At 56.9% G+C, this 54,428-nt stretch carries 55 protein-coding genes, 3 tRNA genes, 3 rRNA genes, 1 other RNA gene and 3 pseudogenes (1 of these 65 cut by a window edge); 35 read left to right on the top strand and 30 right to left on the bottom strand.

Annotated features, from left to right (window positions below; all coding sequences use genetic code 11):
• Nucleotides 1-62: 62 nt before the first annotated feature.
• The 4 genes from H3L94_RS08285 to H3L94_RS08270 all read right to left on the bottom strand — a co-directional run bounded on the left by H3L94_RS08285 (nt 63) and on the right by H3L94_RS08270 (nt 2,314).
• A complete protein-coding gene (locus H3L94_RS08285) occupies nt 63-245 on the bottom strand; it encodes a YgaP family membrane protein (RefSeq protein ID WP_009118408.1) in 183 nt (60 codons plus the stop codon).
• Nucleotides 246-290: 45 nt separating this feature from the next.
• Nucleotides 291-806: a rhodanese family protein gene (locus tag H3L94_RS08280; RefSeq protein WP_182121634.1), complete on the bottom strand. Its 516-nt coding sequence runs from the start codon at nt 804-806 to the stop codon at nt 291-293.
• 12 nt (nt 807-818) lie between these two features.
• Nucleotides 819-1,139 carry an ArsR/SmtB family transcription factor gene (locus H3L94_RS08275; RefSeq protein WP_182121633.1) on the bottom strand — a complete coding sequence of 107 codons (321 nt, stop codon included), beginning with the start codon at nt 1,137-1,139 and terminating at the stop codon, nt 819-821.
• Between the two features lie 77 nt (nt 1,140-1,216).
• The gene (locus tag H3L94_RS08270; RefSeq protein ID WP_182121632.1) at nt 1,217-2,314 is read right to left on the bottom strand and encodes a Rieske 2Fe-2S domain-containing protein; all 1,098 of its coding nucleotides are present in this window, start codon (nt 2,312-2,314) and stop codon (nt 1,217-1,219) included.
• 146 nt (nt 2,315-2,460) lie between these two features.
• Between H3L94_RS08270 and H3L94_RS08265 the strand changes: the two genes are divergently transcribed.
• Nucleotides 2,461-3,561, top strand: a complete 1,101-nt coding sequence (locus tag H3L94_RS08265) for a hypothetical protein (RefSeq protein ID WP_182121631.1) — start codon at nt 2,461-2,463, stop codon at nt 3,559-3,561.
• Between the two features lie 18 nt (nt 3,562-3,579).
• On the opposite strand, the gene rtcR is transcribed toward H3L94_RS08265, so the two are convergent.
• Together rtcR and H3L94_RS12585 are read right to left on the bottom strand one after the other, a co-directional pair.
• Nucleotides 3,580-5,238 (bottom strand): RNA repair transcriptional activator RtcR, encoded by a 1,659-nt coding sequence (gene rtcR, locus H3L94_RS08260; RefSeq protein ID WP_182121630.1) that lies wholly within the window; start codon nt 5,236-5,238, stop codon nt 3,580-3,582.
• A gap of 335 nt (nt 5,239-5,573) precedes the next feature.
• The gene (locus tag H3L94_RS12585; protein ID WP_244958888.1) at nt 5,574-5,792 is read right to left on the bottom strand and encodes an ATP-dependent exonuclease; all 219 of its coding nucleotides are present in this window, start codon (nt 5,790-5,792) and stop codon (nt 5,574-5,576) included.
• Between the two features lie 230 nt (nt 5,793-6,022).
• Here H3L94_RS12585 and H3L94_RS08255 point away from each other — a divergent pair, with 230 nt between their 5' ends.
• The 3 genes from H3L94_RS08255 to ffs all read left to right on the top strand — a co-directional run bounded on the left by H3L94_RS08255 (nt 6,023) and on the right by ffs (nt 9,072).
• Nucleotides 6,023-7,612 carry an RNA-binding protein gene (locus tag H3L94_RS08255; RefSeq protein WP_182121629.1) on the top strand — a complete coding sequence of 530 codons (1,590 nt, stop codon included), beginning with the start codon at nt 6,023-6,025 and terminating at the stop codon, nt 7,610-7,612.
• 89 nt (nt 7,613-7,701) lie between these two features.
• On the top strand, nt 7,702-8,919 hold the full coding sequence (locus H3L94_RS08250) for an RtcB family protein (RefSeq protein WP_182121628.1): 1,218 nt from the start codon (nt 7,702-7,704) through the stop codon (nt 8,917-8,919).
• A gap of 55 nt (nt 8,920-8,974) precedes the next feature.
• An RNA gene (gene ffs, locus H3L94_RS08245) (signal recognition particle sRNA small type) lies at nt 8,975-9,072 on the top strand.
• Between the two features lie 80 nt (nt 9,073-9,152).
• Here the strand turns inward: ffs and H3L94_RS12580 are convergent.
• A pseudogene (locus H3L94_RS12580) lies at nt 9,153-9,394 on the bottom strand (ATP-dependent exonuclease).
• Between the two features lie 68 nt (nt 9,395-9,462).
• Here H3L94_RS12580 and H3L94_RS08240 point away from each other — a divergent pair.
• From H3L94_RS08240 to H3L94_RS12575, 4 genes and pseudogenes are all read left to right on the top strand, one after another.
• Nucleotides 9,463-9,885: a hypothetical protein gene (locus tag H3L94_RS08240; RefSeq protein ID WP_182121627.1), complete on the top strand. Its 423-nt coding sequence runs from the start codon at nt 9,463-9,465 to the stop codon at nt 9,883-9,885.
• A 195-nt stretch (nt 9,886-10,080) separates the two neighbouring features.
• The gene (gene nfsA / locus H3L94_RS08235) at nt 10,081-10,818 is read left to right on the top strand and encodes an oxygen-insensitive NADPH nitroreductase (protein ID WP_182121626.1); all 738 of its coding nucleotides are present in this window, start codon (nt 10,081-10,083) and stop codon (nt 10,816-10,818) included.
• 59 nt (nt 10,819-10,877) lie between these two features.
• A complete protein-coding gene (hpnC, locus tag H3L94_RS08230; protein WP_182121625.1) occupies nt 10,878-11,693 on the top strand; it encodes a squalene synthase HpnC in 816 nt (271 codons plus the stop codon).
• A gap of 193 nt (nt 11,694-11,886) precedes the next feature.
• A pseudogene (locus tag H3L94_RS12575) lies at nt 11,887-12,059 on the top strand (lipoprotein signal peptidase).
• Here H3L94_RS12575 and H3L94_RS08225 read toward each other — a convergent pair.
• Nucleotides 12,025-13,698, bottom strand: a complete 1,674-nt coding sequence (locus H3L94_RS08225) for an ABC1 kinase family protein (RefSeq protein WP_182121624.1) — start codon at nt 13,696-13,698, stop codon at nt 12,025-12,027. The pseudogene H3L94_RS12575 and the gene H3L94_RS08225 sit on opposite strands and share 35 nt — an antisense overlap.
• 115 nt (nt 13,699-13,813) lie before the next feature.
• On the opposite strand from H3L94_RS08225, the gene H3L94_RS08220 reads away from it, so the two are divergent.
• The 4 genes from H3L94_RS08220 to H3L94_RS08205 all read left to right on the top strand — a co-directional run bounded on the left by H3L94_RS08220 (nt 13,814) and on the right by H3L94_RS08205 (nt 15,869).
• Nucleotides 13,814-14,401 carry a C40 family peptidase gene (locus H3L94_RS08220; RefSeq protein WP_182121623.1) on the top strand — a complete coding sequence of 196 codons (588 nt, stop codon included), beginning with the start codon at nt 13,814-13,816 and terminating at the stop codon, nt 14,399-14,401.
• 8 nt (nt 14,402-14,409) lie between these two features.
• The gene (locus tag H3L94_RS08215; protein WP_009118392.1) at nt 14,410-14,631 is read left to right on the top strand and encodes a hypothetical protein; all 222 of its coding nucleotides are present in this window, start codon (nt 14,410-14,412) and stop codon (nt 14,629-14,631) included.
• A 127-nt stretch (nt 14,632-14,758) separates the two neighbouring features.
• The gene (locus tag H3L94_RS08210; RefSeq protein WP_009118391.1) at nt 14,759-15,163 is read left to right on the top strand and encodes a VOC family protein; all 405 of its coding nucleotides are present in this window, start codon (nt 14,759-14,761) and stop codon (nt 15,161-15,163) included.
• 55 nt (nt 15,164-15,218) lie between these two features.
• Nucleotides 15,219-15,869, top strand: coding sequence for an NAD(P)H-hydrate epimerase (locus H3L94_RS08205; protein WP_182121622.1), 651 nt, complete (start codon nt 15,219-15,221; stop codon nt 15,867-15,869).
• Nucleotides 15,870-15,967: 98 nt separating this feature from the next.
• On the opposite strand, the gene dapC is transcribed toward H3L94_RS08205, so the two are convergent.
• A complete protein-coding gene (gene dapC, locus H3L94_RS08200; protein ID WP_182121621.1) occupies nt 15,968-17,173 on the bottom strand; it encodes a succinyldiaminopimelate transaminase in 1,206 nt (401 codons plus the stop codon).
• A 101-nt stretch (nt 17,174-17,274) separates the two neighbouring features.
• Nucleotides 17,275-17,610, bottom strand: coding sequence for an iron donor protein CyaY (gene cyaY, locus H3L94_RS08195; RefSeq protein WP_220457334.1), 336 nt, complete (start codon nt 17,608-17,610; stop codon nt 17,275-17,277).
• Nucleotides 17,611-17,692: 82 nt separating this feature from the next.
• On the opposite strand from cyaY, the gene lptM reads away from it, so the two are divergent.
• The 4 genes from lptM (at nt 17,693) to H3L94_RS12570 (ending at nt 20,143) form a co-directional block, all read left to right on the top strand.
• Nucleotides 17,693-17,887, top strand: coding sequence for an LPS translocon maturation chaperone LptM (lptM, locus tag H3L94_RS08190; RefSeq protein WP_182121619.1), 195 nt, complete (start codon nt 17,693-17,695; stop codon nt 17,885-17,887).
• A 4-nt stretch (nt 17,888-17,891) separates the two neighbouring features.
• Nucleotides 17,892-19,121 carry a diaminopimelate decarboxylase gene (lysA, locus tag H3L94_RS08185; protein ID WP_182121618.1) on the top strand — a complete coding sequence of 410 codons (1,230 nt, stop codon included), beginning with the start codon at nt 17,892-17,894 and terminating at the stop codon, nt 19,119-19,121.
• Nucleotides 19,122-19,241: 120 nt separating this feature from the next.
• Nucleotides 19,242-19,967: a tRNA adenosine(34) deaminase TadA gene (tadA, locus tag H3L94_RS08180; protein WP_182121617.1), complete on the top strand. Its 726-nt coding sequence runs from the start codon at nt 19,242-19,244 to the stop codon at nt 19,965-19,967.
• Between the two features lie 20 nt (nt 19,968-19,987).
• A complete protein-coding gene (locus H3L94_RS12570; RefSeq protein ID WP_244958887.1) occupies nt 19,988-20,143 on the top strand; it encodes a lipoprotein signal peptidase in 156 nt (51 codons plus the stop codon).
• Nucleotides 20,144-20,306: 163 nt separating this feature from the next.
• On the opposite strand, the gene H3L94_RS08175 is transcribed toward H3L94_RS12570, so the two are convergent.
• Nucleotides 20,307-22,223 carry an ATP-binding cassette domain-containing protein gene (locus H3L94_RS08175; RefSeq protein ID WP_182121616.1) on the bottom strand — a complete coding sequence of 639 codons (1,917 nt, stop codon included), beginning with the start codon at nt 22,221-22,223 and terminating at the stop codon, nt 20,307-20,309.
• Nucleotides 22,224-22,278: 55 nt separating this feature from the next.
• Here H3L94_RS08175 and H3L94_RS08170 point away from each other — a divergent pair, with 55 nt between their 5' ends.
• A complete protein-coding gene (locus H3L94_RS08170; RefSeq protein WP_182121615.1) occupies nt 22,279-22,863 on the top strand; it encodes a LemA family protein in 585 nt (194 codons plus the stop codon).
• A gap of 272 nt (nt 22,864-23,135) precedes the next feature.
• Nucleotides 23,136-23,738, top strand: a complete 603-nt coding sequence (locus H3L94_RS08165; protein ID WP_182121614.1) for an NUDIX hydrolase — start codon at nt 23,136-23,138, stop codon at nt 23,736-23,738.
• Between the two features lie 102 nt (nt 23,739-23,840).
• Here H3L94_RS08165 and H3L94_RS08160 read toward each other — a convergent pair whose 3' ends face one another.
• Complete coding sequence (locus H3L94_RS08160) at nt 23,841-24,329, bottom strand: DUF4442 domain-containing protein (RefSeq protein WP_182121613.1); 489 nt, start codon at nt 24,327-24,329, stop codon at nt 23,841-23,843.
• A 74-nt stretch (nt 24,330-24,403) separates the two neighbouring features.
• Between H3L94_RS08160 and dapF the strand changes: the two genes are divergently transcribed.
• From dapF to rrf, 9 genes are all read left to right on the top strand, one after another.
• The gene (dapF, locus tag H3L94_RS08155) at nt 24,404-25,252 is read left to right on the top strand and encodes a diaminopimelate epimerase (RefSeq protein ID WP_182121612.1); all 849 of its coding nucleotides are present in this window, start codon (nt 24,404-24,406) and stop codon (nt 25,250-25,252) included.
• Nucleotides 25,252-25,902 carry a DUF484 family protein gene (locus tag H3L94_RS08150; protein WP_182121611.1) on the top strand — a complete coding sequence of 217 codons (651 nt, stop codon included), beginning with the start codon at nt 25,252-25,254 and terminating at the stop codon, nt 25,900-25,902. The genes dapF and H3L94_RS08150 overlap by 1 nt, the downstream gene beginning before the upstream one ends.
• Complete coding sequence (locus tag H3L94_RS08145) at nt 25,902-26,507, top strand: hypothetical protein (protein ID WP_182121610.1); 606 nt, start codon at nt 25,902-25,904, stop codon at nt 26,505-26,507. Before H3L94_RS08150 ends, H3L94_RS08145 begins: the two co-directional genes overlap by 1 nt.
• A gap of 605 nt (nt 26,508-27,112) precedes the next feature.
• Complete coding sequence (gene pnp / locus H3L94_RS08140) at nt 27,113-29,221, top strand: polyribonucleotide nucleotidyltransferase (RefSeq protein WP_182121609.1); 2,109 nt, start codon at nt 27,113-27,115, stop codon at nt 29,219-29,221.
• A 405-nt stretch (nt 29,222-29,626) separates the two neighbouring features.
• Nucleotides 29,627-31,167: ribosomal RNA gene (locus H3L94_RS08135) — 16S ribosomal RNA — on the top strand.
• A gap of 100 nt (nt 31,168-31,267) precedes the next feature.
• Nucleotides 31,268-31,344, top strand: a tRNA-Ile gene (locus tag H3L94_RS08130).
• 7 nt (nt 31,345-31,351) lie between these two features.
• A tRNA-Ala gene (locus tag H3L94_RS08125) sits at nt 31,352-31,427 on the top strand.
• 333 nt (nt 31,428-31,760) lie between these two features.
• Nucleotides 31,761-34,725, top strand: a 23S ribosomal RNA gene (locus tag H3L94_RS08120).
• A gap of 183 nt (nt 34,726-34,908) precedes the next feature.
• A 5S ribosomal RNA gene (gene rrf / locus H3L94_RS08115) occupies nt 34,909-35,021 on the top strand.
• Together the 16S, 23S and 5S rRNA genes with 2 tRNA genes alongside form the textbook arrangement of a ribosomal RNA operon.
• 162 nt (nt 35,022-35,183) lie before the next feature.
• Here the strand turns inward: rrf and H3L94_RS08110 are convergent.
• Together H3L94_RS08110 and H3L94_RS13040 are read right to left on the bottom strand one after the other, a co-directional pair.
• Nucleotides 35,184-35,956: pseudogene (locus tag H3L94_RS08110) on the bottom strand (IS5 family transposase).
• Between the two features lie 49 nt (nt 35,957-36,005).
• A protein-coding gene (locus H3L94_RS13040) for an IS630 family transposase (RefSeq protein ID WP_182121608.1) occupies nt 36,006-36,945 on the bottom strand; the annotation gives its coding sequence in 2 pieces (ribosomal slippage) (nt 36,006-36,611 and nt 36,613-36,945; 939 coding nt in all).
• Between the two features lie 3 nt (nt 36,946-36,948).
• Here H3L94_RS13040 and H3L94_RS08100 point away from each other — a divergent pair.
• The gene (locus tag H3L94_RS08100) at nt 36,949-37,185 is read left to right on the top strand and encodes a hypothetical protein (protein WP_182121607.1); all 237 of its coding nucleotides are present in this window, start codon (nt 36,949-36,951) and stop codon (nt 37,183-37,185) included.
• Nucleotides 37,186-37,206: 21 nt separating this feature from the next.
• Here the strand turns inward: H3L94_RS08100 and ilvN are convergent, their stop codons facing one another.
• From ilvN to H3L94_RS08080, 4 genes are all read right to left on the bottom strand, one after another.
• On the bottom strand, nt 37,207-37,698 hold the full coding sequence (gene ilvN, locus H3L94_RS08095; RefSeq protein WP_009118435.1) for an acetolactate synthase small subunit: 492 nt from the start codon (nt 37,696-37,698) through the stop codon (nt 37,207-37,209).
• Entirely contained in the window at nt 37,695-39,473 is a 1,779-nt protein-coding gene (gene ilvB / locus H3L94_RS08090; protein ID WP_182121606.1) for a biosynthetic-type acetolactate synthase large subunit, read from the bottom strand. The genes ilvN and ilvB overlap by 4 nt, the downstream gene beginning before the upstream one ends.
• Before the next feature lie 377 nt (nt 39,474-39,850).
• On the bottom strand, nt 39,851-40,135 hold the full coding sequence (locus tag H3L94_RS13035) for a transposase (RefSeq protein WP_425325940.1): 285 nt from the start codon (nt 40,133-40,135) through the stop codon (nt 39,851-39,853).
• Nucleotides 40,136-40,226: 91 nt separating this feature from the next.
• Complete coding sequence (locus tag H3L94_RS08080) at nt 40,227-40,544, bottom strand: hypothetical protein (RefSeq protein ID WP_182121605.1); 318 nt, start codon at nt 40,542-40,544, stop codon at nt 40,227-40,229.
• A gap of 342 nt (nt 40,545-40,886) precedes the next feature.
• Here H3L94_RS08080 and H3L94_RS12565 point away from each other — a divergent pair, with 342 nt between their 5' ends.
• Nucleotides 40,887-41,225, top strand: a complete 339-nt coding sequence (locus H3L94_RS12565) for a type II toxin-antitoxin system RelE/ParE family toxin (RefSeq protein ID WP_182121604.1) — start codon at nt 40,887-40,889, stop codon at nt 41,223-41,225.
• Nucleotides 41,222-41,533 carry a helix-turn-helix domain-containing protein gene (locus H3L94_RS12560; RefSeq protein ID WP_182121603.1) on the top strand — a complete coding sequence of 104 codons (312 nt, stop codon included), beginning with the start codon at nt 41,222-41,224 and terminating at the stop codon, nt 41,531-41,533. The genes H3L94_RS12565 and H3L94_RS12560 overlap by 4 nt, the downstream gene beginning before the upstream one ends.
• A gap of 316 nt (nt 41,534-41,849) precedes the next feature.
• On the opposite strand, the gene H3L94_RS08065 is transcribed toward H3L94_RS12560, so the two are convergent.
• From H3L94_RS08065 to H3L94_RS08035, 7 genes are all read right to left on the bottom strand, one after another.
• The gene (locus H3L94_RS08065; RefSeq protein WP_182121602.1) at nt 41,850-42,371 is read right to left on the bottom strand and encodes a phage antirepressor N-terminal domain-containing protein; all 522 of its coding nucleotides are present in this window, start codon (nt 42,369-42,371) and stop codon (nt 41,850-41,852) included.
• Complete coding sequence (locus H3L94_RS08060) at nt 42,359-42,640, bottom strand: helix-turn-helix domain-containing protein (protein WP_182121601.1); 282 nt, start codon at nt 42,638-42,640, stop codon at nt 42,359-42,361. Before H3L94_RS08060 ends, H3L94_RS08065 begins: the two co-directional genes overlap by 13 nt.
• Nucleotides 42,641-42,642: 2 nt before the next feature.
• Nucleotides 42,643-42,864, bottom strand: coding sequence for a helix-turn-helix transcriptional regulator (locus tag H3L94_RS08055; protein ID WP_182121600.1), 222 nt, complete (start codon nt 42,862-42,864; stop codon nt 42,643-42,645).
• A gap of 116 nt (nt 42,865-42,980) precedes the next feature.
• The gene (locus H3L94_RS08050; protein WP_182121599.1) at nt 42,981-43,925 is read right to left on the bottom strand and encodes a hypothetical protein; all 945 of its coding nucleotides are present in this window, start codon (nt 43,923-43,925) and stop codon (nt 42,981-42,983) included.
• 58 nt (nt 43,926-43,983) lie between these two features.
• On the bottom strand, nt 43,984-45,054 hold the full coding sequence (locus H3L94_RS08045; protein WP_182121598.1) for an ATP-binding protein: 1,071 nt from the start codon (nt 45,052-45,054) through the stop codon (nt 43,984-43,986).
• A 389-nt stretch (nt 45,055-45,443) separates the two neighbouring features.
• Nucleotides 45,444-46,646 carry a tyrosine-type recombinase/integrase gene (locus H3L94_RS08040; protein ID WP_182121597.1) on the bottom strand — a complete coding sequence of 401 codons (1,203 nt, stop codon included), beginning with the start codon at nt 46,644-46,646 and terminating at the stop codon, nt 45,444-45,446.
• Nucleotides 46,647-46,844: 198 nt separating this feature from the next.
• Nucleotides 46,845-46,929, bottom strand: a tRNA-Leu gene (locus H3L94_RS08035).
• 172 nt (nt 46,930-47,101) lie between these two features.
• Here H3L94_RS08035 and H3L94_RS08030 point away from each other — a divergent pair.
• The 3 genes from H3L94_RS08030 to H3L94_RS08020 all read left to right on the top strand — a co-directional run bounded on the left by H3L94_RS08030 (nt 47,102) and on the right by H3L94_RS08020 (nt 49,680).
• Nucleotides 47,102-47,743 (top strand): SCO family protein, encoded by a 642-nt coding sequence (locus tag H3L94_RS08030; protein ID WP_244958738.1) that lies wholly within the window; start codon nt 47,102-47,104, stop codon nt 47,741-47,743.
• A gap of 66 nt (nt 47,744-47,809) precedes the next feature.
• Nucleotides 47,810-48,460: an ATP phosphoribosyltransferase gene (hisG, locus tag H3L94_RS08025; protein WP_182121595.1), complete on the top strand. Its 651-nt coding sequence runs from the start codon at nt 47,810-47,812 to the stop codon at nt 48,458-48,460.
• Nucleotides 48,461-48,483: 23 nt separating this feature from the next.
• Entirely contained in the window at nt 48,484-49,680 is a 1,197-nt protein-coding gene (locus tag H3L94_RS08020) for an NYN domain-containing protein (RefSeq protein WP_182121594.1), read from the top strand.
• Nucleotides 49,681-49,747: 67 nt separating this feature from the next.
• Here H3L94_RS08020 and H3L94_RS08015 read toward each other — a convergent pair whose 3' ends face one another.
• Together H3L94_RS08015 and H3L94_RS08010 are read right to left on the bottom strand one after the other, a co-directional pair.
• The gene (locus H3L94_RS08015; protein WP_182121593.1) at nt 49,748-50,086 is read right to left on the bottom strand and encodes a hypothetical protein; all 339 of its coding nucleotides are present in this window, start codon (nt 50,084-50,086) and stop codon (nt 49,748-49,750) included.
• Between the two features lie 118 nt (nt 50,087-50,204).
• Nucleotides 50,205-50,372, bottom strand: coding sequence for a hypothetical protein (locus tag H3L94_RS08010; RefSeq protein ID WP_182121592.1), 168 nt, complete (start codon nt 50,370-50,372; stop codon nt 50,205-50,207).
• On the opposite strand from H3L94_RS08010, the gene hisD reads away from it, so the two are divergent.
• A complete protein-coding gene (hisD, locus tag H3L94_RS08005) occupies nt 50,371-51,666 on the top strand; it encodes a histidinol dehydrogenase (protein ID WP_182121591.1) in 1,296 nt (431 codons plus the stop codon). The two genes, H3L94_RS08010 and hisD, sit on opposite strands and share 2 nt — an antisense overlap.
• Before the next feature lie 230 nt (nt 51,667-51,896).
• Here hisD and H3L94_RS08000 read toward each other — a convergent pair whose 3' ends face one another.
• Both H3L94_RS08000 and H3L94_RS07995 read right to left on the bottom strand, forming a co-directional pair.
• Complete coding sequence (locus H3L94_RS08000) at nt 51,897-52,634, bottom strand: UDP-2,3-diacylglucosamine diphosphatase (RefSeq protein ID WP_182121590.1); 738 nt, start codon at nt 52,632-52,634, stop codon at nt 51,897-51,899.
• 28 nt (nt 52,635-52,662) lie between these two features.
• On the bottom strand, nt 52,663-53,016 hold the full coding sequence (locus H3L94_RS07995; protein ID WP_182121589.1) for an ArsC family reductase: 354 nt from the start codon (nt 53,014-53,016) through the stop codon (nt 52,663-52,665).
• Nucleotides 53,017-53,161: 145 nt separating this feature from the next.
• Between H3L94_RS07995 and H3L94_RS07990 the strand changes: the two genes are divergently transcribed.
• The gene (locus H3L94_RS07990) at nt 53,162-53,827 is read left to right on the top strand and encodes a hypothetical protein (protein ID WP_182121588.1); all 666 of its coding nucleotides are present in this window, start codon (nt 53,162-53,164) and stop codon (nt 53,825-53,827) included.
• Nucleotides 53,828-53,931: 104 nt separating this feature from the next.
• On the opposite strand, the gene H3L94_RS07985 is transcribed toward H3L94_RS07990, so the two are convergent.
• Nucleotides 53,932-54,428: the 3' portion of a PhnD/SsuA/transferrin family substrate-binding protein gene (locus tag H3L94_RS07985; RefSeq protein WP_182121587.1), read on the bottom strand. Its footprint extends 382 nt past the window's final position; 497 of the gene's 879 nt are visible here — the last part of the coding sequence; the start codon falls outside the window, past its right edge; it ends in the stop codon at nt 53,932-53,934.

Genomic DNA, 54,428 nt, shown 5'->3' with positions numbered 1-54,428 from the left:
CGTTTCAGGTAGCCTTTTGTTCTCCTTTATTGTCCATGTAACGCATATTGGCGCTGCAGGCTTTACTTCTTGGTGGAAATGCCCAGCAGGCGGTAGATCGGGCAGAAGTTGATCAGTGCGGTGGCCACGAAAATGATGCCGATCCAGCCCCATACGCCGATCACGCCGGTCAGGCTCAGGGCGATCAGGGCGATGCCGGCAATCAGGCGCAAGAGGCGGTCGGCTTGTCCGAGATTACTGTTCATGGATGTTCTCCTTTAAATAAGCAGGGATGAAACGGGGGTAAAAGATTAAGCACGGTTCCAAGGCATGCAAGCCAATAGTTTGGCCATGCCGCAGAAGCCGGTGAGACCGGCGAACAGCAGGCCGGCGCCGACAAAAGCACACAAAGCATAAAACCATGGCGAAACGGCAAAGCCGAGCACGGCGCCCAGCAAAACCAGACTGCCGGCGGCAATCTGCACTTGGCGCATGATGTCCAGCGGTTGACCGGGTTTGACCTGCACCGGCAGGCCGGCTTTCGCCCAAGCATTTAGACCGCCTTCTAAGATATACACTTCAGGGCAATCGCCCGCGCATTGGGCGAGGGTGGCGGCGTTTTGTCGGGTGCGCATGCCGGACAGGCAGCTGAAGATTACTGTACGGCCGGCAGGCAGGGCTTGGTGAGACAATTGATCGAGCGGCAGGGACAATGCGCCGTCAATGTGGCGGTGGGCGTATTCGCCGCTGCTGCGGATGTCTACCAAGACGGCGCCATCTTTCAGTTTCTCGGCGGCTTGTTGCGGGGTGAGGGCGGATAAAGCCATGATGCTTCCTTGCTAGGATGGTTGCGGTTCATTTGGGCAGAAACTGTCTTTCAATACGGAAACAATGCGCGCCACTTTTTCGTCGCATACCGAGTAATACAGGGTTTGACCGTCGCGCCGGTAGGCAATCAAGCCTTCGTCGCGCATTTTGGCCAAGTGTTGCGAGAGGGCGGACTGGCTGAGCGTGGTGCATTCGTGAATCTGCCCCACGCTCATTTCGCCGTGCGCCATCAGCAGGCACAACACCTGCAGGCGGTGGGCATTGCCCAAAGTGCGCAGAAATTCTGCGGCGGCAGCGGCCTGTTCGGCTAGGGAAAAAGCTTGTTGTTCCATAATTCAGTTTTTTCTAATTTAGAATAATCTAAAGTAAAAGTCAAGCGGGTTCTGTGTAGCCACTCTATTTCTGCTTTTCAAAGAGACAAGGTTCGGGTCTGCTCTGTTCCCGTTGCCGGCGGCTCGCTGCCTTCTGCCAGGGCTTGGCGCCAGGCTTGGATGGCGGGCAGCAGCAGATCGGCTTCCGAGGTGTAAAAGCGTTCGCGGCCGCCGAAGCGGCGGATGTTGTCGCGTTGGCGCTGCATGATGTCCACGTCTTGGCCGATGATGAGGTGGGATAAGGGCTCGAATACCAGCCGCACCAAAGGCCCGAGACGGCCGTAGCGGAAGCTGATGACGGTGTGCACTTCGGTTTCGTTTTCGCTTATCGGGGTGCAGCTGGAGGTGATGATGTAGTGTTTGCGGTCGGAGAAACGGTAGTCCACGCGCGAGGTGGCCGGTGCGATGAAGCGGTCGGTGTGGCGCATTTCGGTGCCGCTGTTTTGCAGCAGCCGCCACACCCAGCTTTGTTCGCGCGGCTCGTTTTCGTATTCCACCTCGGCCCCGTCCGCCAGATGGCGCAGGGTGGCGCGCACCGGTTTGCCGGTGGCAGAGCGGAACCAGGAATCGTGCACATACACGGCGTGCGGACAGTCGAGAAAGTTCTCCAGACACTGGGCCACCGGTGCGGCGAAGCGGGTGCGCATGCGGAAACTGGTCCAGCCCGCTTCGTTCAGATGCGGAAACGGCAGCGGCGCCGGGGTGGCGGGGTTGCCGGGGCAGAGCCAGACATAGCCGTCTTGGGCGGTGCAGTGCACGGTGGGAATGCGGATGGCGGGCAGCGCTTGGCCGTCCAGCGCGGGAATACGGGCCAGGCGGCCATCGGCGGCAAACTGCCAGCCGTGGTAGGGACACCGGATTTGCCCGTTGCACACTTTGCCGGCCGACAAGGGGGCATTGCGGTGCGGGCAGCGGTCTTCCATGGCGGCGAAGCGGCCGTTGCCCGCATGGAACACCACATAATGGCGGTCGAACAGGGTAAGGCATTGCGGTTTGCGCCGTACATCGCGCTCGGTGGCGGCGATGTACCAGTAATTGTGTAGAGACATGGCGGGCAGGGGAAAGGCTACCTGAAAGCCTGTGGTGCTTATTCCGTTGTGCAGGGCGGTTTCAGGTAGCCTGCGGCTGAGTGGCAAGAAAACGGATTATAGCCAAAATCGGAACGGGGCGTTCCGGCCAGGTTTGCCAGGTTGGCTGACCGCCAAAGTCGTACGCCCGGGCAGGCGGCAAAATCGGCATTGCGGTAAACTGGCCGGGCTTTTCACTCTTTCCCGTTGCGTGCATGACCCGTATCCGTTTTTTCCCCGCCACCGAAGCCGACGATGCCGAACTGCGCGCCCTGTTGCGGCGCAATGTCATGGACGGCCCCATCTCGCTCACCTTTCGGCGCGAGCCGTCTTATTTTGCCGCGGCCGCCATCCAAGGCGCGGAGGCGGAAATCTACAAAGGCGTGGACACCGACAGCGGGCGTTTGGCCGGCTTGGGCGGGCTGTTCCGTTTTCCTGCCTATTTCAACGGCGAATTGCGCACCATCGGCTATCTGGCCGACCTGCGCTTGGAAGCGGCTTACCGCAACGGCCTTGCCCTGCGCCGCGCCTATGATTTCCTGCGCCAACAGCAAGCCGGCCGGCCGTTGCCGGTATATACCAGCATGATTCTGCAAGACAATCGCGCCGCTTTGTCGATATTGGCCGCCCGCCGTGCCGGCCTGCCCGATTATCTGCCGCAGGGGCGGGTGCATACGCCGATGATTCAGCTGGCGTGGCCGAAAGCCGCCGTTCAGGTAGCCGGGGTAACGCTGGCACGCGGGCGCTCGGGCGATGAAGAAGAAGTGTTCGCCTTTATCAACCGCGAACATGCGCGCCGCCAGTTTGCCCCGCATTACGGGCCGGCCGATTTGCACAACGGCCGTTTGCGCGGTTTGCAGATAGAAGATTTTCAGATTGCCCGCCGCGGCGGCGAGATTGTCGGTGTGCTGGCTGCGTGGGATCAGCATGCCAGCCGCCAGATTCATGTGGAAGGCTATCGCGGCGCCTGGCGTCGGCTCAAGCCGTTTTACAACGCCTTATGCCGCCTCACGCCTTATCATCCCTTGCCGGCGCCGGGCGGAATGTTGCCTTATTTTTATGTGTCGTTGGTGGCGGTGGCCGGCGATGATATGGATGTTTTCCGCGCCCTGCTGCGCGCGCTTTACCGTGAACGCCGCCGCGGACCGTGGCACTATATGGTGTGTGCCCTGCACGAGCGCGATCCGCTGCTGCCGGTGTTGGCCGAGTATCGGCGCATCGAGGCGGGCGGCGAGCTGTTTACCGTGGTGTTCGATGCGCAACAGGCCGAGCAGCCGGACGGGCGGGTGCCGTACATCGAGCCCGGGGCGTTGTAGCCGCCGGGCACGCGGTGTTCAGGTAGCCTCTCCAGTAATGTCTTGCCACGAGAGGCCGAAACGGGCCAGATATTTGCGCAGGCGGTCGCTGTCGTTGGGGGTGGCGCGTTGGGTGCGGGACACGTTAAACAGCGCCCGTCCGGCTGCGGCCATGTTTTTGTGCCGGCGGCATTCGGTCAATACGTTTTCCAGTTGCATGATGTCGAAACGATCCCATTGTTCGATGTTTTGCCCTTTACGGGCCAACCATTCGGCCAAGTCGTTTTCAGGTAGCCCGCGATAAGACGTCATCGGGCTACCTGAAAGCCCTGCCTCGTCTGCCCACAGCCATTGCAGCCGCACGATTTCCGCTTCCACCGATTCGGTTTGAATCCGCCCCTGCGGGGCAAGTGTGGCCAGCCGCAGGATGCTGGCGGCCAAGTCGCGGAAGTTGCCGCGCCATAAGGCTTGCGGCGACAGGGCGAAATCCAGATAAGCGGCGTAAGCTTCTTTGTTAAACCGGGTGGCGCGGCCCAAGTCTTGGGAGGCGAGGGCAAGCTGGTGTTCGATGTTCGGCTCGATGTCTTCGCGCCGGTCGGCCAGCGCGGGCAGGGTGTATTGCCAGACGTTGATGCGGGCGAACAGGTCTTCGCGGAAGCGGCCGGCGCGCACCTCTTGGCGCAAATCGCGGTTGGTGCCGGCAATCAATTGAAAATCGCTGTGCACTTCGCTGTCGCTGCCCATCGGGTAAAAATGTTTTTCCTCAATGGCTTTGAGTAGCATGGCTTGCTCGTCCAAGCCCAGCTCGCCGATTTCGTCGAGAAACAGTACGCCGCAGTCGGCGGTTTTCAGGTAGCCTTCGCGTTTGTCGGCCGCGCCGGTAAACGCGCCTTTTTTGTGCCCGAACAGGGCGGATGCGGCGCCGTCGCCGCGCAGGGTGGCGCAATTCACATCCACAAACCGCCCGCCGATTAAATGACGCGCTTTTTTCAATTCGTAAATCCGCCGCGCCAGCATGGATTTGCCCGCGCCGGTGGGGCCGCTGAGCAGAATCGGCGAAGGCGAATGGAGCGCCACTTGTTCGATTTCGGCAATCATGCGGTTAAACGCCGCATTGCGCGTGGCAATGCCGCTTTTCAGATAGCGCACGGCATCGGCGCGCACCGCCGCCAGCCGTTCGGCCAGCACATCATAACGGGCCAAATCCAAATCAATCAGCTCATAGCTGCCGACATCGCCTTCCAGCATGTTTTGCCGCTGCCTTTTCGGCGGCGCGGTTTGCAGCAACACGCCGGGAATCTGGCGGCTTTCCACCAGCAGAAACAGGCAAATCTGCGCCACATGGGTGCCGGTGGTGATGTGCGTCCAATATTCTTCATGCTCGGTATCAAAATCATAAGCTGCCGCCCAAGCGTGCAGCTTGGTGTAAACCTCGCTGAAATCCCAAGGGTTATCCAATTCCATCGGCACCAGGTTTACCTGTGTGTGCGGTGAGCATTCTCCAATGTCGGCCTGCACCAGCTCGGCCAAATCGCGGTATTTTTCGGCATAAAACAGCTCCATACGCCCAACGGGCACGCTGCTGCGCTGCCCGATGGCCACATTCGGCCGCCATTTCTGCCAGCGGCCGTGGCCTTTGCCGGCATCCAGCTGGGTGCCGATGAAGCTGATCACCACGCGCGTTTTGTTGCTATCCATATTTCTATAAAAATATCTTTAAAAATAGATTTTCATTATATCTAAAAATTGTCAGAAATATTTTTGAAAATTTATTTACAATAAATTCATTTTGTTATAAGAAATTTTGCGGTGTATTTTTGCTTTGGCATGCCGCTTGCAATATGGCTTTCAGGCACGCTGCACAAATGCCGAAGGAATTACAGCTTATGGACGCTCGAGGTTGCGGGTTCGAGTCCCGTCTCTGCCGCCACACTATGGCAGAGTAGCTCAATCGGATAGAGCGCGAAATATTTCTTCAATTCTTGTTGTGCGGCGTGCCGCCGAATAAACAGGCCGCCTGATTGCGCATGCTTTCAGGTAGCCTGAGACCTTTGCAAACCCCCCAGATGTGGATGCAGTTCAAGGCGTAGCAGCGCAGCGAGCGTGAACGCCAGGAATCCCCGTGGGACAGACATATCATCTGGATAGGCAAGCGAGCGAGCAGCGCACAACGCAGAAATGCGCCGCAGATGGGGGGTTTGCAAAGGTCTCAGCCTTCCCGAGAGGGAGACTTTTCGGTGCGGCCGGCAAATGCCGGAGGAATTACATGGGTCGCGGGTTCGAGTCCCGCCTTTGCCGGTAGGCAAAGTGGCTCAGCAGGGTAGAGCGGTGGATTCATTTCTCCAAGTTTAGTTGTTGGTTGCACCTTCTTTTTCGGCGGATGCCGGCAGGACTGCAACCTCAAACCTGTCTTGCCACCCCTAGCCGCCACTTATTGTTGGGGCTGCCCGAAGGTTCGGGCGGCTTCGGAAAGGAAAGCGATATGGCGAACAGCAATTTGTTTCAATCCATCAAAAACCGTTTGCGCGGCCAAAGCCTTCAAGAAGCCGCCGCCGATACACGCAACCAAGCAGGCGGCTTGGCCTATGCTTTAACGCCCAAGCAGCAGCTTGCCCAGCTGGCGGCCACCGGTTGCCTGAACAACACCTATTACGCCGATGCCGAAGACCAGCTGAATCAAATCATCGAATTGGCTGCACAGCTGGATGCAGATTTCATTGCCCAAACCGCGCTCTATGCACGCGAAAAAGCCTATATGAAAGACATGCCCGCCTTGCTGCTGGCGGTGTTGGCGCAGAAAGACGTGTCCATGTTGGCCCGCGTGTTCGACCGGGTGGCGGACAACGGCAAGATGCTGCGCAACTTCGTGCAGATCATCCGCAGCGGCGCAGTGGGGCGGCAGTCTTTCGGTTCGCGTCCGAAAAAGCTGATCCAGCATTGGCTGCTCACCGCCGATGAAAAGCAGCTGCTCAATGCTGCCATTGGCAACCGGCCTTCTTTGGCCGATATCGTGAAAATGGTTCACCCCAAACCGCAGGAAAGCTGGCGTGCGGCTTGGTTTGCCTGGTTGATCGGCAAGCCGTTTGACGCAGCCGAGCTGCCGCCGCTGACCCGGGCTTTTGAGGCCTACAAACGCGAACGCAGCGGCCCGCTGCCCGAGGTGCCTTTCCAAATGCTCACCGCTCTGCCTTTGAACAAGGGCGATTGGGCGCAAATTGCCCGTAATGGCTCTTGGCAGCAGGTGTGCCAAAGTTTAAACACTTTTCATCGCCACGGTGTGTTTGAAAAGCAGGCTAACATCAAACAGGTAGCGCAAAAACTGCGCGATCCGGCCGCCATCGCCCGCGCCCGCGTGCTGCCTTACCAACTTTTGACCGCTTTTCAGGCAACTTCCGACCAGCTGCCCGCCGCCATCCGCGATGCCTTGCAGGATGCAATGGAAATTGCCGTGCAAAACGTGCCGGTGCTGGACGGCAAGGTGGTGGTGTGCCCCGATATGTCCGGCTCCATGCACAGCCCGGTGAGCGGCTGCCGCGGTTCGGCCACCACAGTGACCCGCTGCATCGATGTGGCGGCACTGATGTCGGCGGCCGTATTGCGGGCCAATCCGCAGGCGAGGGTGCTGCCGTTTGAAATGGTCACGGTTAATGTGCGGCTCAACCCGCGCGACAGCATCATGACCAATGCCGAAAAACTGGCGGCTGTCGGCGGCGGCGGCACGGCGTGCAGCGCGCCGTTGTCGAGACTGAACAGCGAAAAAGCCCAAGTGGATTTGCTGATTATGGTGTCGGACAACGAAAGCTGGGCAGACCGCGAACAGCGTTGGGGCGGGCGGACGTCCATGATGAAGGAATGGACGGTTTTGAAAAAACGCTGCCCCCATGCCAAGCTGGTGTGCATCGACCTCCAGCCCAATACCACCGCCCAAGCGCAGAACCGGAGCGATATTCTGAATATCGGCGGTTTCTCCGACAGCGTGTTCGGCCTGATCGGCGAATTCGCCCGCCACGGCATGCACGCCGACGGCTGGGTGGCGGAAATCGAAAACACAGCCCTGCCGGCGGTGCAATAGGCTTTCAGGTAGCCTGACAGGCTACCTGAACAGCGCACCCAGCCCGCAACTGAAGACCGTGTTGATATAGATATGGAATGAGAAAACAGATGAATTACCAAGAAATACAAACCGAAAACGGCTTGCCGATCAAAATGTGGACCAAAGGCGTGCCGGTGGAGGCGGCGGCCGAGCAGCAGTTGCGCAATTTGGCGCAAATGCCGATTGTGTTCAAACACATCGCGGCAATGCCCGATGTGCATTACGGCATCGGGGCCACCGTGGGCTCGGTGGTGCCGACCTACCGCGCCATCATTCCCGCCGCGGTGGGGGTGGACATCGGCTGCGGCATGATTGCCTGCAAAACCACGCTGACTGCCGCCGATCTGCCCGATAACCTGTCTGCCGTCCGCAGCGCCATCGAGCGCGCCGTGCCGCACGGCCTGACACCGAGAAAAATGGGGCGCGACAAAGGCTCATGGGATACGCCGCCCAACGAAGCGGATGTGGCTTGGGCGGCGCTGAAAAGCGGTTTCGACAAAATCTGCGCCAAATATCCGGTGTTGAAAAACACCAATAACTACCGTCATATGGGCACTTTGGGCACCGGCAACCATTTTATCGAGCTGTGTTTGGACGAGCATCAGGCGGTGTGGATCATGCTGCATTCCGGTTCGCGCGGGGTGGGCAATGCCATCGGCAGCCTGTTTATCGAATTGGCGAAGAAAGATGCCGAGCGCAATAATGTGCACCTGCCCGATCAAAATCTGGCTTATTTCGAAGAAGGCAGCCAGTATTTTCAGGATTACTGCGAAGCGGTGGAGTGGGCGCAGAATTTTGCCCGCGCCAACCGCGAAGTGATGATGAGCCGTGTGATTGCGGCGGTGCGCAGCGTGATTACGAAGCCGTTTGAAACGCATTTGGAGGCCGTCAATTGCCACCACAATTATGTGCAGCGCGAAACCCATTTCGGGCAGCAAGTGTTTGTGACCCGCAAAGGCGCGGTGTCGGCCAAGGCGGGGCAGTTGGGCATTATTCCCGGCAGCATGGGTGCGAAAAGCTATATCGTGCGCGGCAAAGGCAATCCGGAGAGCTTCGAGAGCTGCAGCCACGGGGCGGGCCGCAAAATGAGCCGCACCGCGGCCAAAAAAACCTTTAGCGTGGACGACCACATCGCCGCCACCGAGGGTGTAGAATGCCGAAAAGACGCCGGCGTGATTGACGAAATCCCGATGGCGTATAAAGACATTGATGCGGTCATGGCCGCCCAGAAAGACTTGGTGGATGTGGTATATACCCTCAAGCAGGTGGTGTGCGTGAAAGGCTGAGGCCGAAAACAGGCTGGTCAAACCGGCAGTGCCCGGGTATAATCCGCGCTTCTTTGGCGGGTCTCCCCGCATGATGGTCTGGGACAAGGGGTCAGGTGCGGAAGCAAGCAGCCCATCTCGGATTCAGCAGTGCCGGGGTTCTGGCTCGCCACCCTATTTTGAAGGCTGCTCCTTTGGGAGCGGCCTTTTTGTATGCCAGTTTGCCGTGTTTTGCGGCCAGCTGAAGGTTGCGGCTACCTGAAAAGTGGGGCGGTAATGGCGCAGCGCTTCGGCGAGCCGGCAACAGGCTGAGACCTTTGCAAAACCCCCAGATGTGGATGCAGTTCAAGGCGTAGCAGCGCAGCGAGCGTGAACGCTAGGAATCCCCGTGGGACAGACATATCACACGATAGGCAGGCGAGCGAGCAGCACACAACGCAGAAATGCGCCGCAGATGGGGGTTTTGCAAAGGTCTCAAGCTTTGGAGGGGCTGCATGCTTTAAGCGGCTGCGGCCATCTGTTATAGTGGCCGGCCTTTTGTTTCAGATGAAAGCCGGGCGGCCGATGGGTAAGCGCCAAGCGTCCCGCGGGCGGGTGTTCCCGCCAGCTTTGTTTCCCGATGTGCTCACCGCCGATGATGCCCTGTTGCGGCGCATTGCCGCCGCCGATTACGGCATGGAGGCGGCGCGCCATTTTGCGGCGCTCAAAGAAGTGATGATGCTGCAAAACGGCTATCTGTCGCTTGAGGCGGATCAGGCGTTTTATCCTGCCGAAACCGTGGAATTGACGGCCTATCGGGCTTCGGATTCCCGCGCTTACTTCATTTGCCATCTGATGTTGGTGCAAAGCACATTGGCCGGCACGGCTTGGTTCGGCTTGGCTGGCTACCGGCAGCATTATCTGGATTCGCGCGCCGGATTGCCGATGAGTGTGCAGCGGCAATTGGATGCCGCCTATGCTTTGGCAGAAGCGCGCGGCGAAATTTAGGGCTTGAGACCTTTGAAAAACCCGCATCTGCGGCCTTATCCCCCAAGGGAACGCAGAACAGGCTGGCAAGATGTCCCATCTGGCTGCGTTGGCGGGTTTGGCTGGCGAAGCGAAAAAACCGTTTCGCCGGCAGGAAGACGACACGCCCTACAGCCGCCGGCTTGAAGATTGGATTGTTTTGTGAGGATTGAAAAAATGTCAGAAACTTTATTGCCCAGTGCCCCCACTTTGGAAACCATCCGCCGCCACCGCTCCATCCGCAAATACACCGGCGAGCCGGTGTCGCCGGAAATGTTGGCAGCGGTGCTGGAAGCGGGGCGGGCGGCCAGTTCTTCCAGTTTTATGCAGTGCGTGCACATCGTGCGGGTAACAGACCACGCGGTGCGCGAACGCTTGTTTCAGATTGCGTCTCAGCAGAAGTATGTGTTGGAAGCACCTGAATTTTTGGTGTTCTGCATGGACTACACCAAGCACCGCCAGCAAGTGCCGGAAGTGCAGTTGGACTACACGGAAGTGATGCTGATCGGCGCCGTCGATGCCGGCATCATGGCGCAGAATGTGCTGCTGGCGGCCGAATCTCTCGGTTTGGGCGGCGTGTATATCGGCTCGCTGCGTAACGATATTGCGGCAGCAGCCGAGGTGTTGGGCCTGCCGGACACGGTGGTGCCGCTGTTTGGCATGTGTTTGGGTCATCCCGACCAAGAACCGCTATACCGTCCGCGTCTGCCTTTGGCGAGCCTGGTGAGCGAAAACCGCTATCGGCTGTGTCCGCCGGAAGAGCTGGCGGCCTATAACGCCGAATTGGCCGAGTATTACCGCCAGCGCAGCGGCTTGGATTTGGATTGGCAGAAACAGGTGGCCAATACGCTGGCCAAGCCGGTGCGCCCGCACATTCTGCCGTTTTTGCAGCAGCGCGGTTTTGCCAAGCGCTAAATGCTAAACGCTTTCAGGTAGCCCCACAGGCTACCTGAAAGCCGGATGGAAGGAAAACAATGTCGGTCGGCCATTATGAAAACTTTCCCGTCGGTTCGCTGGCGCTGCCACGCCGCCTGCGCCGCCCGGTGCATGCCATTTATGCCTTTGCCCGCACGGCCGACGACATGGCTGACGAAGGCGAGGCCGAAGCGTCTGCCCGCTTGGAACAGCTGGCCGGCCTGCGCGCGGAGCTGGACAGAATGGCCGCCGGACAGACGCCGCAAACCGCTTTGATGCAGCGCCTGCAGCGCGAGGCGGTGCAGCCTTTTGCCTTGCCGCTGGTGCCGTTTTACGACTTGCTCTCCGCTTTCGAGCAGGACGTGGTGAAAACCCGCTACGCCCATTTCGGCGAACTGGTGGACTACGCCCGCCGCAGCGCCAACCCGGTCGGCCGCCTGCTGCTGCACCTTTACGGCCAAACCGACGAGCGCAGTTTGGCCCAGAGCGACGGCATCTGCACCGCTTTGCAGCTGATCAATTTCTGGCAGGACGTGGCTTTGGATTGGCAGAAAGGGCGCGTGTATCTGCCGCAGGAAGATTTGGCCCGCTTCGGCGTGAGCGAGGCGCAAATTGAAGCGGGCAAAGTGGATTTCGCCTTTCAGCGCCTGATGGCCTTTCAATGCGAACGCGCGCACAAAATGCTGAAAGCCGGCTCGCCCTTGGGCAAAACCCTGCCCGGCCGCATCGGCTTCGAACTGCGCATGATTGTGGTGGGCGGGCAGCTGATTCTGCAGAAGCTCGACGGCGTCGGCTACGATGTGTTCCGCCAACGCCCGACCTTGGGCGTGAAAGACGGCTGGCTGATGGTCAAGCGGGCTTTGCTGAGGAAGTGAATCGCAACCGCGACCTACCTTCTCGTGTGCATCTTTGAATACTCAAACCGAAGGCTTTGGCCTTCGGTTTTTTCATGCGCGTTAAATGTCCATAACCGGCGGTAAAGTATGTCGGGGTAAGCGGCTACCTGAAAAGCAGGGCATCAGGCTACCTGAAAAGTGGAGAATGGGGCTTTCAGGTAGCCTGAGACCTTTGCAAAACCCTCATCTGCGGCGCATTTCTGCGTTGTGTGCTGCTCGCTCGCTTGCCTATCGTGTGATATGTCTGCACTCGCTGTGCTGCTACGCCTTGAACTGCATCCACATCTGGAGGTTTTGCAAAGGTCTCAGCCTAATGTTTGCCCGAGCGCCAAATCGACCAAATAATCCACAGGCTGTTGGCGAAGGCCAGCAGATAGCCGACGAAGCCGAAAAAGGAGAGGCCGAACAGTTTGGGGCCGGTGTTGCTGGACAGCACGATGGAGGAGCCGACGATGAGGGCGGCGGTCACCACGCCCATGGTGAGGCGGTTGGCCACGCGGTCGAGATGGTGGTTGAGGTCGTCCAGGCGTTTGAGGTCGAGGTTGACGTTGAGTTTGCCATTTTGGATGCGGCGGTTGAGGCGCATCAGGTTTTCCGGCACATCGTCGATGAGCTGGGCCAGCATACGGCTGTGGATGCGGGTTTTGCGCCAGAGTTGCTGCGGGGAAGCCCGCTGTTTGAGCACGTTTTGCACAATCGGCTTGGCGTGCTCCAGCATCTCGAAATCGCCGTCCAGCCGTTTGACTACGCCTTCGAGGGTGATCAGGGTTTTGAACAGCATCACCAAGTCGCCGGGCAGAGTGAGCTCGTGGGTGCGCATGATGCGGGTGATGTCGTTGATCACCTGGCTGATGCGTAAATCGCGCATGGCGGTGTGCTCGTAGTTGAGCAGCATTTCCATCACGTCGCCGCCGAGCAGGTTTTCGTCGGGCAGCTCGCCCTGCGCCCAGTTGGCCAGCACATACTGCATGGCGAAGGGGTCGCGGTTCATCAGCGCTTCGATGAGGGCGATGATTTCGTTGCGGCGGGCGCTGTTGAGGTGGCCGACCAGGCCGAAATCGATCAGGCCGATGTTGAGGCCGGGATAAATAAAGATGTTGCCCGGATGCGGGTCGGCATGGAAAAAGCCCTGCCGCAGAATCATGCCCAGCAGCACGTCGGTCACGCGGCAGGCCAACAGATGGCGCTCTTCGGCGGAAAAAGCGTTGCAGTCGGTGTCTTTCAGCAGCGGGGCGTCGATGAATTCCTGCACCAGAATCTGGCGGTTGCTGTATTCGGCATATACCTTGGGAATGCGGACGTGCGGATTGTTGCGGCAGATGGCCTCGAAGCGTTGCAGATAGCGCAATTCCACCGATAAATCGGTTTCCCGCGCCAGACTTTTGGCAAAATACTGCACCATCTGCACCGGGTGGTAGCGGCGGCTTTCGCCGATTTCCGATTCGATAAGCTGTGCCAAATGGGTTAGAATGCGCAGGTCTGCCTGAATGGTGGATTCGATATCCGGACGTTTGACTTTCACCGCCACCCGGCTGCCGTCGTGCAAAACCGCGCTGTGCACCTGTGCAATCGAAGCGCTGCCCACCGGCCGCGGATCAATAGAACGGAACACTTCTTCCAAAGGGCGGCCCAGCTGGCTGGCCAAGAGCGCGCGCACTTCCTCAAACGGCATCGGGCTGACATTGCTTTGCAGCTGTTCGAATTCCTCAATCCATTCGGCATTGAAGATATCGACGCGGGTGGACAGAATCTGCCCGAGCTTGACGAAAGTCGGCCCCAACTCCTCAAATGCCAACCGAAAGCGGCGCGCCGTGCTCAGATAAGCATTTTGCGCAGCGGCTTCCGCTTCTTCCCGGCCGAACCAGGACGCATGGTTCAGTTTGATGCGGCGGATGAATTCGCCCAGGCCGTGACGGGCCAGAATGGCAACGATTTGGCGCAGGCGGCCGATGTCGCCCATGGCGGAGAAAGCAGGTTTGATCATATCAACCGGTCGAAAGTAAAAAGCAAATCCGGCGTCATGCCGGCATCTGTGCAAACGGCACACAGCATAACATAAGCGTTCCGGCCAGGGGCGCGAAAATGGAAACCCAGTATCGATGAATCGGATAAAACAAATAGGCCGCTGGGCCCTCACCGTCTGCCTACTCGGCTGGTCGGTCTCGGCTTGGGCGGCGCCCGAAGGCTTGGACAGCGATGCGCTGGACAGGCTGATCCGCGAGCGTACCGGCAGCAGCCAGGCACCGGCATCTTCCGCTCCCGCGCCGCAGCAGTCTGCCGCCCCGGCCGACGAAGCCGGCGATCTGATCATGAACGCCATGAGCCTGATCGGCGTGTCTTACCGCTTCGGCGGCAATTCGCCCACCCAAGGTCTCGATTGCAGCGGCTTTATGCAATACATCTTCCGCCGCAGCATGGGCATTACCCTGCCGCGCACATCGGCCGAAATGGCGCGTGTCGGCCAGCAGGTGGACCGTGCCAACCTGAAGCCCGGCGACATGGTGTTTTTCCGCACCGCCGGCGGCGGCCGCATTTCCCATGTGGGCATGTATATCGGCAACGACCGCTTCATCCACGCCCCGCGCACCGGCAAAGACATCGAAATCACCAGCCTGAGCAGCCGCTATTGGAGCAGCAAATACGCCACTGCCCGCCGCGTCAGCCGTTCCGGCCGCTTCACCCAGTAGGCCGCCGCATGAGTATGCCCGAACTGCCGAAATGGTATGGCGACAACGGCGAGATTGTGTCGTGTACCGAAAAGGTGAAAGTGATGCGCGAAAACATGCAGGAGCTTTACCAGCTGGCGCAGGATGCGTTTGAAGACGCGCTGTTGATGGGTTGCGGCGAAGCACAGGTACGCGAATTTCTGCTGGAATTGGTGCGCTCGGTGGAAAACCCCTACCGGCCGTCGGAATAAATTCTGCCCAAAGCGGTTTGATGTTGCAGGCTACCTGAAAGCTGAAAAGCAGGCTGTTTTCAGGTAGCCTGTAGCACCGTTGAATCTACTATTTTCAAGCCAGTCTGAATTGATTAAGGAGTCAGCCATGTTTAGCCATATAGTCATCGGCAGTAATGATATTGACCGTGCGCAAGCCTTCTATGACGGCGTGTTGGCGGTGCTCGGCGTGGGCAAGGGCAAACGCCAACAAAATGCCACCGGCCAACAGCGGGTGCTGTATTTTCATGCCGCGGGCTTTTTGGGTATTACTGAGCCGATTAATGGCGAGCCGGCCAGCGTGGCCAACGGCAGTACCATCGGCTTTGCCTGCTCTTCTATTGAGCAGGTGCAGGCATTTTATGATACTGCCATTGCCTTGGGTGCCACACCGATAGAAGACGCCCCTGGTATCCGCACACCGCCATTTGGCAAGGTTTACTTAGCCTATGTGCGTGACTTGGACGGGCATAAGCTGTGTGCGGCCTACCGCCTGCCTCCTGATGGCGAATAAATTGAATAGATTTGTCTGATTGCTGTGTTTTTGAAATCGGTTTGGGAGTCGTCCAATGTCTTCCCCTTGCGTCAAAATCTATACCGCCGCCCAAATGCGGGCGCGCGAGCAGGCCGCGGTGGCGGCCGGCACGCCGTTTCTGCAACTGATGGAAAACGCCGGCCAGGCCGCGGCGGCGGATTTGCTGCGCCGCTGCCCTGAGGCCCGCCGCGCGCTGATTGTGTGCGGCAAAGGCAATAACGGCGGCGACGGCCTGGTGATGGCGCGGGTGTTGCAGCAGAACGGCTGGCGGGTGGCGGTTTGGTTGGTGTTGGGCGAAGATTTGTCGGACTTGGCCGAAACCAACCGCCGCCGCTTGGCCGGTTTGCCGGGCGTGGAGCTGACGGTAGGCAACAGCCTGCCGGAGAGCCTGCATACCACGGATCGGGATGTGGTGATCGACGGCATTTTCGGCACCGGTTTCAGCGGCGCTTTGCCGGCATCGGTGGCCGGATGCTGCCGCCGCATGAACGAAATGCGCGGTTTGAAAGTGGCGCTCGACATCCCCACCGGCCTCAACGGCGATACTGCGGAGGCGGATGCCGACACCTTCTGCGCCGACCTGACCTATGCCTATGCCTTTGCCGCCTGCAAGCCCGCGCATGTGCACGCCAGCGGCAAAAACTATTGCGGCGAGGTGTGCTGTTTGGACATCGGCATCGATTGAGTTTTGTCTTGCGTCGCGGCCACCCAACAAATAATAGAAACAGGCTACCTGAAAACCGATGATTCGGTTTCAGGTAGCCTGTTTGCTATGGGCAAAGATCAAGTTTTGTTTTCTGCCTGCTGCCGCTGCCAAACCGCCACCATGGTTTCGGCGGCAGCCACGCAGTCGGCCAGCGGGGCGACGAGGGCGATGCGCACATAGCCGCGGCCGGGGTTGCCGCGTGCGGTGTCGCGGGCGAGGAAGCGGCCGGGCAATACCTGAATCGCCGCTTCGCGCCACAGGGTTTGTGCGAAGGCTAAATCGTCGCCGTCGGGGATACGCAGCCAGATGTAAAACGAGGCGTCGGGGCGGCTGACTTCGAAGGCCTGCGCCAACACCGGCAGCACGTGCTCGAATTTTTCCCGATACAGGCGGCGGTTTTCGGCGGCGTGGGATTCGTCGTTCCAGGCGGCGATGCTGGCCAGCTGCACCGGCACACTCATGGCGCTGCCGTGGTAGGTGCGGTAGAGCAGAAAATCTTTCAGCAACGCGGCATCGCCGGCCACGAAGCCGGAGCGCAGGCCGGGCGCGTTGGAGCGTTTGGACAGGCTGGTGAAGCTGACTAAACCGCGCAGACCGCGGCCTTGTTCCACGGCCGCCTGCAGGCAGCCGACGGGCGGCTCGCCGTCGAAATAGATTTCCGAATAGCATTCGTCGGCGGCGATGATGAAGCCGTAGCGGTCTTGCAGGGCGAACAGTTCGGCCCAGTCTTCGCGCTGCAGCACGCTGCCGCTGGGGTTGTTGGGCGAGCAGACAAACACCAGGCGGGTGCGCTGCCAAACGGTTTCGGGCACGCTTTGCCAGTCGGGCTTGAAGGCGGGGGCGGGGCAGTCGGCAAATTCGATGTCAGCGCCGGCGAGCAGGGCGGCGCCTTCGTAAATCTGGTAGAAGGGGTTGGGGCTGAGCACCACCGGTTTGGGATCGGCACTGCCGTCGATCACGGTTTGCACAAAGGAAAACAAAGCTTCGCGGCTGCCGAGTACGGGCAGGATTTCGCTGTCGGCGTCCACGCGGATGCCGTAGCGGCGCTGCAGAAAGGCGGCGCAGGCGGCGCGCAGTTCGGGCAGGCCGGCGCTGAGCGGATACACGGCCAGTTGGGGCAGGGCGGCTTGGAGGGCGTCGGTGATGACTGCGGGCGTGGGGTGTTTGGGTTCGCCGATGTGCAACGGCACGGGCGGCAGGCCGGCAGGAGCGTCGATGCCCTGCATGGCGGCACGCAGGCGGGCGAAAGGATAGGGCTGGAGGGCTTGCAGGCGGGGATTCATGGCGGCGGTTTGGGAAGAAAGAGATCGGATGGTTTTCAGGTAGCCTGTGCGTTTGCTGTGGAAACAGGCTACCTGAAAGTGCGCATTCAGTTAGAGAAAACCTAAGCCGATACGGGCAGGGCTTCGATGACCACGCTTTCGCCGGCGGCGCTGCTCAAGACGCTGCCAAGCACGGCGAAAAATTTGCTGCCGTCGCGGCCGGCCACCCAGGCACCGTCTTGCAGGGCGAAGTGGTAGCCGCCGCTTTTGGCGGCAATCCACAGCTCTTGATTGGGGGTGTGGCGGTTGATGACGATCTGGCTGCCGTCGGGCGCATCGATATTGAGCACGTTGCCGCGGCTTTCGCAGTCGAAATCGGCGCCGCTGTTTTCGAGCTGGTCTTCGATGTGGGCAAACAGGCGGTCGGAATAATGCAGAAATTCGCTTTCGGTCATGATGATTTGTGCGGTGCGGTATTTTTGTTTAAGATGCCGCATCTTGCCACAGCCGCCTGTTTCAGGCAATTTCAGCGAGTTGTTTATGCGTGCGAAAACCTTTTCTATCTTGGCGGTCGCGGTGCTGCTGGCGGCCTGCGGCTACAAGGGCGATCTGTATCTGCCCAAAGAGGGCGATCAGGCGCGCTTCGGGCCGGTGCAGACCGGCTTGCAGTTCTCGCCGCCCGCGCCCATGCCGCACAGCGAAACCCCGCCGCCGATTCCCCTTGATCTCGAGTAAATCCATGACCTTACGTTGCGAAAACCTGGCTTTTGCCGAGCTGGCCGAACAGTTCGGCACCCCGCTTTATGTGTACAGCCAAGCGGCGCTGACCGATGCCTACCGCGCCTATACGCAGGCCTTTGCCGCCTTAAACCCGTTGATCTGTTATGCGGTGAAAGCCAATGGCAATTTGAGCATTCTGCGCCACTTCGCCGCGCTCGGCTGCGGTTTCGACATCGTCTCCGGCGGCGAGCTGGCGAGAGTGCTGGCGGCCGGCGGCGAGGCGGGCAAAACCATTTTTTCCGGCGTGGGCAAAAGCGAAGCCGAGATGGCGTTTGCCCTGCAATCGGGCGTGAAGTGTTTCAATGTGGAGAGCCTGCCGGAATTGGACCGCCTCAATGCCGTGGCCGGCCGTTTGGGCCTCAGCGCTCCGGTTTCCCTGCGCATCAACCCCGATGTGGATGCGCAAACCCATCCCTATATTTCCACCGGCCTGAAAGCCAATAAATTCGGCATCGCCATGCAGGACGCCGAAGCGGCCTACCACCATGCCGCCGCGCTGCCGCATCTGAACGTGGTGGGCATCGACTGCCACATCGGTTCGCAGCTCACCAACCTCGCCCCGCTTTCCGAAGCCTGCGAACGCCTGCTGGTGCTGATCGACAAATTGTCGGCAGCGGGCATGGTGCTGGAACACATCGATTTGGGCGGCGGCGTGGGCATTGTGTACCAAAACGAAAGCGTGCCAGACCTGCACGCCTATGCCGAGGCGGTGCAACGCCTGCTCGGCGGGCGCAAACTGTCGCTGATTTTGGAGCCGGGCCGCAGCCTGGTGGGCAATGCCGGCACTTTGCTGACGCGGGTGGAGTTTGTGAAACAGAATGGCGACAAATCCTTTGTGATTGTGGATGCCGCCATGAACGATTTGATGCGCCCCGCGCTCTATCAGGCTTACCACCACATTGAAAACGTATCGCCGGCAGCGGGCGAGCCTTTTGTGGCCGATATTGTGGGGCCGATTTGCGAAACCGGCGATTTTCTGGCGCAAAACCGCGCCATCGCCGCCTGCGCCGGCGACCTTTTGGCGGTGCGCAGCGCGGGTGCTTACGCCGCCAGCATGGCCAGCAACTACAACACCCGCCCGCGGGCGGCCGAAGTGCTGGTGGACGGCGATCGGGCGAAGCTTATCCGCCCGCGCGAAACCGTGGCCCAACTGTTGGCTGCCGAAGCGGCCTGTTTGCACGATGATTGAAAAGATAAGCCGCATGGCGGTTTGCGGGCGGGCAAAAGGCTACCTGAAAGGCTGTTCAGGTAGCCTTTGCCTTGTTAGCGGCCAAGTATGGCTCGGCCTTGGTGCCAGAAAGGAGCGGGCATGACGGCTGTATTGGGCACGCCGCCGCTGCCGCCGAAAAGCGTGGCCCTGTTGGCTCGGGCCGGCATCCGCAGCGTGGCCGATTTGCAGGCTTACGGCGCGGCGGCGGCTTTTGCCCTCTTGCGGGCGGAGGGGCTGCCGGTGGCCGAAGCGGTGTTGTGGCGCTTGGGCGAGTTGGCCGCCGGCCTGCCGGCTTTTTCCTTGGACGAGAGTGGTAAACAGGCTTTGCGTGCACAGCTGAAACGCACGCCGCCGCAGGCGCTGTTTCCGCCCGCCGAAGAAGCGGCGCATTTTATGCGGCTGGCGCTGCGGCAGGCCGAACAGGCTGCGGCGGCAGGCGAAGTGCCGGTGGGTGCGGTGGTGGTGCGCGGCGGGCAAGTGTTGGCGGCGGCGGCCAACCGCTGTGTGGCCGAACACGACATCAGCCGCCATGCCGAAATTGCCGCGCTGTCGGCCGCCGGACGCGCGCTCGGCAATTACCGGCTGGAAGGCTGCGATCTGTATGTGACGCTGGAGCCGTGCGCCATGTGTGCCGGTGCGGTGATGCAGTCGCGCATCCGCCGCCTGATTTATGCCGCCGCCGAACCGCGCAGCGGCGCAGCGGGCAGCGTGCTCAATCTGTTTGCCGAGCCGCTGCTCAACCCGCACACCGCCGTGCAAGGCGGCGTGTTGGCCGAAGAAGCGGGGGCGCTGTTGCAGGCGTTTTTTCGGGCGCGGCGCGGTTAGCGCTTTGGGCTGGTGAAAGGCTGAGACCTTTGCAAAACCCCCATCTGCGGCGCATTTCTGCGTTGTGCGCTGCTCGCTCGCTTGTCTATCTATATGATATGTCTGCACTCACTGCGCTGCTACGCCTTGAACTGCATCCACATCTGGGGGTTTTGCAAAGGTCTCAGGCTGCCTGAAAAATCAGAGACAGTTTTCAGGTAGCCCGAAAGGCAAAACCGCCGTCATTTCTGTCTGCGCAAAAATAGACAGCGGTTTTTTGTGGATCAGGTTGATCCTTATCCTGGGTTACCTGAAAAGCCAGAAAGCAGGGTTTCAGGTAGCCTGAGATGGCGGGCAGGGCTACAGCATCTGCCCGTTTTGCTTGGCTTCCAATATTTCCCAGCGCTCCAATTTTTCCAGCAGCAGGGCCTCGAGGGTGTCGTGGCGTTGTTGCAGTTCGGCGGCGCGGGTGTAGTCTTTGAAAATGTCGGGTTCGGTCAGTTGGGCGTTTACTGCCGCCTGTTCGGTTTCGAGGGCGGCGATTTCGTCGGGCAGGGCGTCGAGTTCGCGTTGTTCTTTGTAGGAAAGTTTGATGCTGCGGTTGGCTTTGGGGCGGCTTTTTTCGCTCTCGCCCGCCGGGGCGGCGGTTTTGGGGGCGGCGGAGGCGGCGATGTGCTGTTCGCGCTGTTTGGCGTCCAAATAGTCTTGATAGCCGCCGATGTATTCTTTCAGGTAGCCGTTTCCCTCGAAAACAATGCTTTGGGTGATGACGTTGTCGAGAAACATGCGGTCGTGGCTGACCAGAAACACGGTGCCGCTGTAATCGCGCAGCAGTTCTTCCAGCAGCTCTTGGGTGTCGATGTCCAAATCGTTGGTGGGTTCGTCGAGTACCAGAATATTGGCGGGTTTGGTAAACAGTTTGGCCAATAGCAGGCGGTTGCGTTCGCCGCCGGAAAGGGAGGAGACGGGGCTGTGGGCGCGGGCGGGGTGGAAGAGGAAGTCTTCCAGATAGCTCATCACGTGTTTGCGTTTGCCGCCGATGTCCACATAGTCGTTGCCCTGGCCGAGGGTGTAGAACACGGTGTCGTTTTCGTTGAGCGCGCTGCGGAATTGGTCGAAATAGGCCACTTCCTGTTTGCTGCCCAGGCGGATGCGGCCGGAGGTGGGGGAAAGTTCGCCCAAAATCAGTTTGAGGAAGGTGGTTTTGCCGATGCCGTTGGGGCCGATGAGGCCGATTTTGTCGCCGCGCTGAATCACGGCGGAGAAGTCGCGCATGATGACGTGGTCGCCGTAGGCAAAGCCGGCGTGTTCGAGTTCGGCGATGATTTTGCCGCTTTTTTCGCCGGCATTGAGTTTGAAATTCACCTGGCCTTGGCGTTCGCGCCGCTCGGCGCGCTGGCGGCGCAATTCTTCCAAGCGGCGCACGCGGCCTTCGTTGCGGGTGCGCCGCGCTTCGATGCCTTTGCGGATCCAGGCTTCTTCTTGGGCGTGGAATTTGTCGAACAGGCGGTTGTGTTCGGTCTCCACCGCCAGCTCTTGCGCTTTTTTTTCGCTGTATTTGGCGAAGCTGCCGGGGTAGGAGCGCAGGGTGCCGCGGTCGAGTTCGACGATGCGTTTGGCGATGTTGTCGAGAAAGCGGCGGTCGTGGGTGATCACCACCAGGCTACCTGAAAACTGCTGCAGCAGGTTTTCCAGCCAGATGATGGCGTCAATGTCGAGGTGGTTGGTGGGTTCGTCGAGCAGCAGGAGGTCGGGTTTCTGCACCCAAGCTTGGGCCAGGGCCACGCGCTTTTTCTGGCCGCCGCTCAAATCGCCGATGCGGGCGTGTTCGGGCAGGCCCAATTCGCCGATGGTTTGGCGGATGGCGGCGTCGAACTGCCAGCCGTTTTCGGCTTCGATTTGGTTGTGCAACTCGTTGAGCTCTTTAATCAGCGCTTCGTCGCTGCCGCCGGCCAGCTGTTGGCTGATGTGGTGGTAGCGGCGCAGCAGCTCGCGCACGCTGCCCAGGCCTTCGGAAACGGTGTCGAACACGCTGGCTTCGTTGTCGAAAAAGCTTTCCTGCGGCACATACACGGTTTTGAGGCCGTTTTGCATGACGATGTGGCCGTCGTCGAGCTTTTGCACGCCGGCGAGGATTTTCAGAAACGACGATTTGCCGGCGCCGTTGCGGCCGATGAGGCCGATTTTTTCGCCGGCATCGAGCTGGAAGGCGGCGTGGTCCAACAGCGGCACGTGGCCGACGGCAAAGCAGGCGTTTTCTACGGCGAGTATCGTCATTGCAGGGGGTCTCTGTTAAGATAAAGAGCGCGATTTTAGCATTAAGGAGAAGCTGATGGCTTGGCTGGTGTGGCTGCTGCTGCTGGCGGTGGCGGCGGGCTTGCCGGTGATGGTGTACAACCGCTTGGTACAGGCGCAAAACCGTTATCAGAATGCGTTTGCCCAAATCGGCGTGCAGCTCAAACGGCGGCATGATCTGATTCCCAATCTGTTGGCGGCGGTAAAGGGCTACCTGAAACACGAAAGCGAAACGCTGGAGCAGGTCGCTCAGGCGCGTAATCAGGCCGCCGCCAGTCTGCCGGCAGCGGATCCGGCCAGCCCGGCCGCTTTGCAGCAGTTGGCGGCGGCGGAAAACCGCTTGAGCGGGGCTTTGCGCGGTTTGCAGGTGCAGATTGAGGCCTATCCCGAATTGAAGGCGGCCGAAACCATGCAGCAGTTTGCCGAGGAAATGGCGAGCACAGAAAACCGCATCACCTTTGCGCGGCAGGCGTACAACGATGCGGTGATGGAGTACAACACGCTGCGGCAAGTGTTTCCGAACAATCTGCTGGCGGCTGCGTTCGGCCACCGCCAAGACGCGCCGCTGCTGGAGTTTGACGATGCGGCGGCTTTGGGCCAGGCACCGCAGGTGCGCTTTTAAACCATGGGGCTACCTGAAAGTGTTTCAGGTAGCCTGTTTTGCTTAGGGTACGTCGTCGCAAAGCCTTGCGGCGGTATTTTGGGTGAAAACCCGCATCTGTGGCGTTAAATATGTTTGCAAGATGTTCCATCTTGCTGTACTGGCGGGTTTGACTGGCGAAGCGTGTCAAACCGCCCTCTTCGAGTGCGGCTGGTATACGTGATTTTTGCCGCCCAAGACCGCTTCACAAGCAGACTTGGGACAGGTTTTGAGACGAGAAAGACACATTTTCGATGAGCGATTTGGCCCGATTTTTGGAGTATGCCGCCGCCGCACCTGAAGCGGAGGCTTTCCGCCAACGGCGCGAGCTGCTGCAAAGCGGCGGCACCGCGTTTGCCGAGGCGGCGGTGTTGGTGGGTTTTGTGCCGGAAACGGCGCAGGGCAGCAGCGTGGTGCTCACGGTGCGCAGCAGTCATCTGCGCAGCCACGGCAGCCAAATTGCCTTTCCCGGCGGCCGCTGCGACGAAGGCGATGCCGATGCGGCGGCCACGGCGTTGCGCGAAACCGAGGAGGAGCTGGGCGTAGAGGCAGGCATGTGGCGGATACACGGCCATTTCCCCAACTGCTATGTGCCCAGCGGTTATAAGGTGACACCGGTGTTGGCCACGGCCGAGCAGCCGCCGAGCTACCGGCCGAATCCGCAGGAGGTGGCGGCGGTGTTCACCCTGCCGCAGGATTGGGCTTTGGATCCGCAGCGCTATGTGTTGGAAGACTACCGTTACCACGGTCGCGCCTTGCTGATGCCGGCTTTGCAGTATGGCGAACACCGGATTTGGGGCGCAACGGCAACGGTGCTGTACCAGTTGGCGCTGTTGCATGAGGCGTGGCGCGGTTGAGAATGGCGGCGATATTGACGGACAGTTTGTTTTCATGTTCCGCCAGACCAAACAGGCTACCTGAAAGCGTTTCAGGTAGCCTGTTTGCTGTGTGCACGGCGGTCAGTTTCTCGGCAGCCAAGCCCAAGTCATTTCGACTTCTAAGGGTTGTTCGCCGCTTTCGTCATAAATGCGGCAGGGGATGACCAGATTGCCGCGCTCTTCCGTTTGGATCAATGCGGCGCGGGCGGCGGACAACTCGGCCACTGCGTACATATCGCCCACGCTGCGGCGGGTGTAGCGGGCGGTCATGGATTTGAGCAGAATCAGTTTGTCGTCGGGCGCGTTCATGATGGTGACGAAGCCGGAAGCGGTTTCGGCCAGCAGCGCCATCACGCAAGCATGCACGCCTTGAATGTGGTTTTGCACCGGGGTTTGGTTGCGCACGCTCACGCGCACACGCTCTTGCGTGAGTTCGTCGAAGCGGATGTCGGTGGTGGCGAGGAAGGGGACATATTTCGCCATGGCTTGGCTTTGGGCGGCAATGCGCTGCTCTTCGGGCAGGTTTTGCAGGGCGGCCAGCTGGCGGGTCATTTGGTTGTCGATGCGCATGGTTTCTCCTTTGATTCGGGGGTTGATTTGGGTATCATAACGCCCTATTTGACGCTTGTCGGAACTTTATTAGCATGCAGATTCTAAACTTTACCAAGATGCACGGTTTGGGCAACGACTTTATGGTGGTGGATGCCACCGCCCAAGTCTTTGATCCGGCAAGGGCGCCGATTGCGGCTTGGGCCGACCGCCACACGGGCATCGGTTTCGACCAGCTCTTGCTGGTGGAGCGGTCGGCGGCAGCGGATGCGGATTTCCGCTACCGCATTTTTAATGCCGACGGCAGCGAAGTGGAGCAGTGCGGCAACGGTGCGCGCTGCTTCGCCCGTTTTGTGCACGACAAGGGTTTGAGCGACAAACCGGTTTTGCAGGTGGAAACGGCCAAAGGCCGCATTGTGCTGAAGCTGGCGGCAGACGGCGGGGTAACGGTGGACATGGGCCGGCCGCGTTTTGCCGCGGCGGAGATTCCGTTTCTGCCGGCGGCAGGGGAGGCGCAAGACGCGCTGAGCTACCGCCTGCCATTGGCTGACGGACCAGCGGTTTTTTCGTGTGTGAATATGGGCAATCCGCATGCGGTATTGATGGTGGAGAATGTGGAAACCGCGCCGGTGGCCGATTGGGGTGCGCGTTTGGAGCGGCATGAGCGGTTTCCCGAGCGGGTGAATGTGGGATTTATGCAGGTGGTGGACGAGAGCCATATCCGCCTGCGTGTGTTTGAGCGCGGTGTGGGCGAAACCCTTGCCTGCGGCACGGGCGCCTGTGCGGCGGCGGTGGCCGGCATCCGCTTGGGCGTGTTGCGGCGGGAGGTGGCGGTCCGGGTGAGCCTGCCGGGTGGTGATTTGCGGATAGAGTGGGCGGACAACGGTCATGTGCTGATGACGGGGCCGGCGCAAACGGTATTTGAAGGAACGGTAACTTACTGATGAAAGAAGAAACGATATTGGCTTATCTGCAGGCGCATCCCGAATTCCTGCTCAACCATGCGGAGGCGCTCGGCATCCGCCCGCAGGAGGGCAAGGTGCAGTCGTTTGCGCAGGCGCAATGGCAGGCGCAACAGCAGAAAACCGCCAAAATGGCCGGACAGTTGGTGCAGATGATACAGGAAGCCGATGCCAATTTCCAAACCACCGCCCGCCTGATGGCTTTTGCCCGCCGTTTGTTGGCCGCCACTACGCTTTTGCAGGTGTGCCGTGCGGTTTCAGGTAGCCTGAGCGAAGATTTTGCTTTGCCCCACCACCGTTTGCTGCTGTTGGAAGAACCGAAGAAAAAAGCGGTGTTGCCGGAGGGCAGTTTGTTGGCGGAAGGTGCCGCGCGGGAGGCTTTGCAGGCTTTAACCGCGCCGGTGTGCGGTCAGCGCATCGCCCGCCCGCTGATGGCTTTGCTGCCCGAGCAAGGCCGCGGCTTGGAAAGCTTCTTGCTGCTGCCGGTGGCGGTGGGTGGACGCAATATCGCCGCCGTGGTGGCGGGCGATGCCGACGAAGGCCGTTTTGTGGCGGGCATGCCGGTGGATTTGGTGGGTGAGCTGGCGGCTTGCACGGCAGCGGCATTGGCCCGCACGGGCGGGTGGAAATAATGGCTTGGCTGGATCCGACCCTCTGGCTGTTGTCTGCCTATATTGCGGTGTTTGCGGTATTGAGTTTCCGCAAGCAGCAGTTTAATTGGCTGTGGGGCAGCATTGTTTTGTGGCTGGGCTTCGGGGTGTTGTCTTCGCATCTGTTGCCGGGCGTGTTGGGCATCACCCATTTGGGCAATGCTTATCCTGTATATGGCTACATCACTCTGGCGGCGCTGTTTCCTTTGGCGGCCAATTGGCAAGCCGATCCGCAGGGCAGGGGGTATCTGCTGAACGGTTGCGGCGGATTTTTGGCCCTGTTGGCGGTATCCGGTTGGGTGCAGCATCTGTCTTTTGCGTTGTTGCTGACTTTGTTTTATTGGCAGGCGCTGATTCTGCTGCCCTCAGCATTGTTGAATTATGCGCTGCTGCCGCTGCATTGGATGGCCTGTCAGGCAATGTTGATGCTGTTGATGTGGCTGCACCGGCGCATCGGCCAGCAGCCGGTTTTCCTGTTCAGCGCTTTACAGCTGCAGGGCGTGTTTCTGATTAGTTTGCTGATGCAGGCGGTGTTGTTTGTTCATCCGCAAGTGTTGTGGTGGTTGATCGGATGGCTGTTCAGGTAGCCTGAGACCTGTCTCAAAGCCCATCTGTGTCGCATTGCTGCGTTGGGGGCTGCTGATCTGTCTCATGTGTTTGTTCGGCGGGTTTTGGGCGTTCACATTCGCGGCGCTGCTGCGTCTTGTAACGACACCGTTCTCTGAGAAGCAAAAATCGCGGCCTGTTGAGGGCGGTTAAAAAGCGTTAGTCAATCGGGAGCTTGCTTGGGCGAATTATGTGTATCTGCTTATTTTTGAATCGGTAAACGGTTCTCGGGTGCGGGCGGCCAGGTAAAATTTTGGCTGCCCGCTTTGCAATTTCGGATTTGTCCCTATAATAGCTAGCACTTTCGGTGCTTCACGATGTGGGGTGTCGGAAGTCATAGACGTTTTCCCGTAAGTTGGCCGCCGATATTGTCCTCCCTTTGGTATCGGCGGTTTTTTTTCGCCGGTTGGGCGCGGATGCAATCTGCGGGGACGCATGTTAGAATACGCGCCGTCCTGCAACGGGCTTTTTTATTTTGTTTAACCGGCCCTGCTTGTCTGAAACCCTAACCATGCGCCTGTCCGGCATAGGGCGTGTGTATGGTTAGTGTTTTAGCGGCAGCGGCCTTTCATATGAAGGAAACACGATGTTTGCGAAACACACGAAAACATTCCAATACGGCAACCAAACCGTCAGCATCGAAACGGGTGAAATTGCCCGCCAAGCCGCCGGCGCGGTGAAAGTGTCCATGGGCGACACCGTGGTGTTGGTGGCGGTCACCGCCAATAAAGACGTCAAGCCCGGCCAGGATTTCTTCCCGCTGACCGTGGATTATCTGGAGCGTACTTATGCGGCCGGTAAAATCCCCGGTGGCTTCTTCAAGCGCGAAGGCAAACAGAGCGAAAAAGAAATCCTCACCAGCCGCTTGATCGACCGCCCGATCCGTCCGCTGTTCCCCGCCGGCTTTTACCACGACATCCAAATCGTAGCGACCGTGGTATCGGTTGATCCCGAAATCGATTCCGACATTCCGGCCATGATTGGTGCGTCTGCCGCTTTGGTGCTGAGCGGCGTGCCCTTTGCCGGCCCGATCGGTGCGGCGCGGGTAGGCTACCTGAATGGCGAATATGTGCTGAATCCGAGCAAAACCCAATTGCAGCAGTCGCAGTTGGATTTGGTGGTGGCCGGTACGCAAAAAGCCGTGTTGATGGTGGAGTCCGAAGCGCAAGAACTGCCCGAAAGCGTGATGTTGGGCGCGGTGGTGTACGGCCACGAGCAAATGCAGGCCGTGATTGGAGCCATCAATGAGCTGGCCGACGAAGTCAACCCCGAAGTGTGGGATTGGCAGCCCGCCGAAACCGACAATGCTTTGGTGGAGAAAATCCGCGAGATCGCCGGCGCCACCATCGGTGAAGCATTCAACATCCGCCAAAAACAAGCCCGTTCCGCCAAGCTGGATGAAGCTTGGGCGGCGGTAAAAGAGGCGCTGATTACCGAAGAAACCGACACTCTGGCCGCCAATCAAATCAAAGGCATTTTCAAACAACTGGAAGCCGATGTGGTGCGCGGTCAGATTTTGGACGGCCAACCGCGCATCGACGGCCGCGACACCCGCACCGTGCGCCCCATCAACATCCAAACCGGCGTGCTGCCGCGCACCCACGGTTCCGCCCTGTTTACCCGCGGCGAAACCCAAGCCTTGGCGGTGGCCACTTTGGGCACCCAGCGTGACGAACAGATTATTGATGCCTTGAGCGGCGAGTACACCGACCGCTTCATGTTGCACTACAATTTCCCGCCGTACTCCACCGGCGAAGTGGGCCGCATGGGCGCACCGAAGCGCCGCGAAATCGGCCACGGCCGCTTGGCCAAACGCGCGCTGATTGCCGTGTTGCCGTCTCCTGAGGAGTTCAGCTACACCATGCGCGTGGTTTCCGAAATCACTGAGTCGAACGGTTCGTCTTCCATGGCTTCCGTGTGCGGTGGCTGTTTGAGCCTGCTGTCTGCCGGTGTGCCGCTGAAAGCCCATGTGGCCGGCATCGCCATGGGTTTGATTTTGGAAAACAATAAATTCGCCGTACTGACCGACATTTTGGGCGACGAAGACCACTTGGGCGATATGGACTTCAAAGTGGCCGGTACCACCGAAGGCGTCACTGCGCTGCAAATGGACATCAAAATCCAAGGCATCACCAAAGAAATCATGCAGATTGCTTTGGAGCAGGCCAAAGAAGCGCGTCTGCACATTCTGGTGCAGATGAAAGAGGCCGTTGACGGCCCGCAAGAGCTGTCTGCTCACGCGCCGCGCCTGTTCACCATGAAGATCAACCAAGACAAAATCCGCGATGTGATCGGCAAAGGCGGTGAAACCATCCGTGCCATTACCTCGGAAACCGGCACCGAAATCAATATTGCCGAAGACGGCACCATCACCATTGCCGCTACCAGCACCGAAGCCGGCGAAGCGGCCCGCCAACGCATCGAGCAAATCACGGCGGAAGTGGAAGTGGGCAAAGTGTATGAAGGTACCGTGCTGAAAATTTTGGACAACAATGTCGGCGCCATCGTTTCCGTGATGCCAGGTAAAGACGGCCTGGTGCACATCAGCCAAATCGCCCACGAACGGGTGAAAGATGTAAACGACTATTTGAAAGTCGGCCAAACCGTGAATGTGAAAGCTTTGGAAGTGGATGACCGTGGCCGGGTGCGTTTGTCCATTAAAGCACTGCTTCCCATGCCTGAAGCCGAAGCTTAATCATCTGGCGGTACGTCCATATTACTGATGTCAAACAGGCTACCTGAAACTTTTCAGGTAGCCTGTATTCAGGTTGGGCGGTCTGTTTTGAGCTTATTGTGAAATTGTTTTGGAGTTGTGTGCGGGTTGGTTATTTTATTGTCTGATAAAATTTCCTTGTTATTCATGGTGGTGATGGATTGGGTGGGATTTTTTTGTGATTTGTGGTTGACTGTGTTTGGTTGGGGGCGTATAGTTCGCCTTCTTCGCTGCTTCGGCAGCAAAAATTTTGCTCTTTAACAGTACAGATTACCGATAAGTGTGAGTGCATTGAGCCTCACACTGCGACAAAAACAGACAAGATGTAGATTAACTACATTGTGTTGGTTTCTTTGAAGCAGACCAGAAGTTATTAAGTTAGAGATTGAACATAAGAGTTTGATCCTGGCTCAGATTGAACGCTGGCGGCATGCTTTACACATGCAAGTCGGACGGCAGCACAGAGAAGCTTGCTTCTTGGGTGGCGAGTGGCGAACGGGTGAGTAACGCATCGGAACGTACCGAGTAGTGGGGGATAACTGTCCGAAAGGATGGCTAATACCGCATACGCTTTGAGAAGGAAAGCGGGGGATCTTCGGACCTCGCGCTATTCGAGCGGCCGATGTCTGATTAGCTAGTTGGTGGGGTAAAGGCCTACCAAGGCGACGATCAGTAGCGGGTCTGAGAGGATGATCCGCCACACTGGGACTGAGACACGGCCCAGACTCCTACGGGAGGCAGCAGTGGGGAATTTTGGACAATGGGCGCAAGCCTGATCCAGCCATGCCGCGTGTCTGAAGAAGGCCTTCGGGTTGTAAAGGACTTTTGTCAGGGAAGAAAAGCTTTGGGTTAATACCCTGGAGTGATGACGGTACCTGAAGAATAAGCACCGGCTAACTACGTGCCAGCAGCCGCGGTAATACGTAGGGTGCGAGCGTTAATCGGAATTACTGGGCGTAAAGCGAGCGCAGACGGTTTGTTAAGCAGGATGTGAAATCCCCGGGCTCAACCTGGGAACTGCGTTCTGAACTGGCAGGCTAGAGTATGTCAGAGGGGGGTAGAATTCCACGTGTAGCAGTGAAATGCGTAGAGATGTGGAGGAATACCGATGGCGAAGGCAGCCCCCTGGGATAATACTGACGTTCATGCTCGAAAGCGTGGGTAGCAAACAGGATTAGATACCCTGGTAGTCCACGCCCTAAACGATGTCAATTAGCTGTTGGGGTGCATGACACCTTAGTAGCGTAGCTAACGCGTGAAATTGACCGCCTGGGGAGTACGGTCGCAAGATTAAAACTCAAAGGAATTGACGGGGACCCGCACAAGCGGTGGATGATGTGGATTAATTCGATGCAACGCGAAGAACCTTACCTGGTCTTGACATGTACGGAATCCTCCAGAGACGGAGGAGTGCCTTCGGGAGCCGTAACACAGGTGCTGCATGGCTGTCGTCAGCTCGTGTCGTGAGATGTTGGGTTAAGTCCCGCAACGAGCGCAACCCTTGTCATTAGTTGCCATCATTTAGTTGGGCACTCTAATGAGACTGCCGGTGACAAACCGGAGGAAGGTGGGGATGACGTCAAGTCCTCATGGCCCTTATGACCAGGGCTTCACACGTCATACAATGGTCGGTACAGAGGGTAGCCAAGCCGCGAGGTGGAGCCAATCCCAAAAAACCGATCGTAGTCCGGATTGCACTCTGCAACTCGAGTGCATGAAGTCGGAATCGCTAGTAATCGCAGGTCAGCATACTGCGGTGAATACGTTCCCGGGTCTTGTACACACCGCCCGTCACACCATGGGAGTGGGGGATACCAGAAGTAGGTAGGGTAACCGCAAGGAGCCCGCTTACCACGGTATGCTTCATGACTGGGGTGAAGTCGTAACAAGGTAGCCGTAGGGGAACCTGCGGCTGGATCACCTCCTTTCTAGAGAAAAGACGGGGCTTGGTGCATTCACACTTATCGGTAAACTGTGAATTAGAGATGCGAAACTGGTTGGGGGAACCCGACGAAGTTGGAGTAATCTGGGTTTGTAGCTCAGCTGGTTAGAGCACACGCTTGATAAGCGTGGGGTCGCAGGTTCAAGTCCTGCCAGACCCACCAAGAGATTGGGGGCATAGCTCAGTTGGTAGAGCACCTGCTTTGCAAGCAGGGGGTCATCGGTTCGATCCCGTTTGCCTCCACCAAAAGCTGATGGCAAATAAAAACGAGTTTGAAGAGCTGGTTTTTATTTGCGATTAAAAGTTGCATTGATCTTTAACAAATTGGAAAGCCGAAATCAACAAACAAAGACAATGTTGGTTTTACCCGCCCGAAGCGATTCATTTGTCTTCAGGCAGCCTGCAAAGGCAAGGGTGAGACCACAGTAATTTGGGTGATGATTGTATCGTTTGTCTGTGAGTGCAAAAGGCACAGACGAACACACAACAAGCAGTAAGCTTTATCAAAGTAGAGAGCCTAAGTTAAACCGACTTGTCAACGGAAGGTTTAGCGAAGTCAGCAGGTTCTTCAAATGATAGAGTCAAGTGAATAAGTGCATCAGGTGGATGCCTTGGCGATGATAGGCGACGAAGGACGTGTAAGCCTGCGAAAAGCATCGGGGAGCTGGCAATAGAGCTATGATCCGGTGATGTCCGAATGGGGAAACCCACCGTATTCTGTACGGTATCCTTATCTGAATACATAGGATAAGCGAAGCGAACCCGGAGAACTGAACCATCTAAGTACCCGGAGGAAAAGAAATCAACCGAGATTCCGCAAGTAGTGGCGAGCGAACGCGGAGGAGCCTGTATACGATAGCTGTTGGGATAGAAGAAGGACTTGGAAACGTCCGCCATAGTGGGTGATAGCCCCGTATTCGAAATTCCAGCAGTGGTACTAGGTATACGACAAGTAGGGCGGGACACGTGAAATCCTGTCTGAAGATGGGGGGACCATCCTCCAAGGCTAAATACTCATCATCGACCGATAGTGAACCAGTACCGTGAGGGAAAGGCGAAAAGAACCCCGGGAGGGGAGTGAAATAGAACCTGAAACCTGATGCATACAAACAGTGGGAGCCTCTTAATGGGGTGACTGCGTACCTTTTGTATAATGGGTCAACGACTTACATTCAGTAGCGAGCTTAACCGGATAGGGGAGGCGCAGGGAAACCGAGTCTTAATAGGGCGATCAGTTGCTGGGTGTAGACCCGAAACCGAGTGATCTATCCATGGCCAGGATGAAGGTGCCGTAACAGGTACTGGAGGTCCGAACCCACGCATGTTGCAAAATGCGGGGATGAGCTGTGGATAGGGGTGAAAGGCTAAACAAACTCGGAGATAGCTGGTTCTCCCCGAAAACTATTTAGGTAGTGCCTCATGTATCACTTCCGGGGGTAAAGCACTGTTATGGCTAGGGGGTCATTGCGACTTACCAACCCATGGCAAACTAAGAATACCGGAAAGTGCAATCATGGGAGACAGACAGCGGGTGCTAACGTCCGTTGTCAAGAGGGAAACAACCCAGACCGCCAGCTAAGGTCCCAAATGACAGATTAAGTGGTAAACGAAGTGGGAAGGCCCAGACAGCCAGGATGTTGGCTTAGAAGCAGCCATCATTTAAAGAAAGCGTAATAGCTCACTGGTCGAGTCGTCCTGCGCGGAAGATGTAACGGGGCTCAAATCTGTAACCGAAGCTGCGGATGCGCGCTTCATTAAATGAATTCAGATAGCTTGCCGGAGCGAAGCGACGGAAAGCATTTATTAAAGTGGAGTTTATTTAATGAAGCGCGCATGGTAGGGGAGCGTTCTGTAGGCCTGAGAAGGTGCATCGTAAGGTGTGCTGGAGGTATCAGAAGTGCGAATGTTGACATGAGTAGCGATAAAGCGGGTGAAAAGCCCGCTCGCCGAAAGCCCAAGGTTTCCTACGCAACGTTCATCGGCGTAGGGTGAGTCGGCCCCTAAGGCGAGGCAGAAATGCGTAGTCGATGGGAAACGGGTTAATATTCCCGTACTTTGATTCAATGCGATGTGGGGACGGAGAAGGTTAGGTTAGCAAGCTGTTGGAATAGCTTGTTTAAGCCGGTAGGTGGAAGACTTAGGCAAATCCGGGTCTTCATAACACCGAGAAGTGATGACGATTGTCTACGGACAAGAAGTAACTGATACCACGCTTCCAGGAAAAGCCACTAAGCTTCAGTTGAATCAGAACCGTACCGCAAACCGACACAGGTGGGCAGGATGAGAATTCTAAGGCGCTTGAGAGAACTCGGGAGAAGGAACTCGGCAAATTGATACCGTAACTTCGGGAGAAGGTATGCCCTCTGAGGTGAAGCACTTGCTGCGTAAGCTTTGGAGGGTCGCAGAGAATCGGTGGCTGCGACTGTTTATTAAAAACACAGCACTCTGCTAACACGAAAGTGGACGTATAGGGTGTGACGCCTGCCCGGTGCTGGAAGGTTAATTGAAGATGTGCAAGCATCGGATCGAAGCCCCAGTAAACGGCGGCCGTAACTATAACGGTCCTAAGGTAGCGAAATTCCTTGTCGGGTAAGTTCCGACCCGCACGAATGGCGTAACGATGGCCACACTGTCTCCTCCCGAGACTCAGCGAAGTTGAAATGGTTGTGAAGATGCAATCTCCCCGCTGCTAGACGGAAAGACCCCGTGAACCTTTACTGTAGCTTTGCATTGGACTTTGAAGGCACTTGTGTAGGATAGGTGGGAGGCTTAGAAGCAGAGACGCCAGTTTCTGTGGAGCCGTCCTTGAAATACCACCCTGGTGTCTTTGAGGTTCTAACCCAGGTCCGTAATCCGGATCGGGGACCGTGCATGGTAGGCAGTTTGACTGGGGCGGTCTCCTCCCAAAGAGTAACGGAGGAGTTCGAAGGTTACCTAGGTCCGGTCGGAAATCGGACTGATAGTGCAATGGCAAAAGGTAGCTTAACTGCGAGACCGACAAGTCGAGCAGGTGCGAAAGCAGGACATAGTGATCCGGTGGTTCTGTATGGAAGGGCCATCGCTCAACGGATAAAAGGTACTCCGGGGATAACAGGCTGATTCCGCCCAAGAGTTCATATCGACGGCGGAGTTTGGCACCTCGATGTCGGCTCATCACATCCTGGGGCTGTAGTCGGTCCCAAGGGTATGGCTGTTCGCCATTTAAAGTGGTACGTGAGCTGGGTTTAAAACGTCGTGAGACAGTTTGGTCCCTATCTGCAGTGGGCGTTGGAAGTTTGACGGGGGCTGCTCCTAGTACGAGAGGACCGGAGTGGACGAACCTCTGGTGTACCGGTTGTGACGCCAGTCGCATCGCCGGGTAGCTAAGTTCGGAAGAGATAAGCGCTGAAAGCATCTAAGCGCGAAACTCGCCTGAAGATGAGACTTCCCTGAGGGCTTGACCCTCCTGAAGAGTCGTTCTAGACCAGGACGTTGATAGGTCGGGTGTGGAAGCGCAGCAATGCGTGAAGCTAACCGATACTAATTGCTCGTGAGGCTTGACTCTATCATTTGAAGAACTTTGGATTCGGACATCGGATATCGGCAAACCGATATCCAACATCACGAATCAAAGTAATAAAAAGATAAAAGCTTACATAAGACTTGATGACACATCATCGCACCGTTGATTAAACAATAAATAAGTGAAGCAGCGCTTCATAACGGCTTACCAATTTGACAGTTTATGTTTGGCGGCCATAGCGAGTTGGTCCCACGCCTTCCCATCCCGAACAGGACCGTGAAACGACTCAGCGCCGATGATAGTACGGATACCCGTGTGAAAGTAGGTCACCGCCAAACCCCATTACTAAAGCCCCCTGAATATCAGGGGGCTTTTACTTGTGCGGACGTAACGGGACAGTAAAGGATTGATTGTGCTTGTTTGAGGGGAAGGGTGCAGGCAATTGGGCGGCCAGGGTGCCGGCAAGCGATTATGCCGGAATCCCTAGGCCGAATCGACATTCAACCCACCCACAAGGTAATTGATGCGAGATAGAGGAAAGCCAGGAAGTGAGAGGGCTTGCGGTCAAAACGAGTGGCGATGCGGCGGAACTGCTTGAGCCTGGCAAAGCAACGCTCGATGCGATTGCGTAGCCGGTAGCGTGCTTTGTCGTAGGCACGCGGCTGCTGGCAGCTGCGAGGCGGGATCACCGCCTGGGCGCCGAGCGAGTGGATCAGCGCCACCAGTTGCCGGCTGTCATAGCCTTTGTCGGCCAAGACGTACTTGGGCTTGAACCCGGCCAGCAGCGCTGGGGCTTGCGTGATGTCGTTACGCTGGCCGCCAGTGAGGATGAATCGCACCGGTCGGCCCTGGCCATCTGTCGCCATGTGGATCTTCGTGCTCAGACCTCCTCGGCAACGCCCCAGAGCCGGGTGTGCCGCCCCCCTTTTCCGGTCGCCGCCTGTGCGTGCGCCCGGACAATGCTGCTGTCGATCATCAGATACTCGTTGCTTCGATCCTGAATCAGGGACTGGAACACCAGCTCCCAGATACCCTTGGCCGCCCAGCGGGTGAAGCGCTTGTGCACGCTCTTGTAGGCTCCGTAGCGCGTGGGCAGATCGCTCCAGCGCGCCCCGGAGCGCAACACCCACAGCACGCCATTGACGAAGCTGCGGTTGTCCGCTGCCGTACGCCCGGGGTCACCGGCCTTGCCTGGGAGCAGATCTTCGATCCGCTCCCATTGGGTTTGGGTTAATTCGTAGCGGCGGGGCCGCGGATGCTTGGTCTTGGTCATCCGCCAAAGATACCAGATGAATGTCGATTCGGCCTAGAGCAATTTCGATTTAATTCATTACATACCCAGCTGATTTGAAGTAATTGGCACACTCTTGAGCCGAGAACAGATCAACCAGCTGCCCCATGCGCTGCCACAGCGCACCCACCGTGCGCTCGCCCGCCCTGCGCAGCAGCGCCTTGAACTTGGCAAACAGCTTCTCGATGGGGTTCAAATCCGGCGAGTACGGCGGCAGATAGCGAATGCTGGCGCCCACGCCTTCGATGGCTTCTCGCACGCCCGCCACTTTGTGGCTGGAGAGGTTGTCGGCAATGACGATGTCGCCAGGGCGAAGTGTCGGGCACCGAAAGGTTTTGACCCACGCCAGAAACACGGCGCCATTGATGGGGCCATCGGTCACCATGGGGGCCGTCAGTGCATCACAGCGCAAGGCGGCAATGAAGGTGCTGGTCTTCCAGTGCCCATGCGGGGCGCTGGCCACGCAGCGTTGACCGCGCGGGGCGCGCCCGCGCAGCGGCGTCATGCAGGTGCTGCTCCAGGTCTCGTCCAGAAATACCAGGCGCCTGGCATCGAGCCGGGCCTGCTGCTGTATCCAGCTCGCCCGTGCCTGCTGCACGTCTTCACGCTCCTGCTCGCTGGCGTGCAGCGTTTTTTTTGAAGCTCAGCCGCCATTTGTTGAGCTGGTGCCACAAGGCCGAGGGTTTGATGCTGATGCCATGCTCGCCCAAACGCTCGCACATTTGCACCAAGGTCAGATCGGGATCGGCCTTGGTCCAGTCGCGGATCATGCCCTCTACTGGCGCCAGTCGGGAGATGCGCTTGCCGCCTTGCTGCCTGCTGCTGCGCTCGCCTTCTTTTTCGAAGCGATCACGCACCCGATATACCCACATGCGGCTGACTTCATAACGACGGGCAATGGCGCTGGGTCGCTCTCCGCGCTCCAGCGCTCCCAGTACTCGATCTCGCAGGTCTTGCGAATAGGCGCGCATCTCATGCTCCGACTGCCAGAAAAAACCTATTATGTAACGTTTTTAGTCGAAGTTGCTCTAATCAGCTTGAATCTTTCAGGTAGCCCCAACGCCGTGAAAGAAATGCCAACTCGGTACGAGTGTGTCACTGTGGGCTGGAAATCTTTTGCAAAACACCGCTATCGGCAGCGCATCCCGCGTTGTGCACTACTTGTTCACTTAGAAACAAATCAGGTATCCGGCATTTTGCCGGATACCTGATTGATGTGCCTGCAAAACAGTTTAAATTTTCAGAATCCGCTCACCGCGGCCGATACCAGCGGCACCGGTGCGTACGGTTTCCAAAATCAGGCCTTTGCTGACGGTTTCGAGGAAACTGTCCAATTTGCTGCTGGTGCCGGTGATTTCGATGGTGTAGGTTTTGTCGGTTACATCCACTACTCGGCCGCGGTAGATTTCGGTCAGGCGCAACATTTCGTCGCGGTCTTTACCGACGGCGCGGATTTTGACCAGCATCAATTCACGCTCGACAAAACGGCTGTCATTCAGATCGATGACCTTCACCACTTCAATCAATTTGTTCAGCTGTTTGGTGATCTGTTCCAAAACCGCTTCGTCGCCACGGGTGACAATAGTCATGCGCGACAGAGTGGGGTCTTCGGTGGCGGCGACGGAGAGGGAGTCGATGTTGTAATCACGGGCGGAGAATAGACCGACGACACGGCTCATCGCACCCGATTCGTTTTCCATCAGGATGGATAAAATATGTCTCATGGTACGCTCCTTGTGTCGTAATCGCGGTCGTTCACATCGTTTACATCGCTGTCGGCTTTGCTTTCACGCATATGTGGGGGCAGCACCATTTCGTCCAAGCCTTTGCCGTTGCCCACCATGGGGAAGACGTTTTGGGTGCGGTCGGTAATGAAGTCCATAAACACTAAGCGGTCTTTCAGCGCCAAGGCTTCTTTGAGTGCACCTTCCACATCGGACGGCTTCTCGATGCGCATACCTACGTGTCCGTAGGCTTCGGCCAATTTCACGAAATCGGGCAGTGAATTCATATAGGATTCGGAATAGCGGTCGGAATAATAGAACTCCTGCCACTGGCGGACCATGCCCAAATAGCCGTTGTTCAGGTTAACCACTTTCACCGGCAGACGGTATTGGTAGCAAGTGGAAAGCTCTTGGATGTTCATCTGAATTGAGCCTTCTCCGGTGATGCAGCACACGTCTTTGCTCGGGTCGGCCAAGTAGGCGCCCATGGCATAGGGGAGGCCGACGCCCATGGTGCCCAAGCCGCCGGAGTTCAGCCATTGGCGCGGACGCTCGAACGGGTAGTATTGGGCAGCGAACATTTGGTGTTGGCCGACGTCAGATGTGATAATGGCATCGTTGTTGGTGAGGCGGGCCAGGGTTTGTACCACTTGCTGCGGCAGAATCACATCGCTTTTTTCCTCGAACCACAGGCAGTCGCGGGCGCGCCAAGCTTCAATGGTGTGCCACCATTTTTCTAGCGCGGCGGGGCTGAGGGTCAGCTCTTGTTTTTTCCATAAGCCGATGATGTCGCGCAAGACGTTTTTCACGTCGCCCACAATCGGCACGTCCACTTTCACGCGCTTGGCGATGCTGGAAGGGTCGATATCGATGTGGATGATTTTCTTCGGTGTCGCGGCAAACTTAGACGGTACGGAGATCACGCGGTCGTCGAAGCGTGCACCTACGGCCAGCACCACATCGGCCTGCTGCATGGCCAAGTTGGCCTCGTACATGCCGTGCATACCCAACATGCCGACAAACTGGCGGTCCGAAGAGGGATAGGCACCCAAGCCCATCAGAGTGCCGGTACACGGCGCGCCGGTGAGTTTCACCAACTCGGTCAATTCGGGAGCGGCATTGCCCAATACCACCCCGCCGCCGAAATAAATCAGCGGCCGTTTGGCTGCGGCCAAAACCTGCACCGCTTTTTTGATTTGGCCGGTATGGCCTTGGGTGACCGGCTGGTAGGAGCGGATAAAAATGTCTTCTTGCGGATAGCTGAATTTCGCCATCGCCTGGGTGATGTCTTTCGGGATGTCGATCACCACCGGGCCGGGACGGCCGGTTTGGGCGATTTGGAAGGCTTTCTTGACGGTTTCCGCCAATTCGCCCACGCTGGTAACCAAGAAGTTATGCTTCACGCAGGGGCGGGTAATGCCGACCATGTCCACTTCCTGGAAGGCGTCGGAGCCGATGGCGGGCGTGCCTACCTGGCCGGAAATCACCACAATCGGAATCGAATCGGAATAAGCGGTGGCAATGCCGGTAACCGCATTGGTGGCACCCGGGCCGGAGGTGACCAATGCCACGCCGACACGGCCGCTGGTGCGGGCATAGGCATCGGCTGCGTGTATCGCCGCCTGCTCGTGCCGCACCAAAATGTGTTTGAATTTATTGAGTTGGAATAATGCGTCGTAAATTTCCAGCACGGCGCCGCCGGGATAGCCGAATACATATTCCACACCTTCGGCTTTGAGACTCTGCACCAGTATTTGTGCACCTGATAATTGCATAATGACCTCTTCTGTGTTGCACGTCTCCTGATAGGCAGCGGCAGCCCCACCCCAGCACGGTAATGCTCTGATTGCCGCCGCACGGTTTTGGGTACGCAGGGCGGCAATGGCCGGTGGCAATCTGTCCGCTACATCAATCAAGCGAGATGCAGGGCTTGTGTTAAAAAAGGAAAAGGCAAGATACCGCAGTGCAGCATAAAAAACAAGGGGGATAAACGAAAAGGCGACAGCGAAACAGACTGAGACCTTTGCAAAGCCCCATGCCAACCAACAGCCGGAACATGCTTCATCATGTTCCGGCTGTTTTTGCGTAAAAAGCAGGCAAACCACCCCTAAATCCCCTTCAAGTGCCTAATTCCTAGGCACTGCCTGCCTGTTCAGGCAGCAACAGGCACACGTATCCTGTTGGCTGCTTTCAACAGGTTCACACACATCGCTTTCAGATGACTTTGCGCCCTTACTTTGCTCAACCCGAAATAGGCTGCCCGGGCATAGCGGAATTTGCGGTGCAACGTACCGAAGCTTTGTTCCACCACATAGCGCACTTTCGCCAAAACGGCTAATGGTCGGATGGTGTCAATGCGGTATTTCATGGTCTTTGTCTTTCTGCCCGTAGTTTCAGGTAGCCTGAAGGGCGGGGATGGCGCGGGCTGAAAATCCAGCTTTCCCGATAAAACAATCCTTTATTTGAAACCGTGGGCGGCATTGGCCCTGCCGTGCCGTTTTGGGGCATGGCAAGGCGGGTGACGGGGATTAGATAAGCTGGATCAGCTCTCGGGTGATTTCGACGGTGTTGGCCGTGGTGAACAGCATATGTTCGCTGACACCTTTCAGGATGTGTTCCTTCGGCTGGGTGGCCTCAATTTCACTGGCCAGCGAACAGTAGGCGGATTGCGTGGTGTTGGTGCATTCGATCGCTTCGGCCACCATTTCGCGCAAGCTCTCACGCTCGGTTGGCGCGAGCTGTGCGATTTGGGGCTGGGCCAGATTGATCAGGTTGTGTAGCACGCTGCCAATGGCAGAAAAACTGGCAGTGCGTTGGATGGGGGAAATTTGGGATTGAGATTTCATGATGTTTACTTTCGTGAGAGATTGAGAAACCCATTAGGGGGCGGTGCTCTCTCTGGTGTAAACAAAACCAGCCTGCGCCTTACGGTTGGCAGACACCGCCATAGCTTGATTGGTGCGCGAAATGGATGCACTTCAGGCTACCTGAAGACTAGGCGATAAAAAACGGCGTTTTACCCGTGCCGTTTCGGGTGTTTACATTAGAGAGAGCCGCCAATGTAGCGCTCAATCTTCGGGGTGTCAAATGGTTTCTGCTTCGGTTTTAAGGTTTGTGCGGTTAAATGTGGTTGTATTGCATTTTGTACGCTTGGCGCGTATAGTTTGGTTTTCCATATGGGGCTTACAGTGAAAGCCGTATTTGTCGAACTGCCGCCGTTTTCGCGTTACCGCAGCGATTACTTCACAGACGAAAGTTACCGGGCATTTCAGAATGAATTGCTGCTCAATCCTGAAAAAGGGGACGTCATTCAAGGCACGGGCGGACTGCGGAAAGTGCGGGTTGCCGATATGCAGCGCAATAAAGGCAAACGGGGCGGCTCGCGCGTTATTTACTATTGGTTTTCTGCCCGCTCCCATTTCTTGCTGTTTACCGTCTACGGCAAGGATATGCAGGACGATTTAAGCCCGGACGAACGTAAAGCACTTGCGGCCATGCTGCGAACCATCAAGGAAACACCACTATGAAACGCAATTTATTTCAAGAGCTGCAAGAGGGCATGGCTGCCGCCGAACAGTATTTGCAAGGCAAAGCCACCCTGAAAACCGTTACCGTGGAAAAATCCGAACCGGTACACATCGAACCGGCGGAAATACGCGCAATCCGTGAACAGCTCAATCTTTCGCAAGCGGTGTTTGCTGCCAAGCTGCGCACTTCCGTTCGCACCTACCAAGGCTGGGAACAGGGCAAAACCCGCCCCAATCCTCAAGCAGCCTTGCTGCTGCGCATGGTGCAAAAGTCACCCAAAACCTTTAAGGCCATTGCTTCGGCCTAAAGCTGCAATCCGTTGCCGCCTGCCCCGTTAAAGCCCATGCTTGGCGGGGCGTTTTGCTTTGGGCTACCTGAAACACCAGCAGCAAGGGGGTACTCAAACTGAGGCACCCTTTACGCCGCTCACCGCAGCCACCGCACCGGCAAACCGCACGGCAAGGCCGCTGCTTGCGCCTAGGATGGCTTTGGCTTGCCGGTGTAAGGGGGGGTAGATGCCGATTCAGCCGGAAACGCGCTAAAAACGCAGATTTGGGGCTTTGCTTCCGCACGGTTTTCATGCGGCCGTCTGAATTTAAGACGTTCGTCTGATTTTCAGACGGCTACAGCTGCCACGCAAACGGAAGCTGTGCCTGCAAGGCGGCAAACAGGGCCTGATTGCGCTGTTTTTCCAGCTTGCGGATATACAGGCTTTTGCCCGCTTGGCTGCCAACTGCTGCGGATGCCGCCTCCACTTCGGCCAGCTCGGCCAACTTCGCCTTGATTTCATCGCGCCGCGCTATGCCGGTGGTCCAGTACTGCCACAGCACGGCTTCACATTCGGCTTGGTACTGCCGCACCGCTTCCCGCACTTCGGCCTTGACCTTACGCGGATTGATGGTAAACAGCCAAGCGGGCAGCTTCTCAAGGGGCAGGCACAGCATGGGGTAGCGTTTACCGTCTGCGCCAGTTGTGGAGATAATCACCACAACTGAAGCAAAGCGGTTTTGCAGCTTGGCTTGCTGGCCTTTCCAATCCAAACCCATACCCTGCACCATGGGCTTCATGGCGACAAAGGGGCGGCCTTCATGCTCGATCAGGGTTAAGGCGCGGTCGTAGAAGGGGATGGTGATCAATGCAGGCATGGCGGCACCTCCGCTGCTTGTTGCTCGGCGGCCATTTGAAACAGCTGCTTTTTCCGCTCTTCGTAGGGCAGGCCTTGCCCGGCGTCCCGCAGTTCTTTAATGCGGGCGGTGGCCGAATTGATGCCCACGGCATGCAGGCGGTACACGGTAACCGGCTCGCCCGCCCGAAGCATCTGCAAAATGCGCTGGTGTTGAGTGCTGGAAGTGGTAGAATCGCCCCGCGTTCCCACCGCAAGGCTGCCTGCAAAGGCGGCTTTTTTGTTGTCCATAGCTAGCCCTCCCGTGTAGCGGCCAGCTGCTCGATATAGGCGCTGATTTCACTTTCCAGCCAGCCGGTAGAATTGGCGGCGATTTTGATGGGCTTGGGAAAGTCGGGGCGGTAGTGGCGGCTTTTGGGATTGTTCCAGTTCCACCATGTGCCTACAGATACGCCGAAGCGGGCCGCGCCTTCTTTGGCACGGATAAAGCGGGGTGGATTGATTGCAGTTTGCATAAGTGCCCTTTCATGTGGTTAAACACTACGGGCAAAAAGATAGCCGCCTCGGCGGGCGGCTTCACGGTAGCAGCGTGTTGATTTCCTGAAATAGCGTGCTGATTTCCGTAAATCAGCTAGTTCATTTCTGTATTCTTGAATTTATCAATCCATGAATCAACGGTTTTCTGGGTAGGCGTGTCCGGGGCAGGAATCTGGTTTTCCGCTATCAAGTCCATAATCATTCGGTTTAGCTTAGCCTTGCCGCCACGCTCTGCCAAAAGCTGCTTGTTTTCAGCCAGTAGCGCATTAACGGCCGCAATAGTACCGGCTTTCGCATAAGGGCTTTGCTTGGCCTTGCCTGCTTTGCGGGCACGATTGACAATAGTCTTTTGCACTTCTATTTTTGATTTGGCAACTTCTCTAACTGCACGCTCCAATCTCCTTGCTGAATGTTTTTTAACCTGATAGTCGATTTTTTTTAATTCTCTCTCTTTCTCAAGCTCTTTTTTTAATACTGCATTCTCTCTTTTTAAATCTAATATCTGGGTTGACATATCTTCGCAAATAGTTGATAGCTGTTGAATGCATACTTCAGGGTTTTGGCTTAAGACTTTGCAACCTGAAATATTTTCTAAATTTCTTAAATACTCAATAGTTATTTTTTGCTCTATTAAAGGTTTTGTTTGTTCTGCTTTATCCCTCCTTCTCACTTCTTTATGTAGTAACTTTTCATATTCTTTCCTCAATTCAGTAGCTTTCTGCTGCTCAGAAACCGCCTTATCTCTAAGTCTTTTTATTTTGCAGTGCATAGCCTGTATTTCATTAATAAATGTTCGTATTTTTGAGACTGCTTTGTTAGGGTTAATATACCCTTTATCAATGGCACGCTTTAAGTAATTTTCCTCTACTTTTGATGTACTTTTCTTTATATACATACCTGACTTGGCAGCTTCAATTACCTCTCTTCCTACGCTCCAGTCAGTCCATTCTTTTTCTAATTTTTTTATTTCCTCAGTATTGAAAATTTGATAATCATGCCCCGTTTCGCTTAGCTCTTCCATTTTTACCAGTTCGTACATTTCGGATTACCTTTCAAATATCAAACGGGTTAATCAGCTTGATGCCTGGCATGTTGGCTTACATCATCTGTTCAATAATCCATGTTTGGAACAGCGGATTATTCACCACCCATGCGCCGCCGCTTTTGGTTATTAGCTCCTTGCGCTCAAGCTTCCTGATATTGCCCTGTATCACCGCGGGGCTGATAGCGTCCAAGCCTGCCCGCTCGGCAATCGCGCGGCGGGTTTCGCTGCTGTAAAGGGCGGCGTTGCCTTGCGCGGCCTGTTGCAATATCAGTTGCTCCATGGCGGTTAAACCCTGCCATAAAGCGGGGTAATTGCTGTTTTCGTGCATTTGGGCAATGCGTGCATCTGTGGCCTGCCCGATACTCAAGGCGGGGTTTAATATCATGTCTTGAATGGCTGCCCGCATATAAAGCGGGGTGTGCCGCATGGCTTCAAATGCCCGGTAAAGTGCATCATGGTCTAGCTGTTTGCCTGTGCGCTCTTGGTAGGTATCGGCCAAAAAGTCGGTAAATTCCCGTCCTAAATGGGGAAAATCCAGCGCGTGGGCGAAATGGAAAAACGGGGCTTTGTTGTCGTTAAACATGGCCCGCAGTCCGTTTGTACTGCTGCCGGTGAAAATGGTTTTGATGCGGTCTTTGTGTATGTCCAAGCCTGTACGCAAAGACTTAATCAAGCCTTCAGTGTGGCCAATGCGTGCCAGTTCCTGCACTTCGTCCAATAACAGCAGACTGGGGCGGTTATCGGCGGCAATCATGCCGATTAGCTCGGATAAGCGCGGCATGGCCTCGTTTGCCGTCTGACGCTCTATGCCTACGCCCAAAATATCAACTTTGCTGATACTGCCGATCAGGGTTTTAGCCTTGCCGCCCGTTTGTATTTCGGCAGCAAAGCGGGCTAGGGCTGCCTGAAAGTCTGCGGCAGGGGCAGCGCTATCCATAAACGAAAAATAGAAAGTATTGAAGCCGCTTTTTTCAGCAAGCGGCACAATGTCCTTAAGCAAAAATTCCGTTTTCCCCATGCGGCGCGGCGCAAACAGGGTAAAGGCGTGGGTGATACCGTCTTTCAAGCTGCTAACCAATTTGGCAGCGTAGTCGGCGCGGGGGAAATACAAGGGGTCTTGCATGGCGCTTGCCCTATCGGGTTGTGTGGGATTAGACACAATTATACAGCAAACATCTAATTAGCCATCGGACATCTAAAAGTGTCTAATTGCCCAAACACCAGCAGGCAGATTTGCTGCTCTGCGGCTACTTGCGCGTGGGCTGGTGTTGTCTTTTTTGGCCGCTCAAGCCTTGGCGCTGCCCGTTTGGCTTTTCGGTGTCAGTGTGATTTGTTGCCGCCAAGGTACGGGGTTGAATTGTTAAGAAACTGGGTAACCACCGGTAACCACCAGGTAACCACCAAAATCAGTAGTGGTGGTTACCCTGAAACGCCTGACTGGTAAGGGTTTCAGCTTCGGGTAACCACGGTAACCACCAAAAACGCGTTTTACTCGCGTATAGGGGTTTGCTTTCAGGTAGCCTGCACCGCCGCCTTGGCTGCTTCATACCGCGCTTTCAGCCAGTCGCTGTACCACTGCATCATTTCGCGCCGCTGCGGCAGGTATTCGGTGCGGTGGTAGGCGGCCCGCACTTTGTTTTGCTCCACATGGGCAAGCTGCCGCTCGATTACATCGGGCGGGAAGCCGTTTTCATTCAGCACATCGGTTGCCAAGCTGCGGAAGCCGTGCGGGGTGGCCATGCCGCTATAACCCATGCGCCCCATGGCATAGCTCAAGGTGTTTTCACTGTGTGGCTTGGCCGGGTCTTTGTAGTTGGGGAAAAGGTAACGGCTGTGGCCGGTAATGGTATGAAGCTGCTCCAACATCTCAAGCGCCCAATCAGACAGGGGCACGATATGGGCGGCCCGCATCTTCATTTTGGCCGCTGGTATCTGCCATTCCCGCTTTTCCCAATCTATCTCTGCCCATTCGGCAAAACGGATATTGCCGGGGCGAACAAACACCAGCACGATCAGCAACAGGGCAAGGCGTGTTTCTTCCCGCATCGGCTCGGCCAACAGGCGGCGGTAAAACTCCGGCAGTTCTTTTTGCGGCAAGGCGGGCTGGTGTTGGGCTTTTTCCTTCACAATGGCACCGGCCAAGGCAAAGGCGGGATTGTCGGCAGCACGGCCGGTTTGAATGGCGTAATTGAAAACGGACTTGATGCGCTGCAAGACACGGGCGGCAGTTTCCGGCACGCCCCGCGTCTCTATCGCCCTGATTGCTTCCAGCAGCAGCGGCGCTTTGATGTCTGTAATGGGCAGGCGGCCCAGCATGGGGAAGGCATCGACTTCCAGCGAATGCAGCACACGGGCGGCATGGGTGGCGGTCCACCGTGGCAGTTGGTGTTGATGCCATTCACGGGCGATTTTTTCAAAGCTGTTTACCGCAGCGGCCCGCCGTTCCTGTTTGGCTTTCTGCTTGGCTGCTGCCGGGTCTTGGCTGTTGGCAAGCTGCTGTTTTGCCTTTTCACGCGCCGCCCTTGCTTCGGCAAGACCGATAGCGGGGTAAGTGCCAATTGATAAAGTTTTCTGCTTGCCATCAAACCTGAAATTCAATTGCCAGTATTTGCCACCGTTTGGCTTGCATACCAGCGATAAGCCGCCGCCGTCTGATATTTTTTGAATCTTGCCGGTCGGCTTCAGGTTTTTTATTTGACGGTCGTTTAACGGCATTTGTTGGTAAAAAATAAGGGCTGTTGGTAACAGCACGGAAATTTTACCAACAGAAAAAGGTAGATTCAATTAGATTGCGATAGACGGCATTCGACGATAAAGCAAGCTGCTTTTCCTCTGAAAGCCTTGCCTGTTATGGGTTTGGTAGATTGTATTAGACGGCGTTAGACAAAAAAATAACCGCTAAAAAGCGGTTAGTGGTGCCCAGGGTCGGACTCGAACCGACACACCTTTCGGCGGGGGATTTTGAGTCCCCTGCGTCTACCAATTTCGCCACCTGGGCCGGTGATGAAGATGCGCATTATAGCGGTTTTTGCCGCGTTGTAAAGCGGTTTGCTGTTGGGAAAATATTTCAATGCTTAAGATAATGTTTTTTATATAAATAAAATCGGAGACATGCAGCTTTAAGTTGCAATGCTATAATCGCACTTTCCATTAAGCCAATGGGCAGAACAATGAAGTTTCGGGCATGGGCTCTGACGGCATCTTTATTCTTGCTGGCCGCCTGCTCGGACGGACCGGCGGATGCGGTATCCGAGGCATCGGCGCCGGTTGTCCGCTTTGAAGGCAGCGATGTGCGTGGGGAAAACTTGGGCGGCGATTTCCTGCTCACTGCGCACAACGGCCGCACCATACGTTTGAGCGATTATCGCGGCAAAGTATTGGTCTTGGTGTTCGGCTTTACCCATTGTCCGGATGTTTGTCCCACCCATCTGTTGACCTATGCCCAAGCCATGGCCAAGCTGGCGCCTGAAGAGGCGCAGCAAATCCAGCTGTTTTTCGTGTCGGTTGACCCCGCACGGGACCGGCCGGAGTTACTCGCCCAGTATGTGCCTGCTTTCCACCCCGACTTCATCGGCCTCACCACTGCCGATGGCAGCGAAGAAGCCGCGTTTGCGGTGATGAAGCAGTTTCGCGTCAGCGCCGCCAAGCAGGCACCGCGTGAAAACGGCTTTTATCTGGTGGACCACAGCACCGGCACGTTCCTGCTCGACCGCCAAGGCCGCGTGGCGGTATTGGAGCCATGGGGCAAAACCGTAGACCAACTGGCACACGATTTGAAACTCTTGCTGGCCGAAGGCACCACCCAACCTTGATTCTGTTTTCAGGTAGCCCGATACAGGCTACCTGAAAACCGTGAACTTTCGATTGATTAATCTGTTATGACTGCCGCTTTAACCATTGCCTTATCCAAAGGCCGTATTTTCGACGACACCTTGCCGCTGCTGGCTGCCGCCGGCATTGTTCCGACCGAAGACCCCGAAAAATCGCGCAAGCTGATTATCGACACCAACCATCTGCATATCCGCCTGGTGATTGTGCGGGCTAGCGATGTGCCCACCTATGTGCAATATGGCGCCGCCGATTTCGGCATTGCCGGCAAAGACGTGCTCACCGAACACGGCGGCAGCGGTCTCTATCAGCCGCTCGATTTGCAGATTGCCAAATGCCGCATGATGGTGGCCGTACGCCAAGGCTTTGACTACGCCGCCGCTTCCACGCCCGGCAGCCGCCTGCGGGTGGCCACCAAATACCCCAACATCGCCCAAGAACACTTTGCCCGCAAAGGCGTGCACGTGGACGTGATCAAACTTTACGGCTCCATGGAGCTCGCGCCCTTGGTCGGCCTGGCCGACGCCATTGTGGATTTGGTTTCCACCGGCAACACCCTCAAAGCCAACCATCTCGAAGCCGTGGAGCAAATTCACGATATTTCCAGCCGCTTGGTGGTCAACAAAGCCGCGCTGAAACTCAAATACCATACCATCCAGCCGATTATCGACGCCTTCGCCCGCGCCGTGAACGGCGAATGACCCAGGCTACCTGAAAGGCACCTATGCAGAAAACCGACCAAGCCCGCCTCGCCGTATTGATTGACGCCGACAATGCTCCCGCCGACATCATCGACCGCCTGCTGGAAGAAATCGCCAAATACGGCATCGCCAGCGTCAAGCGCATCTACGGCGACTGGAGCAGCGGCCTCAACAAATGGAAAGCCGCGCTGCTCCCGCATGCCATCATTCCCGTGCAGCAGTTTGCCTATACCAAAGGCAAAAACGCCACCGATATGGCTTTGGTGATCGACGCCATGGACCTGCTCTACAGCGGCAACTTCGACGGCTTCTGCATCGTCTCCAGCGACAGCGACTTCACCCGTCTTGCCAGCCGCCTGCGCGAAAGCGGCCTCACCGTTTACGGCTTCGGCGAAAAGAAAACCCCCGAAGCCTTCCGCAAAGCCTGCGACAAATTCATCTTTACCGAAATCTTCCGCCCCGAAAAACAAACCCCCGCCAAACAGAAAAACCCGGCCAAACACACCAACAGCCATACTGCCGGCAGCGACAGCGACGTGGTCAAACTCATTAAGCGCGCAGTCAAAGAAAACGCCGACGACTTGGGCTGGGCCAATCTCGGCCCCATAGGCAGCTACATCAACAAAATCAATCCCGATTTCGACGCCCGCCTCTACGGCTACGGCAAATTGTCCGACCTCATCAAATCCCTGGATTTATTTGAACACCGCACCGACAACAATCAGTTGCAAGTTCGCCGCCGCAAAAACGACGCGCCGCCCGCAGCCGACAGGCTACCTGAAAGTGCTGCTGCCCCCTCGGATGCCCCCCAAGCAAGCGCCGAACCCGTCGTCCCAGGCGAAAAAAGCAAAAAACGCCCGCCCCGCAACCGCGCAGCAGGCGATACATCCGCAGCGTCCGCCCCGGAAACTCCGCCAACAGCCGACAAACCCGCAGCGGCCAAAACGGCCAAACCCTCTTTCAGCAAACTGATTCCTCTGGTGCAACAGGCCGTAGAGCAAGCCGCCGATGCCGAAGGCTGGGCGCGCCTGAGCGACGTACTGAAACAGCTCGCCCCGAAAATCAATCCGCACAGCTACGGCTTTGATACCGACCGTGCTTTGGTGCACGCCATTTACAGCGATTGGTTGGAAATCAAAAAAGCCGGCCGCGGCGAACGCATCCGTGTAAACAAACGCTTTGTGAGCAAAGACGGCAGCCATCCTCCGCCTGCCGTTTGAATATGCCGTAAAAAAGCTTTCAGGTAGCCTAAGGCTACCTGAAAGCTTTTTCATACCGTGGCCGGATTTATTTTACGATTTCCACCGGACCGTGGTCGTCGCAATGATCGCCGTGCTGATGATGCAGGCGGCCGTTCACAATGTAATCAATATGGTCGCCGTGCGGCACTGCCTCGTGTCCGCAACCTTCGCCGTGAACATGATCGCCGCACTGATGGGCATGGTTGCAGGCATCGGGATTGGTTTCGTTTACATCCAACACGTGTTCGTCATAATGGCCGTTGTGCTCGTGGTGCAGATGGCCGTCGTGCAGATAGTCCACATGATCGCCGTGTTTGATGGCCGTATGGCCGCAACCGGCGCCGTGGACATGATCGTGGTTTTCGTGGGTATGGCAGTTGCTCATGGCAGGCTCCTTGTGCTTGTGTGTGGAATAGGCAGCCACCATACAGGCGCGGTGCTCTTGTGTCAATAAGTTTTTGATTTATATCTAAATTTGATTTAATATAGCATAACAATCCACATCATTTGACTGTGTGATTGCGTTTGCCGTCATGGCATAAAAACGGCATAATTTCCTGCTTAACGATGCCGCTGCCGGTAATGCGGAAAAATTTTGAAAATCCTTGATGGTCAAAATTTTTGCTGCCAATTCCTCTTTGCCTTATCACCCAACCCGATTGAATATTCATGAAACACCTCACCACCCAATCCGCCGACTTTCAAGCCGAACTGCAAGCCCTGCTGGCTTTTGAAACCGCACAAGACCCGAAAATCGACCAAATCGTGGCCGATATTTGTGCCGATGTGCAACAACGCGGCGACGCCGCCGTGGTGGAACACACCAACCGTTTTGACGGAACCTCCGCCGCCAGCATGGCGGAATTCACTTTGCAGCAAAGCGATTTAAAGGCAGCATTTGAAAGATTGCCGCAAGACGTTCAGGTAGCCCTGACCACCGCAGCCGCCCGTGTAGAAAGCTACCACCAGCATCAAAAAATGAGTTCGTGGCAATACACCGACGAAGACGGCACCCTGCTCGGCCAGCAAATCACCCCGCTCGACCGCGTCGGCATCTATGTGCCTGGCGGCAAAGCGGCTTACCCCAGCTCGGTCATCATGAACGCCATGCCCGCCCATGTGGCCGGCGTGCCGGAAATCATCATGGTGGTGCCCACACCCAAAGGCGAGCGCAACGACATTGTGCTGGCCGCGGCATTCGTGGCCGGCGTTACCAAAGTATTCACCATCGGCGGCGCACAAGCGGTGGCCGCCTTGGCTTACGGCACCGAAACCGTGCCGCAGGTGGATAAAATCACCGGCCCCGGCAACGCCTTCGTGGCCGCCGCTAAGCGCCGTGTGTTCGGCGTGGTGGGCATCGACATGGTGGCCGGGCCGTCTGAAATTCTGGTGATTGCCGACGGCAGCACGCCGCCGGAGTGGGTGGCGATGGATTTGTTCAGCCAAGCCGAGCATGATGAAATCGCCCAAGCGATTTTGATTGCCACCGATGCAGGCTACCTGAAAGCCGTTGAGGCGGCGATGGCCAAATTGATTGAGGAGATGCCGCGCCGCGCCATCATCGAAGCCTCGCTAAACAACCGTGGCGCCATGATTTTGGCCAAAGATTTAGACGAAGCCTGCGAGATTGCCAACTATATCGCGCCGGAGCATTTGGAACTGTCGGTAGAAAACGCGCAACAATGGTCGGCCAAAATCCGTCATGCCGGGGCCATCTTTATGGGTTGCTACACCAGCGAAAGCCTGGGCGACTACTGCGCCGGCCCCAATCATGTGCTGCCCACCAGCCGCACGGCACGTTTTTCCTCTCCGCTGGGCACTTACGATTTCCAAAAACGCAGCAGCCTGATTCAGGTTTCCGAACAAGGCGCACAGAAGTTAGGCAAAATCGCCAGCGTCTTGGCGCATGGCGAAAGATTGACCGCACATGCCCGTGCGGCGGAGTTCCGCTTGGAAAAAGAATAAAGATAAAGATAGAGCAGTCGGCGCATTTTAGAGTCTGTTAACAGCGTAGCGGTGTGACATTGCAGCGGTATTCTGGTGCTGCAAATCCGCTTCGCTACCCGGTTAGAACCATGTCTGCTGCGTTGAAATGCGCACAAGGTGTCCAACCTTGTGCGCATTTGTGTTTGGCGCAGGTGGTTTTACCGCGAAAAACTGCTTCACAAACCACACCGCTTTGCCCTTCAATGACCCTAGTCGGGCAGCCGTAAAGTTTCGGCGCGTACACCGTTGGGGGACACCAGAAGGCATCCGCCTCCGCTGCCATACCAATCTTGCAGTACGTAACGGGTAAAACTGCGGCCGTCGGGCAAAGTATGGTTGTGGACGGCCGGGCGGTGGGTGTGGCCGTGGATCAAGTCGGCGGCGGGATAGTGCTGCATCAGGGCGGCGATGCCTTCCGGTGTGGCATCGGACATTTCGCTTTTGCCGTTTTCGGCTTTGCCCAGCTCGCTCATTTGGCGTATTTGCGAGGCCAACAGGCGGCGCTCGGCCAAGGGTTTGCCTAAGACGGCGGCTTGCCAGGCAGGATGGCGCGATTGGGCGCGAAACTGCATATAGGGCAGGTCGGCGGTGCACAATTCGTCGCCGTGGGCGATGACGTAAGGGCGTCCGTAGAGGGTAATCAGGCTGTGTTCGGGCAGCAGCTGGATACCGCAGCGGCGGGCGAAGTCGGCGCCGAGCAGAAAGTCGCGGTTGCCGTGTACGAAATAGGCGGGCGTGTGCCGGGTAAATTCGGCCAAGTGTTCGGCGATGCGGACGGCAAAGGGAGCGTCATCGTCGTCGCCGATCCAGGCATCGAAGAAGTCACCGAGGATATAAAGCGCGTCGGTTTTCCCTTGCCAGCGCTGGAGGTGGTGCAGAAACAGCTCGTTCAGCTCGGGATGCTCGGCAGACAGGTGCAGGTCGGCGATAAAAACGGTTTGGTTCATGTGGCGTGCTGGTTTTTAGAGTGGAAGGCTACCTGAAAGCAAACAGGCTTTGATAATGCTCGGCTTGGAAGCCGACGCTGACGCGGTTTTGGCTGACCAATACCGGCCGTTTGATGACGGAGGGATGAGCCTGCATCAAGGCGATGGCGCCGGAGGGGGTGCTGGCGGCGGCTTTTTCTTCATCACTCAGTTTGCGCCAAGTGGTGCCTTTGCGGTTGAGCAAAACATCGGCTCCGACTTCGTCCAGCCATTGTTGCAGCAGCTTTTCATCGGGCGGATCGGTTTTGAAATTGACGAAAGTGTAGGCTTGTTGATGCTCGTCAAGCCAGCTGCGGGCTTTTTTGACGGTGGCGCAGTTGGGGATGCCGTAAAGCGTAATCATTTTGTGTATAATCCTTAACGGGATGGCAGAGGATGAAATGGGCACTATTGTACGGGTTGCCTGTTTTATTGTCATGATGCCGCACGGTCGGTTGGATGAATCGGTTGTGCACAACCTGTATTTGAGGCGATTGGAAGGAGTCAATATGAAAAAATTTTGGGCCGCCGGCCTGATCGGCATGAGCGTATTGTTGGCCGGTTGCAGCAACAGCCATGAGGCCGGTAAAAGCCAGTTTAAAAATGCCATTGAGCGTTACAGCAAAAACAGCGGGGTTTGTCTGCCTTTGGCTTTGAACGTGAGCAGCCAAGATGTTCACGACGGTCATGTGGTCGGCCGTCAAATCATGCTGGGCATGGACCGGATTGTGTTGGAAACCCGTAATATTCATGGTGACCGTTTGAACGAAACCGCATTGAAGCAGATGAAAATTTTGGAAGATGAAGGTTTCTACCAAAAAGACAAAAACAGCGCGGAAAATGAAGCCGTGTTCAATATTACCGCCAAAGGTCAGGCGCAAACCCGCCCCGGTGCGCACGGCCCCTTGTTCTGCATCGGCAAACAGCGCATCGAAAATGTGCTGTATTACACCGAGCCGGCCACCAACGCGGTGGGTTTGACCGTTTCCCAAGTGGTGTATGAAGCAGACGTGAATTTGGAAAGTTGGGCCGACCGTCTGTTGAGCCGCGGCAGTGCCGACTGGAAAGACAGCCTGCACACCCGCCGTACCGAGCAGGCCACCATGGTGAAAACCAACGACGGCTGGCGCGATTTGCGCGAATTGCCGCGCCCCGATCTGCCACTGCCGCAATAATCGGCGGCAGGTTCGCCACCGCTTTGCCGGCGGAGGGATGAAAGGAAAGAAACGGCCGGAACCTTTATTGGGTTTCGGCCGTTTGCTGTGGGCAGGATTGGGCGTTATACCGCTTTGTCGGTTTCAGCCGTTTCTTTGCCGGAGTTGTCGGCAGTTTCGGCGGTATCTTCGGCCGGGGTGTCTGCTGCGGCTTCAGCTGCTTTTTCAGCCTGTTCGCCGGCTGGGGGAGTGGTTTCAAGCATCCAAGCTGTCATGGCTTCGGCCTCTTCTGCGGTAAAAGCAGCAAAGCCTTCGGGCATATCGAGCGACTCCAAAATCAGCGCGGCGGCCGGTTTGTCTGCCATGCCGCAGAAAGCCTGCTGCAGGGTGTCTTGCAGATCGGCGTGTTTGGGATGCAGCACAAATAAGTGGGAGACATTGCCCAATTGGCTTTCTTGCAGCACGCGCAGGTTGTCGCGGGTGTGTTTGGAGAGATGGTGGTAAATGTCGGCGGTGAAGAAGCCGGCTTGGGCTTCGCCTTTAAGCAGAGCGGAGGCCACCAAGGAAAGAGAATCGGCTTCGCTCAGGCGGATGCCTTCGGTGTTGAGGCAGGATTCCCGCA

The organism is Neisseria shayeganii, assembly GCF_014054965.1.
Classification (GTDB): Bacteria; Pseudomonadota; Gammaproteobacteria; order Burkholderiales; family Neisseriaceae; genus Eikenella; species Eikenella shayeganii.
Note: the sequence above shows the minus strand (reverse complement) of the source record. Positions and strands in the feature narration are given on the sequence as shown.

Coding starts and splice junctions, on each gene's coding strand:
- H3L94_RS08030 (WP_244958738.1), top strand. CDS start 47,102: ATGAAGTTTCGGGCATGGGCTCTGACGGCATCTTTATTCTTGCTGGCC.
- lysA (WP_182121618.1), top strand. CDS start 17,892: ATGACCTTACGTTGCGAAAACCTGGCTTTTGCCGAGCTGGCCGAACAG.
- ilvB (WP_182121606.1), bottom strand. CDS start 39,473: ATGCAATTATCAGGTGCACAAATACTGGTGCAGAGTCTCAAAGCCGAA.
- rtcR (WP_182121630.1), bottom strand. CDS start 5,238: ATGGATAGCAACAAAACGCGCGTGGTGATCAGCTTCATCGGCACCCAG.
- hisD (WP_182121591.1), top strand. CDS start 50,371: ATGAAACACCTCACCACCCAATCCGCCGACTTTCAAGCCGAACTGCAA.
- H3L94_RS08240 (WP_182121627.1), top strand. CDS start 9,463: ATGGGTAAGCGCCAAGCGTCCCGCGGGCGGGTGTTCCCGCCAGCTTTG.
- H3L94_RS08060 (WP_182121601.1), bottom strand. CDS start 42,640: ATGGACAACAAAAAAGCCGCCTTTGCAGGCAGCCTTGCGGTGGGAACG.
- H3L94_RS07995 (WP_182121589.1), bottom strand. CDS start 53,016: ATGATTACGCTTTACGGCATCCCCAACTGCGCCACCGTCAAAAAAGCC.
- H3L94_RS08065 (WP_182121602.1), bottom strand. CDS start 42,371: ATGCCTGCATTGATCACCATCCCCTTCTACGACCGCGCCTTAACCCTG.
- H3L94_RS08285 (WP_009118408.1), bottom strand. CDS start 245: ATGAACAGTAATCTCGGACAAGCCGACCGCCTCTTGCGCCTGATTGCC.
- H3L94_RS08215 (WP_009118392.1), top strand. CDS start 14,410: ATGAGTATGCCCGAACTGCCGAAATGGTATGGCGACAACGGCGAGATT.
- H3L94_RS08000 (WP_182121590.1), bottom strand. CDS start 52,634: ATGAACCAAACCGTTTTTATCGCCGACCTGCACCTGTCTGCCGAGCAT.
- H3L94_RS08080 (WP_182121605.1), bottom strand. CDS start 40,544: ATGAAATCTCAATCCCAAATTTCCCCCATCCAACGCACTGCCAGTTTT.
- H3L94_RS08040 (WP_182121597.1), bottom strand. CDS start 46,646: ATGCCGTTAAACGACCGTCAAATAAAAAACCTGAAGCCGACCGGCAAG.
- H3L94_RS08150 (WP_182121611.1), top strand. CDS start 25,252: ATGAAAGAAGAAACGATATTGGCTTATCTGCAGGCGCATCCCGAATTC.
- H3L94_RS08020 (WP_182121594.1), top strand. CDS start 48,484: ATGCAGAAAACCGACCAAGCCCGCCTCGCCGTATTGATTGACGCCGAC.
- dapC (WP_182121621.1), bottom strand. CDS start 17,173: ATGAATCCCCGCCTGCAAGCCCTCCAGCCCTATCCTTTCGCCCGCCTG.
- H3L94_RS08175 (WP_182121616.1), bottom strand. CDS start 22,223: ATGACGATACTCGCCGTAGAAAACGCCTGCTTTGCCGTCGGCCACGTG.
- H3L94_RS08165 (WP_182121614.1), top strand. CDS start 23,136: ATGAGCGATTTGGCCCGATTTTTGGAGTATGCCGCCGCCGCACCTGAA.
- H3L94_RS08250 (WP_182121628.1), top strand. CDS start 7,702: ATGAATTACCAAGAAATACAAACCGAAAACGGCTTGCCGATCAAAATG.
- hpnC (WP_182121625.1), top strand. CDS start 10,878: ATGTCGGTCGGCCATTATGAAAACTTTCCCGTCGGTTCGCTGGCGCTG.
- H3L94_RS07990 (WP_182121588.1), top strand. CDS start 53,162: ATGAAAAAATTTTGGGCCGCCGGCCTGATCGGCATGAGCGTATTGTTG.
- nfsA (WP_182121626.1), top strand. CDS start 10,081: ATGTCAGAAACTTTATTGCCCAGTGCCCCCACTTTGGAAACCATCCGC.
- H3L94_RS08170 (WP_182121615.1), top strand. CDS start 22,279: ATGGCTTGGCTGGTGTGGCTGCTGCTGCTGGCGGTGGCGGCGGGCTTG.
- pnp (WP_182121609.1), top strand. CDS start 27,113: ATGTTTGCGAAACACACGAAAACATTCCAATACGGCAACCAAACCGTC.
- H3L94_RS08145 (WP_182121610.1), top strand. CDS start 25,902: ATGGCTTGGCTGGATCCGACCCTCTGGCTGTTGTCTGCCTATATTGCG.
- H3L94_RS08050 (WP_182121599.1), bottom strand. CDS start 43,925: ATGTACGAACTGGTAAAAATGGAAGAGCTAAGCGAAACGGGGCATGAT.
- H3L94_RS08205 (WP_182121622.1), top strand. CDS start 15,219: ATGTCTTCCCCTTGCGTCAAAATCTATACCGCCGCCCAAATGCGGGCG.
- H3L94_RS08280 (WP_182121634.1), bottom strand. CDS start 806: ATGGCTTTATCCGCCCTCACCCCGCAACAAGCCGCCGAGAAACTGAAA.
- H3L94_RS08255 (WP_182121629.1), top strand. CDS start 6,023: ATGGCGAACAGCAATTTGTTTCAATCCATCAAAAACCGTTTGCGCGGC.
- dapF (WP_182121612.1), top strand. CDS start 24,404: ATGCAGATTCTAAACTTTACCAAGATGCACGGTTTGGGCAACGACTTT.
- H3L94_RS12560 (WP_182121603.1), top strand. CDS start 41,222: ATGAAACGCAATTTATTTCAAGAGCTGCAAGAGGGCATGGCTGCCGCC.
- lptM (WP_182121619.1), top strand. CDS start 17,693: ATGCGTGCGAAAACCTTTTCTATCTTGGCGGTCGCGGTGCTGCTGGCG.
- H3L94_RS08265 (WP_182121631.1), top strand. CDS start 2,461: ATGACCCGTATCCGTTTTTTCCCCGCCACCGAAGCCGACGATGCCGAA.
- H3L94_RS08045 (WP_182121598.1), bottom strand. CDS start 45,054: ATGCAAGACCCCTTGTATTTCCCCCGCGCCGACTACGCTGCCAAATTG.
- ilvN (WP_009118435.1), bottom strand. CDS start 37,698: ATGAGACATATTTTATCCATCCTGATGGAAAACGAATCGGGTGCGATG.
- tadA (WP_182121617.1), top strand. CDS start 19,242: ATGACGGCTGTATTGGGCACGCCGCCGCTGCCGCCGAAAAGCGTGGCC.
- H3L94_RS08220 (WP_182121623.1), top strand. CDS start 13,814: ATGAATCGGATAAAACAAATAGGCCGCTGGGCCCTCACCGTCTGCCTA.
- H3L94_RS08015 (WP_182121593.1), bottom strand. CDS start 50,086: ATGAGCAACTGCCATACCCACGAAAACCACGATCATGTCCACGGCGCC.
- H3L94_RS08010 (WP_182121592.1), bottom strand. CDS start 50,372: ATGAATATTCAATCGGGTTGGGTGATAAGGCAAAGAGGAATTGGCAGC.
- H3L94_RS08210 (WP_009118391.1), top strand. CDS start 14,759: ATGTTTAGCCATATAGTCATCGGCAGTAATGATATTGACCGTGCGCAA.
- H3L94_RS08225 (WP_182121624.1), bottom strand. CDS start 13,698: ATGATCAAACCTGCTTTCTCCGCCATGGGCGACATCGGCCGCCTGCGC.
- hisG (WP_182121595.1), top strand. CDS start 47,810: ATGACTGCCGCTTTAACCATTGCCTTATCCAAAGGCCGTATTTTCGAC.
- H3L94_RS08275 (WP_182121633.1), bottom strand. CDS start 1,139: ATGGAACAACAAGCTTTTTCCCTAGCCGAACAGGCCGCTGCCGCCGCA.
- H3L94_RS08055 (WP_182121600.1), bottom strand. CDS start 42,864: ATGCAAACTGCAATCAATCCACCCCGCTTTATCCGTGCCAAAGAAGGC.
- H3L94_RS08160 (WP_182121613.1), bottom strand. CDS start 24,329: ATGCGCATCGACAACCAAATGACCCGCCAGCTGGCCGCCCTGCAAAAC.
- H3L94_RS08100 (WP_182121607.1), top strand. CDS start 36,949: ATGCTCCGACTGCCAGAAAAAACCTATTATGTAACGTTTTTAGTCGAA.